This is a genomic window from Salinibacillus aidingensis (assembly GCF_055393355.1).
The window spans coordinates 1,774,331-1,831,039 of the sequence record NZ_AP043759.1; the positions used below are offsets into that span (position 1 = coordinate 1,774,331).

Annotated in this window: 60 protein-coding genes and 4 pseudogenes (2 of these 64 only partly in view); 14 read left to right on the plus strand and 50 right to left on the minus strand. The window is 39.6% G+C overall.

Going from position 1 to position 56,709, the window contains the following annotated elements; translation table 11 throughout:
* The 5 genes from ACZ5OK_RS09570 to ACZ5OK_RS09590 form a co-directional block, all read right to left on the minus strand.
* Positions 1-83, minus strand: partial view of an aspartate/glutamate racemase family protein gene (locus ACZ5OK_RS09570; RefSeq protein WP_343836324.1) — the beginning only. The gene continues 652 nt to the left of window position 1, outside the view; only the first 83 of its 735 coding nucleotides appear in the window; it begins with the start codon at positions 81-83; its stop codon lies off the left edge, out of view.
* Positions 84-135: 52 nt separating this feature from the next.
* Positions 136-819: an RluA family pseudouridine synthase gene (locus ACZ5OK_RS09575; RefSeq protein WP_343837711.1), complete on the minus strand. Its 684-nt coding sequence runs from the start codon at positions 817-819 to the stop codon at positions 136-138.
* Between the two features lie 115 nt (positions 820-934).
* Positions 935-1,804 (minus strand): patatin-like phospholipase family protein, encoded by an 870-nt coding sequence (locus ACZ5OK_RS09580; protein ID WP_343836326.1) that lies wholly within the window; start codon positions 1,802-1,804, stop codon positions 935-937.
* A gap of 155 nt (positions 1,805-1,959) precedes the next feature.
* Positions 1,960-3,327 carry a dipeptidase gene (locus tag ACZ5OK_RS09585; protein WP_343836329.1) on the minus strand — a complete coding sequence of 456 codons (1,368 nt, stop codon included), beginning with the start codon at positions 3,325-3,327 and terminating at the stop codon, positions 1,960-1,962.
* Positions 3,328-3,417: 90 nt separating this feature from the next.
* Positions 3,418-5,007, minus strand: a complete 1,590-nt coding sequence (locus ACZ5OK_RS09590; RefSeq protein ID WP_425542160.1) for a glycine betaine uptake BCCT transporter — start codon at positions 5,005-5,007, stop codon at positions 3,418-3,420.
* Between the two features lie 161 nt (positions 5,008-5,168).
* Between ACZ5OK_RS09590 and ACZ5OK_RS09595 the strand changes: the two genes are divergently transcribed.
* Positions 5,169-5,567, plus strand: coding sequence for a DUF4870 domain-containing protein (locus ACZ5OK_RS09595; RefSeq protein ID WP_464758058.1), 399 nt, complete (start codon positions 5,169-5,171; stop codon positions 5,565-5,567).
* A gap of 38 nt (positions 5,568-5,605) precedes the next feature.
* Here the strand turns inward: ACZ5OK_RS09595 and ACZ5OK_RS09600 are convergent, their stop codons facing one another.
* The gene (locus tag ACZ5OK_RS09600) at positions 5,606-6,100 is read right to left on the minus strand and encodes a DUF456 domain-containing protein (protein ID WP_343836334.1); all 495 of its coding nucleotides are present in this window, start codon (positions 6,098-6,100) and stop codon (positions 5,606-5,608) included.
* A gap of 279 nt (positions 6,101-6,379) precedes the next feature.
* Between ACZ5OK_RS09600 and ACZ5OK_RS09605 the strand changes: the two genes are divergently transcribed.
* Positions 6,380-6,793 carry a FixH family protein gene (locus ACZ5OK_RS09605; protein WP_343836336.1) on the plus strand — a complete coding sequence of 138 codons (414 nt, stop codon included), beginning with the start codon at positions 6,380-6,382 and terminating at the stop codon, positions 6,791-6,793.
* A 134-nt stretch (positions 6,794-6,927) separates the two neighbouring features.
* Here the strand turns inward: ACZ5OK_RS09605 and sspL are convergent, their stop codons facing one another.
* Positions 6,928-7,068, minus strand: a complete 141-nt coding sequence (gene sspL / locus ACZ5OK_RS09610; RefSeq protein ID WP_343836338.1) for a small, acid-soluble spore protein L — start codon at positions 7,066-7,068, stop codon at positions 6,928-6,930.
* A 115-nt stretch (positions 7,069-7,183) separates the two neighbouring features.
* Between sspL and ACZ5OK_RS09615 the strand changes: the two genes are divergently transcribed.
* Positions 7,184-7,372 carry a hypothetical protein gene (locus tag ACZ5OK_RS09615; protein WP_343836340.1) on the plus strand — a complete coding sequence of 63 codons (189 nt, stop codon included), beginning with the start codon at positions 7,184-7,186 and terminating at the stop codon, positions 7,370-7,372.
* 3 nt (positions 7,373-7,375) lie between these two features.
* On the opposite strand, the gene ACZ5OK_RS09620 is transcribed toward ACZ5OK_RS09615, so the two are convergent.
* Entirely contained in the window at positions 7,376-8,251 is an 876-nt protein-coding gene (locus tag ACZ5OK_RS09620; RefSeq protein ID WP_343837713.1) for a 5'-3' exonuclease, read from the minus strand.
* 170 nt (positions 8,252-8,421) lie between these two features.
* On the opposite strand from ACZ5OK_RS09620, the gene ACZ5OK_RS09625 reads away from it, so the two are divergent.
* On the plus strand, positions 8,422-8,682 hold the full coding sequence (locus tag ACZ5OK_RS09625; RefSeq protein ID WP_343836342.1) for a DUF4190 domain-containing protein: 261 nt from the start codon (positions 8,422-8,424) through the stop codon (positions 8,680-8,682).
* Positions 8,683-8,744: 62 nt separating this feature from the next.
* Here the strand turns inward: ACZ5OK_RS09625 and ACZ5OK_RS09630 are convergent, their stop codons facing one another.
* The 5 genes and pseudogenes from ACZ5OK_RS09630 to ACZ5OK_RS09650 all read right to left on the minus strand — a co-directional run bounded on the left by ACZ5OK_RS09630 (position 8,745) and on the right by ACZ5OK_RS09650 (position 12,727).
* Positions 8,745-9,740 (minus strand): LLM class flavin-dependent oxidoreductase, encoded by a 996-nt coding sequence (locus ACZ5OK_RS09630; protein ID WP_343836344.1) that lies wholly within the window; start codon positions 9,738-9,740, stop codon positions 8,745-8,747.
* Positions 9,741-9,793: 53 nt separating this feature from the next.
* The gene (locus ACZ5OK_RS09635; protein WP_343837715.1) at positions 9,794-10,300 is read right to left on the minus strand and encodes a DUF421 domain-containing protein; all 507 of its coding nucleotides are present in this window, start codon (positions 10,298-10,300) and stop codon (positions 9,794-9,796) included.
* A gap of 234 nt (positions 10,301-10,534) precedes the next feature.
* Positions 10,535-10,681, minus strand: coding sequence for a respiratory nitrate reductase subunit gamma (locus ACZ5OK_RS09640; protein ID WP_425542161.1), 147 nt, complete (start codon positions 10,679-10,681; stop codon positions 10,535-10,537).
* Positions 10,648-11,241: pseudogene (locus tag ACZ5OK_RS09645) on the minus strand (molybdopterin-dependent oxidoreductase); the annotation flags it as partial. The gene ACZ5OK_RS09640 and the pseudogene ACZ5OK_RS09645, both read right to left, overlap by 34 nt.
* Positions 11,242-11,284: 43 nt before the next feature.
* Complete coding sequence (locus ACZ5OK_RS09650) at positions 11,285-12,727, minus strand: PAS domain-containing sensor histidine kinase (RefSeq protein ID WP_343836346.1); 1,443 nt, start codon at positions 12,725-12,727, stop codon at positions 11,285-11,287.
* 210 nt (positions 12,728-12,937) lie between these two features.
* On the opposite strand from ACZ5OK_RS09650, the gene ACZ5OK_RS09655 reads away from it, so the two are divergent.
* Complete coding sequence (locus tag ACZ5OK_RS09655; RefSeq protein WP_343836348.1) at positions 12,938-13,900, plus strand: cation diffusion facilitator family transporter; 963 nt, start codon at positions 12,938-12,940, stop codon at positions 13,898-13,900.
* Between the two features lie 33 nt (positions 13,901-13,933).
* On the opposite strand, the gene ACZ5OK_RS09660 is transcribed toward ACZ5OK_RS09655, so the two are convergent.
* The 3 genes and pseudogenes from ACZ5OK_RS09660 to ACZ5OK_RS09670 form a co-directional block, all read right to left on the minus strand.
* Positions 13,934-14,422 carry a peptidoglycan-binding domain-containing protein gene (locus tag ACZ5OK_RS09660; RefSeq protein WP_343837717.1) on the minus strand — a complete coding sequence of 163 codons (489 nt, stop codon included), beginning with the start codon at positions 14,420-14,422 and terminating at the stop codon, positions 13,934-13,936.
* 42 nt (positions 14,423-14,464) lie between these two features.
* Positions 14,465-14,977: pseudogene (locus tag ACZ5OK_RS09665) on the minus strand (peptidoglycan recognition protein family protein); the annotation flags it as partial.
* 98 nt (positions 14,978-15,075) lie between these two features.
* A complete protein-coding gene (locus ACZ5OK_RS09670) occupies positions 15,076-15,321 on the minus strand; it encodes a DUF2164 domain-containing protein (protein WP_343836350.1) in 246 nt (81 codons plus the stop codon).
* A gap of 146 nt (positions 15,322-15,467) precedes the next feature.
* Here ACZ5OK_RS09670 and ACZ5OK_RS09675 point away from each other — a divergent pair, with 146 nt between their 5' ends.
* Entirely contained in the window at positions 15,468-16,361 is an 894-nt protein-coding gene (locus tag ACZ5OK_RS09675) for a DUF4349 domain-containing protein (protein ID WP_343836352.1), read from the plus strand.
* A gap of 75 nt (positions 16,362-16,436) precedes the next feature.
* Here ACZ5OK_RS09675 and ACZ5OK_RS09680 read toward each other — a convergent pair whose 3' ends face one another.
* The 6 genes from ACZ5OK_RS09680 to ACZ5OK_RS09705 form a co-directional block, all read right to left on the minus strand.
* Positions 16,437-17,570, minus strand: a complete 1,134-nt coding sequence (locus ACZ5OK_RS09680; RefSeq protein WP_343836354.1) for a bifunctional cystathionine gamma-lyase/homocysteine desulfhydrase — start codon at positions 17,568-17,570, stop codon at positions 16,437-16,439.
* A gap of 14 nt (positions 17,571-17,584) precedes the next feature.
* Positions 17,585-18,508: a PLP-dependent cysteine synthase family protein gene (locus ACZ5OK_RS09685; protein WP_343836356.1), complete on the minus strand. Its 924-nt coding sequence runs from the start codon at positions 18,506-18,508 to the stop codon at positions 17,585-17,587.
* Positions 18,509-18,520: 12 nt separating this feature from the next.
* Positions 18,521-18,982 (minus strand): S-ribosylhomocysteine lyase, encoded by a 462-nt coding sequence (locus tag ACZ5OK_RS09690; protein WP_425542162.1) that lies wholly within the window; start codon positions 18,980-18,982, stop codon positions 18,521-18,523.
* A gap of 17 nt (positions 18,983-18,999) precedes the next feature.
* Entirely contained in the window at positions 19,000-19,632 is a 633-nt protein-coding gene (locus ACZ5OK_RS09695; protein ID WP_343836360.1) for a class I SAM-dependent DNA methyltransferase, read from the minus strand.
* A gap of 130 nt (positions 19,633-19,762) precedes the next feature.
* Entirely contained in the window at positions 19,763-20,743 is a 981-nt protein-coding gene (locus ACZ5OK_RS09700) for a metal ABC transporter solute-binding protein, Zn/Mn family (RefSeq protein WP_343836362.1), read from the minus strand.
* Positions 20,744-20,880: 137 nt separating this feature from the next.
* On the minus strand, positions 20,881-21,297 hold the full coding sequence (locus tag ACZ5OK_RS09705; protein ID WP_464758066.1) for a Fur family transcriptional regulator: 417 nt from the start codon (positions 21,295-21,297) through the stop codon (positions 20,881-20,883).
* Positions 21,298-21,494: 197 nt separating this feature from the next.
* Between ACZ5OK_RS09705 and ACZ5OK_RS09710 the strand changes: the two genes are divergently transcribed.
* The 3 genes from ACZ5OK_RS09710 to ACZ5OK_RS09720 all read left to right on the plus strand — a co-directional run bounded on the left by ACZ5OK_RS09710 (position 21,495) and on the right by ACZ5OK_RS09720 (position 26,102).
* Positions 21,495-23,099 (plus strand): catalase, encoded by a 1,605-nt coding sequence (locus ACZ5OK_RS09710; protein WP_343837719.1) that lies wholly within the window; start codon positions 21,495-21,497, stop codon positions 23,097-23,099.
* 302 nt (positions 23,100-23,401) lie between these two features.
* The gene (locus ACZ5OK_RS09715) at positions 23,402-24,274 is read left to right on the plus strand and encodes a MoxR family ATPase (protein WP_343836366.1); all 873 of its coding nucleotides are present in this window, start codon (positions 23,402-23,404) and stop codon (positions 24,272-24,274) included.
* Positions 24,275-24,278: 4 nt separating this feature from the next.
* The gene (locus ACZ5OK_RS09720; protein ID WP_343836369.1) at positions 24,279-26,102 is read left to right on the plus strand and encodes a vWA domain-containing protein; all 1,824 of its coding nucleotides are present in this window, start codon (positions 24,279-24,281) and stop codon (positions 26,100-26,102) included.
* Here the strand turns inward: ACZ5OK_RS09720 and ACZ5OK_RS09725 are convergent.
* The 9 genes from ACZ5OK_RS09725 to mobA all read right to left on the minus strand — a co-directional run bounded on the left by ACZ5OK_RS09725 (position 26,099) and on the right by mobA (position 32,238).
* Positions 26,099-26,371 carry a hypothetical protein gene (locus tag ACZ5OK_RS09725; RefSeq protein ID WP_343836371.1) on the minus strand — a complete coding sequence of 91 codons (273 nt, stop codon included), beginning with the start codon at positions 26,369-26,371 and terminating at the stop codon, positions 26,099-26,101. The two genes, ACZ5OK_RS09720 and ACZ5OK_RS09725, sit on opposite strands and share 4 nt — an antisense overlap.
* 56 nt (positions 26,372-26,427) lie before the next feature.
* Positions 26,428-26,613 carry a YfhD family protein gene (locus tag ACZ5OK_RS09730; RefSeq protein ID WP_343836373.1) on the minus strand — a complete coding sequence of 62 codons (186 nt, stop codon included), beginning with the start codon at positions 26,611-26,613 and terminating at the stop codon, positions 26,428-26,430.
* 85 nt (positions 26,614-26,698) lie between these two features.
* Complete coding sequence (gene uvsE, locus ACZ5OK_RS09735) at positions 26,699-27,673, minus strand: UV DNA damage repair endonuclease UvsE (protein WP_343836375.1); 975 nt, start codon at positions 27,671-27,673, stop codon at positions 26,699-26,701.
* 470 nt (positions 27,674-28,143) lie between these two features.
* Complete coding sequence (locus tag ACZ5OK_RS09740) at positions 28,144-28,329, minus strand: hypothetical protein (RefSeq protein WP_343837720.1); 186 nt, start codon at positions 28,327-28,329, stop codon at positions 28,144-28,146.
* A gap of 5 nt (positions 28,330-28,334) precedes the next feature.
* The gene (locus ACZ5OK_RS09745; RefSeq protein ID WP_343836377.1) at positions 28,335-29,195 is read right to left on the minus strand and encodes a MurR/RpiR family transcriptional regulator; all 861 of its coding nucleotides are present in this window, start codon (positions 29,193-29,195) and stop codon (positions 28,335-28,337) included.
* A gap of 10 nt (positions 29,196-29,205) precedes the next feature.
* Positions 29,206-30,030, minus strand: a complete 825-nt coding sequence (locus ACZ5OK_RS09750; RefSeq protein ID WP_343837721.1) for an aspartate aminotransferase family protein — start codon at positions 30,028-30,030, stop codon at positions 29,206-29,208.
* Entirely contained in the window at positions 29,970-30,575 is a 606-nt protein-coding gene (locus ACZ5OK_RS09755; protein ID WP_343836379.1) for an aminotransferase class III-fold pyridoxal phosphate-dependent enzyme, read from the minus strand. Before ACZ5OK_RS09755 ends, ACZ5OK_RS09750 begins: the two co-directional genes overlap by 61 nt.
* 268 nt (positions 30,576-30,843) lie before the next feature.
* Positions 30,844-31,614: a molybdate ABC transporter substrate-binding protein gene (gene modA, locus ACZ5OK_RS09760; protein WP_343836380.1), complete on the minus strand. Its 771-nt coding sequence runs from the start codon at positions 31,612-31,614 to the stop codon at positions 30,844-30,846.
* Positions 31,615-31,641: 27 nt separating this feature from the next.
* A complete protein-coding gene (gene mobA, locus ACZ5OK_RS09765) occupies positions 31,642-32,238 on the minus strand; it encodes a molybdenum cofactor guanylyltransferase (RefSeq protein ID WP_343836381.1) in 597 nt (198 codons plus the stop codon).
* Positions 32,239-32,398: 160 nt separating this feature from the next.
* Here mobA and ACZ5OK_RS09770 point away from each other — a divergent pair.
* A pseudogene (locus ACZ5OK_RS09770) lies at positions 32,399-32,893 on the plus strand (Crp/Fnr family transcriptional regulator); the annotation flags it as partial.
* Between the two features lie 296 nt (positions 32,894-33,189).
* Here the strand turns inward: ACZ5OK_RS09770 and ACZ5OK_RS09775 are convergent.
* The 9 genes from ACZ5OK_RS09775 to ACZ5OK_RS09815 all read right to left on the minus strand — a co-directional run bounded on the left by ACZ5OK_RS09775 (position 33,190) and on the right by ACZ5OK_RS09815 (position 40,499).
* Complete coding sequence (locus ACZ5OK_RS09775; RefSeq protein ID WP_343836383.1) at positions 33,190-34,113, minus strand: type II secretion system F family protein; 924 nt, start codon at positions 34,111-34,113, stop codon at positions 33,190-33,192.
* 2 nt (positions 34,114-34,115) lie between these two features.
* The gene (locus ACZ5OK_RS09780; protein ID WP_343836384.1) at positions 34,116-35,093 is read right to left on the minus strand and encodes a type II secretion system F family protein; all 978 of its coding nucleotides are present in this window, start codon (positions 35,091-35,093) and stop codon (positions 34,116-34,118) included.
* Entirely contained in the window at positions 35,093-36,448 is a 1,356-nt protein-coding gene (locus ACZ5OK_RS09785; protein WP_343836386.1) for a CpaF family protein, read from the minus strand. Before ACZ5OK_RS09785 ends, ACZ5OK_RS09780 begins: the two co-directional genes overlap by 1 nt.
* A 128-nt stretch (positions 36,449-36,576) precedes the next feature.
* A complete protein-coding gene (locus ACZ5OK_RS09790; protein ID WP_343836388.1) occupies positions 36,577-37,764 on the minus strand; it encodes an AAA family ATPase in 1,188 nt (395 codons plus the stop codon).
* On the minus strand, positions 37,761-38,363 hold the full coding sequence (gene cpaB / locus ACZ5OK_RS09795; RefSeq protein ID WP_343836391.1) for a Flp pilus assembly protein CpaB: 603 nt from the start codon (positions 38,361-38,363) through the stop codon (positions 37,761-37,763). The genes ACZ5OK_RS09790 and cpaB overlap by 4 nt, the downstream gene beginning before the upstream one ends.
* A gap of 35 nt (positions 38,364-38,398) precedes the next feature.
* Positions 38,399-39,298, minus strand: a complete 900-nt coding sequence (locus tag ACZ5OK_RS09800; RefSeq protein ID WP_343836394.1) for a TadE/TadG family type IV pilus assembly protein — start codon at positions 39,296-39,298, stop codon at positions 38,399-38,401.
* A 1-nt stretch (position 39,299) separates the two neighbouring features.
* A complete protein-coding gene (locus ACZ5OK_RS09805; protein ID WP_343836396.1) occupies positions 39,300-39,686 on the minus strand; it encodes a TadE/TadG family type IV pilus assembly protein in 387 nt (128 codons plus the stop codon).
* Positions 39,677-40,174 carry an A24 family peptidase gene (locus ACZ5OK_RS09810; RefSeq protein WP_343836398.1) on the minus strand — a complete coding sequence of 166 codons (498 nt, stop codon included), beginning with the start codon at positions 40,172-40,174 and terminating at the stop codon, positions 39,677-39,679. The genes ACZ5OK_RS09805 and ACZ5OK_RS09810 overlap by 10 nt, the downstream gene beginning before the upstream one ends.
* A 109-nt stretch (positions 40,175-40,283) precedes the next feature.
* Positions 40,284-40,499, minus strand: a complete 216-nt coding sequence (locus ACZ5OK_RS09815; RefSeq protein WP_343836401.1) for a Flp family type IVb pilin — start codon at positions 40,497-40,499, stop codon at positions 40,284-40,286.
* Between the two features lie 226 nt (positions 40,500-40,725).
* Here ACZ5OK_RS09815 and ACZ5OK_RS09820 point away from each other — a divergent pair, with 226 nt between their 5' ends.
* Positions 40,726-41,064 (plus strand): DUF192 domain-containing protein, encoded by a 339-nt coding sequence (locus tag ACZ5OK_RS09820; RefSeq protein ID WP_343836403.1) that lies wholly within the window; start codon positions 40,726-40,728, stop codon positions 41,062-41,064.
* Positions 41,065-41,123: 59 nt separating this feature from the next.
* Entirely contained in the window at positions 41,124-41,318 is a 195-nt protein-coding gene (locus ACZ5OK_RS09825) for a hypothetical protein (protein ID WP_343836405.1), read from the plus strand.
* A gap of 155 nt (positions 41,319-41,473) precedes the next feature.
* Here the strand turns inward: ACZ5OK_RS09825 and ACZ5OK_RS09830 are convergent, their stop codons facing one another.
* The 7 genes from ACZ5OK_RS09830 to ACZ5OK_RS09860 form a co-directional block, all read right to left on the minus strand.
* The gene (locus ACZ5OK_RS09830) at positions 41,474-43,249 is read right to left on the minus strand and encodes an ATP-binding protein (protein ID WP_343836407.1); all 1,776 of its coding nucleotides are present in this window, start codon (positions 43,247-43,249) and stop codon (positions 41,474-41,476) included.
* A gap of 95 nt (positions 43,250-43,344) precedes the next feature.
* Positions 43,345-44,592 carry an ATP-binding protein gene (locus ACZ5OK_RS09835; RefSeq protein WP_343836409.1) on the minus strand — a complete coding sequence of 416 codons (1,248 nt, stop codon included), beginning with the start codon at positions 44,590-44,592 and terminating at the stop codon, positions 43,345-43,347.
* Between the two features lie 275 nt (positions 44,593-44,867).
* Positions 44,868-46,469, minus strand: a complete 1,602-nt coding sequence (locus ACZ5OK_RS09840; RefSeq protein ID WP_343836412.1) for an ABC-F family ATP-binding cassette domain-containing protein — start codon at positions 46,467-46,469, stop codon at positions 44,868-44,870.
* 246 nt (positions 46,470-46,715) lie between these two features.
* Positions 46,716-48,203: a DEAD/DEAH box helicase gene (locus tag ACZ5OK_RS09845; RefSeq protein ID WP_464758074.1), complete on the minus strand. Its 1,488-nt coding sequence runs from the start codon at positions 48,201-48,203 to the stop codon at positions 46,716-46,718.
* A gap of 488 nt (positions 48,204-48,691) precedes the next feature.
* A complete protein-coding gene (locus ACZ5OK_RS09850; protein ID WP_464758075.1) occupies positions 48,692-52,336 on the minus strand; it encodes a dynamin family protein in 3,645 nt (1,214 codons plus the stop codon).
* 90 nt (positions 52,337-52,426) lie between these two features.
* Entirely contained in the window at positions 52,427-53,407 is a 981-nt protein-coding gene (locus ACZ5OK_RS09855) for a P1 family peptidase (protein ID WP_343836416.1), read from the minus strand.
* A gap of 84 nt (positions 53,408-53,491) precedes the next feature.
* Entirely contained in the window at positions 53,492-53,728 is a 237-nt protein-coding gene (locus tag ACZ5OK_RS09860) for an indolepyruvate ferredoxin oxidoreductase subunit alpha (protein WP_343836417.1), read from the minus strand.
* 174 nt (positions 53,729-53,902) lie between these two features.
* On the opposite strand from ACZ5OK_RS09860, the gene ACZ5OK_RS09865 reads away from it, so the two are divergent.
* Positions 53,903-55,093 carry a M14 family metallopeptidase gene (locus tag ACZ5OK_RS09865; RefSeq protein WP_343836419.1) on the plus strand — a complete coding sequence of 397 codons (1,191 nt, stop codon included), beginning with the start codon at positions 53,903-53,905 and terminating at the stop codon, positions 55,091-55,093.
* An 87-nt stretch (positions 55,094-55,180) separates the two neighbouring features.
* Positions 55,181-55,567 carry a cbb3-type cytochrome c oxidase subunit I gene (locus ACZ5OK_RS09870; protein WP_425542163.1) on the plus strand — a complete coding sequence of 129 codons (387 nt, stop codon included), beginning with the start codon at positions 55,181-55,183 and terminating at the stop codon, positions 55,565-55,567.
* Between the two features lie 73 nt (positions 55,568-55,640).
* Here the strand turns inward: ACZ5OK_RS09870 and ACZ5OK_RS09875 are convergent, their stop codons facing one another.
* From ACZ5OK_RS09875 to ACZ5OK_RS09885, 3 genes and pseudogenes are all read right to left on the minus strand, one after another.
* A complete protein-coding gene (locus ACZ5OK_RS09875; RefSeq protein ID WP_343836424.1) occupies positions 55,641-56,012 on the minus strand; it encodes a VOC family protein in 372 nt (123 codons plus the stop codon).
* A gap of 18 nt (positions 56,013-56,030) precedes the next feature.
* Positions 56,031-56,399 (minus strand): annotated as a pseudogene (locus tag ACZ5OK_RS09880) (DNA/RNA nuclease SfsA); the annotation flags it as partial.
* Between the two features lie 18 nt (positions 56,400-56,417).
* Positions 56,418-56,709, minus strand: partial view of a hypothetical protein gene (locus ACZ5OK_RS09885; protein ID WP_343836426.1) — the 3' portion only. It continues 32 nt past the right edge of the window; 292 of the gene's 324 nt are visible here — the last part of the coding sequence; the start codon falls outside the window, past its right edge — the gene reads right to left on this strand; the stop codon is at positions 56,418-56,420.

Below are 56,709 nucleotides of genomic sequence, written 5' to 3' on the forward strand. Positions count from 1 at the left end.
ATAAAGGGAGCATAGGAATCAAGCATAAGAATTCCCAATGTTTCTCCATAGCTGACTTGTCCAGGATTGGCGTAATAAATCACTTGGTTATCACCCCTTGTCCTATTAAGAAGTCCGTTTCTATCTCATCTTTTATCATGAATTCTGGAATAAACTCCAAGGAAATTCTTTTGGGGGGCTGCATTCAACATGAACATCATCCTCACGTGTTGGATGGGGTAAATGAAGCATGTTTGACCAGAGTGCAATTTGCTGCCCCGGCTTATTGACAAACTGTCCATATTTCTGATCACCATACAGAGGGTAACCTGTTTCCGACAGCTGTACCCTGATTTGATGAGAGCGCCCTGTCTGCAGCTGAATCGATAACAGACTCAGATTCTCCTGTTCTGATTGTTGAAGTACACTGTAGTTAAGAACAGCTTTTTTCGCCTGGTTATGATTGGACGAAACAGAAAAAACTTTATTTTGACGTCTGTCTTTATACAAATAGTGCTCTAACACTCCATTTTGCTGATAAGGCAGACCACGAACCACAGCAAGATAGGTTCTTTTCAGCACTTTTCTGCGAATCATATCCGAGAGTCTTGACGCAGCTTTTGAGGTTTTTGCAAAAACCATAACACCACCTACCGGTCGATCCAGACGGTGAACGAGGCCCAGATAGACATTGCCGGGCTTTTGGTATCGAATTTTAATGTCTTCTTTTAAGATATTCAGCAGGTCCTTATCCTTTGATTGATCAGACTGAACAGGGATATTAACGGGCTTTTCCACAATTAAAAGGTGATTATCTTCATATAAAACAGGTATATTCATCGCTCTTATTAACTCCTTCATTCAAACTTAACTGTCATATCTTTCTCATAGTGTAAACCAAAAGAGTACCGATTAAAAAGGAACAGACCATAAACCTGTTTTTTTCCTAAAAATATTATACTTCTATAGCATGTGCTGAAGAAATAAAGGTTTGTATACGTTCAAAATCCAATTTTGCCTGTTCATACCCCTGATCATATAATCTCTGCAGTTTGACAGGATTTTTTTCAACTCGCCCAACATCCAGCTTTTCTTTTGGCCGAATGATCAATACATTCCCCTTCTCTTCCTGCTCCTCTAAATAGTCAATAGTCTGATTATATTTTTCATGGCGGTTCATCACGGCTTCAATTAACCCTTCATAATGACCGTATTTTTTCTTCAGCAGCCATTTGTATTTTGCTTTACTCTTTCGATATCCTTTATTTCTGGTAAGAACGACAACGTTTTTACTGTATCCGTCCTGCTCCGCTTTTTTAATCGGTATCGGGTCAGCAATTCCGCCATCTAATAAGTACCGGCCTTCAAATTCAATTTCCGGAGCCATAAATGGTAAGGAACTTGAAGCACGCAGCAAAGTCAGCATATCATGTTTATAATTAGATTTATCAAAATAAACAGGCTCGCCAGTCTGACAGTCCGTGGTGCCGACAACAAATTCTTCGGATGCCTGATTAAAGGCTTCATAGTCGAATGGGACCAATTGATTGGGCAGCTGATCAAAAATAAAGTCCATTCCAAATAGCTCTCCCTGTTTTAAAAATCGCTTATACGATATATATTCGGGATGGGTAATATAATCAATGTTAACGGTCCGATTACGATCAATTTGTCTGGCTAAGTATGAACTTCCATTACACGCACCGGCTGAAACGCCAATGACATATGGAAGGTAAACCTCTTTTTCCATCAGATAATGTAAAACACCACCGGTAAAAACGCCTCTCATACCTCCGCCTTCTAATACTAAACCAGTATTTTGCATGATTAGTCATTCTCCTCATCAGTAAAATGGTTTAATTCCTATTTTAACATAATGATTAAATCATTTAAGTGTATGGCATGAAAAAAGCTGACACAAAGTCAGCTTTTATACGTCCAGCTCCAGCACAAAGCGACAGCGAGACTTCCTTGAGCTCCCTAGGATTTGCTTACTGATTCCCAGTAGTAAACGATGGTTTCCATTCCTTTGTCAAAGCTTTCAAGAGGGAAGCTCTCATTTGGTGAATGAAGTCCATCATCTGGTGTTCCAAAGCCCAGTAATACAACAGGGTGTTTATAGAGCTGATCAATCAATTCAACTACAGGGATTGAACCACCCATCCGGACAAAGACTGTTTCTTTCCCAAAGGCTTTTGTAAAACTCTCGGCTGCTTTTTGTATAAGAGGATGATCAGGATCAACCTTATAGGCCTTTGCAGATAAAGGCTCCCTTGTTATATCAATCGTTACACCTACAGGTACGTGAGTTTCCAGATGGTTCACAATTAAATCCTGGATACGATCCGGATCTTGTCCAGGTACTAAGCGGCAGGTAATTTTTGCAGTAGCCGCAGAAGGAATGATGGTTTTCGTTCCTTCTCCCTGATATCCACTGTAAAGGCCGTTGATTTCCATCGTAGGACGTGCCATCGTGTGTTCTTTTGCCGTAAAGCCTTTTTCAGGTGTGGTTTCCGGTACACCCGTACTTGTTTCAAAATCTTCTCCCGGTACTTCTTTAATAAGCTTTCTCTCCTCTGCTGAGAGCTCTTCAACTCCATCATAAAACCCGTCTACGGTTACAACCTCTTCTTCATTTTTCAGAGATGTAAGCAGGTGGGCCATGGCCATCGCCGGATTACGCACGGCCCCGCCATACATACCTGAGTGTAAATCACTGGAAGGTCCATTTAATGTAAATTCAAGACCTGTAAACCCTTTTAATCCATATGTAATCGTAGGCTGACCCTGTTCAACCATTCCTGAATCAGAAATAACGGAAAAATCAGCGGCAAACTTGTCTTTCTGCTCTTTTAAAATTTGAGTTAAGTTTTCACTTCCAATTTCCTCTTCCCCCTCAATGCATACTTTTACATTAAGAGGAAGCTCACCTGTTGTATTCATAAAGGCTTCGAACACAGCTAAGTGCATAAAAACCTGCCCTTTATCGTCACTTGAACCCCGGGCATAGATACGGTCATTTCTTACTTCCGGTTTAAATGGCTCACTTTTCCATTCCTCATATGGATCGGCAGGCTGGACATCATAATGGCCATAAAATAAAGCAGTTGGGGCTCCCTCTGCCTTCATCCATTCACCAAATACCAATGGATGTTTTTCCGTATCAATCACTTCTACCTTGTCAAATCCAATTTCGGTTAAGTAATCCGCAACGAATTGAGCGCCCTTTTTAACATCTTCCTTATGTTCAGAATCGGTACTGACACTTGGTATGGACAAGAATTCATACAAACGATTAAGCAAAGCTTCCCGGTTATCCTGTAAGTATTGTACAACTTTATCAGTCATGATATTTATACTCCCTTTCTTACTATGCCTGTTTTACTCCTCTCCCTTATTGTAGCATAATTGGTTTGCATATAAATGGAAAGTCAGAATTTATGATTCAGACGGCAATTCCGTTTCTTTTTTCTTTCGTTTCCTGTTAGGTCTGGGCTCTCTTTTTCTTTTTTGCCTTGGCTCCCTGCTTAAAGCTTTAAATAACGAATAGCACATCATAATTAAAATGACTGCAAAAGGAAGTGCCGAGATAAGTGAAGCCGTTTGCAGTCCTTGTAATCCACTGCTGATAATCAATACTGCTGCAATAGCTGCCTGAAGTATACCCCAAATGATTTTAACAAGCATAGAAGGATTTAAGTCTCCATTTGTGGTCATAATGCCTAATACGAATGTAGCGGAATCAGCTGACGTGATTAAAAAAGTAAAGATTAATAGAATAGCCAGCACGGATAACAGCATTGTAAATGGGAAATGGTCAAATGTCGCAAACAACGCACTTGTTACATCCTGATTCACAGCCTGGGCAATGTTTGTACCATGAAATAAATCAAGGTTTAACGCGGAACCGCCAAAAACAGACATCCACACCATAGCCAGCACAGGTGGAACAATTAGAACTCCTAAAATAAACTCTCTTATTGTTCGCCCTTTAGAAACCCTGGCAATAAAGGATCCAACAAAAGGTGACCAGGCAATCACCCATGCCCAGTAAAAGATGGTCCAGTCCTGAACCCATGTTCCACCTTCATAAGGAGTAAGACGCAGGCTCATACCTAAAAAATGCTGGAGATAATCCCCGATCCCAAGGGTTAGTGAATTTAAAATGAACACAGTCGGTCCCAAAAATAAAAAGAATAGCATTAATAGCAGGGCAAGACTTAAATTTAAATTACTAAGAAATTTAATCCCTTTATCCAGCCCTGTTGTGGAGGAAAACAGGTACAGCACAAGCAAGACAGCAGTGATGATCAGCTGTGTTGTTGTTCCACTTGGCCACTGAAAAACATAATTTAGTCCTCCGTTTATTTGCATAATTCCCATACCAAGAGAAGTTGCAACCCCCATAACAGTTGCAATTACAGCAAGTGTATCTACAGGAATCCTGATTCCACTTTTCCTCTCTTCACCGATAATTGGATTTAATGTTGAGCTGATTAAACCGGTTGTCTTTTTTCTATATTGAAAATAGGCTAAAGCCAACCCTACGATGGTAAACACAGACCACTGGTGAATCCCCCAGTTAAAAAAAGCATATCGCATGGCCTCCCGTGCTGCGTCTGCTGTAAGAGGCTCCGTATCAACTGGAGTAATTAGAAAATGCTGCATCGGTTCTGCTACACCCCAGAATACAAGTCCAACACCAAAACCAGCACTAAATAGCATCCCGATCCATGTGAAGAAGGGATAGTCAGGCTTACTATCATCACCGCCCAATCTGATTTTTCCAAATCGGCTGATAGCCAGAAAAACACAGAAAAATACAATGCCCAATACCGTTACTAGATAAAACCAGCCAAATGCACGTGTAGTAAAACCATAAATTGCAGTGGCTACCTCTGCAAAGCTCTCAGGCAATACCGCTCCCCATATAACTAAAATTGTGATAAAAAAGGAAGAAGCCCAAAAAACAATATTATTGGGTGAATGATTTCGTTTCACAAAAAAACCCCCATTTTGTTCATTCATACAGTTATTATTCGAAAAACAACCGTAATTATACAAAGGGGGAAATTTATACTTTTGTATAATACCAAAACAATCATAATATTGTTACGATTATTTTGATAAATGAGCGTTTCTGATGAATGGTTTCTGAAGAGGGATTGTTAGTTTCATCAAACGTTCATATGTACAAACCACAAGGAGGTATTATGATGTCTGAGTCCGTCAATGAACCAAATGAACAACAGACAGAAAAGTCATCAACGGGAATGGATTTAAATGTAGCTGGATTGCTGTGCTATTTAGCCGGAATCGTAACAGGAATTATATTTCTGGTCATAGAAAAAGAAAGTCCCTTCGTTAAGTTTCATGCCCTGCAATCGATTTTCACTTTCTTAGGCGTTTTTGTGATCAGTACGATTTTAGCTTTTATCCCAATAATTGGATGGATGCTTAGTCTGCTTCTCTATCCATTGGTATTAATCTTATGGATCATCTTAATGGTGAAAGCCTATCAGGGAAAGCAAATGAAACTTCCCATTGTAGGGGATATGGCTGAAAAACAGGCAAAATCACAATCTTAAGCAATAAACATCGACCTTTTTCCAGCCGTGGAGTAAGTTCATGATAAATTAATAAAAATATCAAGGAAAAACCAGATAATCATCATGAATTGGACAATGATTTTAGCAACAGTACTGCCAAAAAAACCTAGAAATGACCCAAATGCAGCTTTTAATGATTTTTCCATAGACTTCTCCTGAATCATTTCCACGAGAAAAACAGTGATAAATGGTAAGATAATAATCCCAAATGGCGGAATGATAAAGGATCCGACAATAACTGCTATGGCTGCGGACCTTTCCCCCCATTTACTCCCTCCGTATTTCTTGACAAAGTGACTGTTAACGATTATATCAGCCACTAACAGGACAATCGTAAGAAATATCATTGGGATCCAGAAATAAAAAGAAAGAGTTTCATTGTTAATTCCAAAATAATAAACGAGAAAACCGCCCCAAATCACAAGAACTGAAGGAATAATTGGAAAAATCAGCCCTATAAAGCTTAATACAAATAAACCAATGACGAGAAACCATAGTAGAATATCCAGCATGAAAAGCCCTCCTGTTTAACGATTTGACAATTTTATTACGCATTAACTGGCCGAAATACCCCCACTTCAAGTCTTGAGGGTAACTAAACAAGACTAAGTGGGGGATTAGAGAAAACCACCACTGATGGAAGTTTCACTTTATGCTGTTCTTACCCTGAAATATACCAGAATTGTAAAGATTTTGTCACTCCTCATTGATTACTCATTCCAAAATGAAAGCATTTCTGTTATACAATGAAGGTAGACAAAAAAGTAAAGTTGGAACCAGGAGTGATTCATATGAAAAAAATCATACTCTTTTCTTCATTCTTCCTGCTTATATTATTCTTCACCGGCTGTGGTACACAGGAAGAGAAAGGGACAAAATCAAAGACGGATGATGAACAGCTTCAAATGATTGATGTCTCCCTCCAGTTGCCATCATCCATTCAGGTTAATGAAGAAGTGCCACTGAAGGCTGCCGTTACATTAGGTGAAGAAAAGGTTGAGGATGCAACCTACGTAAAATTTGAAATCTGGAAAAAAGGATCAGCTGAAGAAAATCATGAAAAAATCAAGGCAGAACATAAGGGGGACGGTGTCTATTCCATTACAAAAACGTTTAGCGAGTCAGGTACCTATAATATTATTGCCCATACCCAGGCCAGAGGAATGCACAACATGCCAAAGGAAGAGTTTACCGTAAGTGAATAATGAATGATAAAAAGGGCTGGAGCCAAATTTTTTAACCTGGCAGCACAGCCCTTTTTTTAATATTTAAAATCCATTCTTACATAGCACTCTTTATCCTAGCGCATTTATTTTCTGCGTTAGGGTCCTGAGCAGGATTAAATTTTGGTATTTTTCTTTTTAGTACGCTGCTCCAGCTGTGATCTTGGCTGCTGATCGGCCACATCTTCAGAAAGACCTTGAGGATTTACGCTCGGAGCCTTTTGCCCTTTGTTACGTGTTTTTTCATGTTTAGCCAAAAGAAACACCTCCAGTCCTATTTTGGGAAGTGTTTCTTTTTTTATTCTGTCTATAATGTTTGTATAAAAATTCGTTCTTAAGAAAAAAGTAAGAAACAGAAAGGTGGTGCTTCTCTTGGTCTTTCAACCGGAATTTCAACAGTTGTTTAAAGAGGTTGTACAAAAGCTTGAACGTGAAAATGTTGTATTTACACAGGACCAGCAGCAGGTGCTTAAGCAGGCCTTCAAAGACTGTTATGATACGGGCTATGAAGATGGTATAACAGATGGAACAGAAATCAGTGAACGACCGATTTCCGGATAAAAGTTATACCACTTGATCTACTTGTTTAATCAAATTTTTAAACTCAAGCTCTTCAAATTTCTGGTTTACTCTGGTGATATCCACCGTCCACTTTGCTTCATCAAGGGTACTCTCCAGTGGAACCTCACAGAAAATTTCAGCAAGCTCTCTTGACAAATGGAGGTCTTCTAAATTTTCTTCAATCTTTTTTCGTACACCCTTCGAAAGGTGGTTTATATTTTCTAAAATACCATCGATACTTTCGTATTGTTGAATAAGCTTTAATGCAGTTTTTTCCCCAATACCTTTTACACCGGGATAATTATCGGACGTATCCCCCATCAGTCCTTTGATATCTACAATCTGCATGGGGTGAATTCCTTTTTGCTCGAGAAAGTTGTCTGCATGGTAAACAGCGTAATTCCCCTGCCCTTTTTTCATAATGGCCACTTTAATGTTTTCATCCACAAGCTGAAGAATATCCTGATCACCTGTCAAAATCAGGACGTTATCCTCCTTCCCGTACTGTTTTGCCAAGGTACCAATACAGTCATCTGCCTCGTAACCTTCCATTCCTATATTCGGTACTCCAAAGGATTCCACAGCCTCCTTTACCAGATCAAACTGTGGTATGAGTTCCTCCGGTGGTGCACTACGGTTGGCCTTATAAGATTCATATTTATCATTTCGAAATGTTTTGCTTCCCATATCCCAGCAGCAAATCACATGGGTAGGCTTAAATGTCTGAACAGCATTCAGGAAATATCTCATAAACCCGAAGATTCCATTGGTTGGTACGCCTTTTGAATTCATCATAAAGTTGCCTGTAAAGGATGTAGCAAAAAAACCTCTAAACAGAAGTGCCATTCCATCCACAATCATTAAGTCATTTTTATTCATCGTTACGATTCCCTTCTTCATATTCTCAAATTCTATTTTATCAAATATTGTTCCCAAATCGTGCAGAGAATTACAGGAAAATAGTCCAGTTAAAATAGTTATTTTTAAGAATATTTTAACATCCGGAGCGTATAATATCATGAAATCTTATACGAGTGGAGGTTTTCTGTATGGAACAGCAGGGAACACCAATCAAGCCAAAAGATCCAGATAGTAAAGGGATGGCCATAGCTGCTTTGGTGTGTGGGGTCGTAGCTCTGGTCTTATACTGGTTCCCCTTTCTCCCTTATCCTCTGGCTATTTTAGGAGTTGTTTTTGGGTTAATTGGATTAAAACAGAGTAAGGCAATGGGATTGACAGGAGTTATCACCGGAATCATAACACTTATCTTAAAGGCCTGGTTCTGGATCGATTTCCTGTCCTATTTTTAAGATTTCCTTAAGGACTGCTATCCATAGAAAATAGCAGCCCTTTTTTGAGAATGCATATGTGCTTATAATTCCACGGCTTCAGCTAGAAGAGAATAGCTTCTTAGTTTAGCCTGAAAATCATAGATGTTCGTAATAATCATAAATTCATCCGTTTGATAAACCTCGCTCAGCTCTTCTAATTTCTGTTTTACTTCAAAAGGAGTCCCGATAACACACCGCTTTCGATTATTTTGGACTTTTTCCAGTTCACGCTGTGTAAATGTCTTCGCTTTTACTTCATCAATAGATGGAACTCTCGTATCCTTTCCCATTTCCACATTAAGTAACCACAGGTCCTGACTTAGTGCCAGTCGTTCAGCTTCATTTCTCGATTCAGCACAAACCACGAAAATACAGACATTTACATAAGGTTTCTTTTGACTTGAAGAAGCCTGAAAATGTCTGTAATAGGTATCAATGGCCTTTTCACCATTTGCAGGGTTAATAAAATGCCCAAAGGTGAAGCTGGTACTATTCTTAGCTGCGGTTTTTGCTCCCCTTTCGGATAAACCTAATACCCAGAGATCTGGATTTGTTATAGTTTCAGGCGTCGCTTTCACCTTATGAAAATCATGCCCGGAAGGTAGATTCCCATTAATGAAGCCGGATAAATCCTCAAGCTGTCTGGGGAATTCATTTAAGCTTTTATTCATGCCATCCGTTAACGCTAGTCGGGTTGCGTGATTTCCACCTGGAGAACGCCCTACGCCAAGGTCTATGCGGTTTGGGTAAAGGGTTTCCAGAACCTTAAAATTTTCTGCTACTTTAAAAGGGCTGTATTGTGGTAATAATACACCGCCTGAACCTACTTTTATATGGTTCGTTTTCGCTGCGATATGTGAGATAAGAACTTCTGGTGATGTCCCCGCCAGTCCTTTCGTATTATGGTGCTCAGCCAACCAATAGCGTGTATAGCCGAGATTTTCTGTATGTCTGGCTAACTCAACCGATTTCCTGAATGATGTAGCAGCTGTATCGCCTTTAGATATTGGGGACTGGTCAAGTACGCTTAGTTTCAAACTTGATTCTCCTCTCAATGTTCATTCTCCGTTTGGTATTTTTCATCAAATGTTTATTTCAGGTTGTCCGGGTTATCCTGTTTGGTTCCGATTTCAGAAAATAGGTTTTGAGTATTTTCTGACGGCTGTTGATCATACATATTCATCAGTTTTTTAAACTCCCTGACAGTTAACGGCTTTGCTTCATCAGCCAGTTCATACCCAATTTGACCATTCGGTTCAAGAGTAGCTGTCTTTACATCAGATATGCTGGATATCCCCTGCTGTCTTAGCCGCATTTCCAGCTGATCCACAGTGAAACGTAAGGAGCGTAATGTTTTTACATCAACCTGTCCATTCTTAATAATGACCTTTGATTTACCTGTGATCAATTTCTCTAAAATATTAAATTTCAACTGTATGAACTCCATTATAATCAGTGCCAAGATAAATATTCCCGAAGCTAAAATGGTACGGATCACACTTTTTTCGATGATCGGCTGAATAATAATGGATCCAATGGAAATCATGACAACCGTCTGTGCTAATGTCATTTGAGATATTGATTTTCTTCCGGCCATCCTCAATAATAATACACCTGACAACACCAGAATAGCAGATTTTACAATAGCTGAAACCAATTTGGATCCTCCTTACACTCTTTTCTATTTCTTAGCATGTCTTTTTTAAGATCATTCATTCCTGTTACAAGGATGGAGACTTGAAAAATAGGCGGAACGAAAAAAGCCTGGATTCTTGTAATCCAGGCCGTAATGCTGTGGTTAACGTATGATGGATACTTAAAAATCACAAACTTATTCAAGACCTTTTCTTCTGAATCCTACTCTTGAGCGATATTGCTGTGGCGCACGATGAAGATACCCCAACGGTAAACTGTAAAAGTGAACTAATTTTGTAAACGGAATGGCTGTAATGAAGCTGGTGGCAGGTCTGCATACCAATCGTAAAAACTTAAAATGGTTCCCCCGATCAGAGATAAAAATCGGGTTCCTCCTGCATAACTGACCATAGACATGGCAGGAATTGGGCTAAAGCCTGTCACGCGGTCGGGGCCGTATTTTTTTATCGTATGAATCGTTGCACTCCCAATCATTTCACACACTTCATGCCCGCTTGCTCTTACAAATCCACCTTTCCCCCTGGCATTTACATATTTAGCACGTTTTTCCGGATCCGAGGTAATATTACTCCAGGCTTCTACCGGATTCTGTCCCTCGTCCATTTCTGCTTTCCACATTTTATATAAATCGCCGCGAACATAAGGATATTTAACACGAACCGGGCTGTATGTATACCAGGAATAGCTAGCACCTCTTGGACATCCTCTGGGTTCATATTCAGGAAAATCTGCATCTGTAGTTGGATAATCCGTTTGCTGGGTTTCAGATGTGATAATTCCATCCTTTACGTAAATTTTCCAGCTGCATGATCCCGTACAGTTTACTCCATGAGTGGAACGGACAATTTTGTCGTGCTGCCATCTCTTTCGATACACCAACTCTTAAGAAAGCTTCTTTTTATCATATAAGATTCCTCAGTGTCAGTTATGTACCAGATTTGCAATCACTTAATACTTGATAACTTTCCTTTTCTCTAACCTTAGGTAAACAAATCGTAAAAGTTGTTCCATTTTCTGATTTACTGTTGACCTTAATCTGACCCTGATGATGTTCAATAATTCGATAGGATACCATTAAGCCAAGACCTGTTCCTTCCTTCTTGGTTGTATAAAACGATTTTCCAATATTTTTCAGTTGATGATTGGGGATTCCTGCACCATAATCCGTTACTTTTATATATCCATTTATGCAATCCTGACAAAGCTGAATCTCAACGTTATGGTTAGGTTCAGATGCCTCTATCGCATTTTTTACTAAATTAATTAATACCTGTTTTAGTTGAGCTTCATCACCATGTACAAACACGTCCGGCGAATGCTCATTCTTTTTTAGATATATATGATTCTTATTCGCCTGTATTTCCATAAGGGAGAATACATCCTGTATAATATCCTTCAAATTATGCTGACCAAAATGATTATTAGGCTTTGCGAACGAAAGCATGTTTACTGCCATTGCTTCCATTCGTTCCACTTCTGCCTTTAAGATATTGATATAGTCTTTCGTGTCAATAGTGCCTGCCTCCATGAGCTGTAAAAATCCTTTAACAGAAGTCAGTGGATTTTTTATTTCATGAACAATACCGGCACTCAATTCTCCTGTCAGAGCCAGTTTTTCAGTCTGCATAGCTAATTTTTCAGCCTCAATTTGTTTATCAATGGCCTTCAAATTTCCCAATATGTAAGAGTCCTGATCATTCTCAATTCGGTAGAACACGGAATCAACCCAGACATAGGTACCTATATTTTTCTTTACTCGAAAGCGTACTTGTTTCTGCTCAGCATTATAGGATAAAGTTTTAAAGATGTATTTAACCCGGCTACGGTCCTGGGGATGAACATAGTCAAATGCTGAACGTCCTATTAGCAGGTCTGATTTATACCCAAAGGCACTATTTACGGAGGGCGTCACATAAGTTATCGCTCCATTATCGTTATAATAAGCAATCACATCGGAAATATATTTTGAGATATTATGGTATTTCTCCTTCAGTTCAACAAAATCACTTCTGAGTTTTATGGAATCTGTATTCTCCATGCAAATCTGGACATAGCTTTGCCGACTATCGTATGGGTATATATAAAGCTTCGTTGTAACAAGATTATCCCCTTTTGTTCGTAAAGTTATGTTTTTGATTTCTACTGATTTTTCACCTGTTAATACCTTTTCTATATTTAATTGCAACCGATTATAGTCCTTTTCCGGAAATATATCCCACAGGAAAACAGGCGAATTTTTCTCATACCCTAACAGTCGATAGCTGTTCTGATTTGCATATATGATCGTATTGTTATCCGTAATCATAATTGGGCCAGGTGCATTGTCTAAAACCTTATTGAAGTTCAAAAGTGTTTCCTGCATGTTCATTATGAATACCCCTTTAACTATATTTCTCTGATGATGATATGTTCGTGTACATAATATTTTATAAGCTTCATACCCTCAATTCCCTTAAAGTAAACACTTCACACTAAAAAATGTATAATTTAGTGAATTTCAGATACATTTTAAGAATATGTATCATTTTATTTTTATCGTTCAACTTAATACCGAGTACACCAATAAGGAGAATCCACAATGCTTGAACTTTTAAAAAAAGGAAACAAGTCTTCAGGTATTGCCGCACTTGGAAATGCAGGACTGGCAGTAGCTAAAGGAATTGCTGCTGCGATCAGTGGCAGTGGTGCGATGTTTGCAACAACGATTCACTCCATAGCAGATACTACAAACCAGGGATTCGTTTTTTTCGGAAGTGCATTAGCCGAAAAAGAACCAACAGAAAAATTCCCTGCCGGTTTTGGGCGAGTCGTTAACCTGTTTGTTTTAGTAGCTGTAGTTGTGATTTCAATAATGGCTTACGAGACCATTATTAAAGGATGGCATTTAATTCAGAATCCAAGTGAAGCTACACATCTATGGCTAAATATGGGGATTCTATCATTATCCATTATTGTTGATGGCTATATATTATTGAAAGCGATGAAGGAAATTGCCGAGGAATCCCGTACAGAAGCCAGTGGTTTTTCAGTTATTCCGGAAGCGTTTCGCAATTTACAATATGCTTCTCCTCCCACAAGGCTCGTTTTTTATGAGGATATTGTAGCGACATCAGGTGCATTTTTAGCCTTAATAAGTATCCTTCTTGCCCATTTTACAGGCTTTCTGCTTCTGGATGGTATTGGTACAATGCTTATAGGTATTCTTTTGATCGGAATTGCATTGAAAATCGGATATGATAATACGATTGGTTTAATTGGTGTTGCCGCACCTGCAAAAATTGAAAATCGGATTGCTGAAGTTATTTTAGATGAACCCCAGGTAGTCGATATATCTGAAATGAAGGTTATACAGGTAGGAAGGCAATATCATGTAGATAGTTATATCGAACTGACAGAAGGCTTGTCCCTCGAAAAAGCTGATGACATTAAAATAAAGGTTCAAAATAAAATATTAGAGGATCCGGATATTGATGATGTTACTTTGGGGATCTTAGAGTCTGATGACAAAATATCGTGGGAAAAGAGGAAACCCTCAAATTAATTCATAAAAAAAGTCGCTTTTCAGCGACTTTTTTTACATATCTTCCAGCTCCATTTCCATAAAACGTCGTGTATTTGGACCATAGATGCCATCATTATCCAACGCGCTGAACATGGACTGGAATCTTGCCACAGCATCCTCAGTTAATGAACCATAGATGCCATCTATATATCTTGGGTCAAAGTTTAAGCGTTTCAGAGCTCTTTGTACTTGTTTTACTTCAGGTCCTTCATCGCCTTTCTGAAGAATTCCACCAGGTAAAGGAAAGTCCGTACTGGGCTTACTCGCGCTTGTAACCTCTTTTAACTTTCCTAATGTCTGCTGACCTACCAATCCATCGACAGCAAGATTATAATCTCTTTGGAATCTCATAACAGCTCTTTCTGTTTCAGAGCCAAATACACTGTCAGCACCATATGCAGGTAAGGAATAGCCTGCTTGGATTAAATCCTTTTGAATATCCCTAACAAATTCTCCACTATCACCTTTTCCGATGGGCAACTGCACGGAAGCACCACCCACAACTGGCTCTGGAAGACTTTCTTCTCCCTCAAAATATTTCCGATAGGCCTGCTCTACATCATTGAGAAAGTCGTTCCAGGATACCCCATACCGATTCATTGCATTCTGGGGATCGGTTCTGCGGGAGGGATCAAGCATACTATGCCCAATAATATCTTCATCAGGATCCAAATTAAATTTGTCAATTAAATAGGCATGGTACCAGACATAGCGTTTATAAGCTTCCTGGAAAGAAATATTCCCGCCATAGCACAGTTCAACTCCAATTGCGGCATCATTTGCATTTGCTCCATAGCGACGGTTATCTGTAGATACATTATACCGAACATGCCATGCTTTTTCGTCTAATGGAATGATTTCAAGAATATATCGATCATCAATGAAGGTATGTGCTGATGCAGTTGGGTTCGTATTTTCAAAATAATTTCGATTGCCGTACGCACTTGAACCAGGATTCCCGGTGTCATGACTTACAATGAATTGGACATTCTGAATACTTTGACCGGATCGGGAATTTCCAATGCTTATATAGTCTCTGGTAATTTCGTATTTCATATTCCTCACCCCATATATCTCGTAAAATCCCCTATGCTTACTTTATTAAAGGGATACAGAAGATGTGATAACAAAATGTGAAGACAGGAATAAAGAAATCAGCCACCCCTGTGAGTCGGCTTTTCAAGTGATCTGATATCCTCGTCTAAAGCCTCCATTTTTTGTTCCGCCATCATTCTGGCATCATGAACACCTTGATTATAGAAGAAAGGCGCAACTTCATTTTTCATAAACTCAAATGCTTGGTCTGCTGCCAGCTCTCCTATATCCTCTCCCCGTTCTTCAAGAAAAAACATCTGAATTTTTCTGATTAGTACTCGCTTTTTTTCTAATGAAATCTTCATCTGAAACAGTCCTTTCTATGATTACTCTCTACAATATACCATTTCCAGAGAAACATTTTAGTTGATGGATAAAATTTCTATGCAGTTGTCACCTTTTTATGGAATGAACGTCTAATTAATAAAGTGTTTCAATAGGGGGTTTGTGAATGAAGTGGTTCATGAAATTAGGTATGATTTGCACCATATTGGTATTAGCTGCATGCAGTTCAGATGATACAGGTAAATCAGAAGAATCCAGCCGTTTAGATCAGGCCGATTCTTCTGCGGACATGGTGCAAACTAATGAAAAGGGGCAGGACCAAACGGCAACCGAGGAACAAGCTGAAAATCAAAAAGATACGAATACAGACAATCGCATGATTATGTATCATGCCCGGTTAACCCTTAACATAAAAGATATTGACGGGGCTGTCGAGGACATTACGAGTCGGACCAATCAGATAAACGGCTATGTGGTAGAAACAACGTCAACTAATCGAGATCAACATGTTCAATCTCACATGACGGTCAGAATTCCAAATCCAGAACTCCAATCGTTCACAAAAGAATTAGAAAAACTGAGTGAAAAAGTGGTGGAAAAACATGTAAGAGGAGAAGATGTAACAGAGGAATACACTGATCTGGAGTCCCGCTTAAAGGCAAAAAAAGCAGTGGAAAACCGATTGCTTGAATTTATGAAGGGAGCCGAAAAAACAGAGGATCTTCTGAATATTTCAAAGGACCTGGCAAAAGTACAGGAGGAAATAGAACAAATGGAAGGCAGAATGAAATACCTGGAAAACCGGACAGAATTTGCCGAAGTGACCATTACGCTGAAAGATATATCTGTAAATGTCCCGGGTATTGCAGAAAAAGACTTACAGACAGGAGAACGAATTCAAAAAGCATTTACGAACTCATTAAACCAGCTCTCGAGTTTCTTTTCCGGATTAATCGTTTTTCTGATCGGCTATTCCCCTTTCCTTATTATATTGGCGATTTTCGGAGGGTCAATCTGGTTCTTTAAAAATCGAAAGAATAAAAAAGACACGGAGTCATAACAACAAGTGCTGAGTGTTAAAAGAAAAAGCGGAGGCGACCAATGGATATACGGGCGCTTCCGCTTTTATTCTGTGCTATTGTAAAGCCCTATTCAAATCCTCAATCAAGTCTTCAGCATCCTCCAGTCCAACAGAAATACGAATTAAGCCGTCTGTTATACCTAACTCTTCTCTTCGGTCCTTTGGAATGGAAGCATGAGTCATTCGTGCAGGCACTGAAATTAAACTTTCAACCGCTCCCAGACTTTCTGCCAATGTAAAGTATTGAATTCGTTTTAAAACCTGATCAGCCATTTCACCACTGCCTGCATCAAAGGAGAGCATTCCACCAAAGCCAGCAGCCTGGGATGTATGAGTATCATGGCCAGGGTGATTCTCTAAACCAGGATAATAAACGCTTTTCACCTTTGGATGGTTCTGCAGAAATTGAGCCACCTTGTTTGTGTTTTGCTCAATTTCCTCCATTCTGACTCCAAGGGTTTTCATACCACGAATAAGAAGATAAGAATCCTGTGGACCTAAGATGCCACCAGCAGAATTAAGAATAAAATGCAGGTCTTCTCCCAACTCATCTGAATTAACCACAACTAACCCCGCGACCACATCACTATGGCCTCCTAAATACTTTGTGGCACTGTGAAGAACAATGTCAGCGCCATATTGAATCGGGTTCTGCCAATATGGAGTACTGAATGTATTATCTACTATAAATAGCAGATTTTGTTCTTTGGCCAGGTCGCTCATTTTCCTTAAATCCGTTACCTTTAACAATGGATTCGTCGGAGTTTCCACATAAATGGCCTTTGTATTAGATTGAATAGCTTTTTTTACCTGATCAGGTGAGCTTGTATCTACAAATGTAACCTCTATTTGAAAACGGTTAAGAACTTTCGATACAACCCTGTAGGTACCGCCATAAACATCATCTGTCATAATCACATGGTCCCCTGCAGAAAACAGCATAAACACAGACGTAATCGCTGCCATCCCTGAACCAAAGGCAAACCCCTGCTTTCCACCTTCTAAATCTTTGATAAACTCTTCTAGTGCAAAGCGTGTTGGATTACCTGTCCGTGAATATTCATAGCCTTTATGATTTCCAGCTGACTCCTGCTGATAGGTGCTTACCTGATAAATCGGGACATTGACTGCACCTGTCTGTTCATCTCCTGTTATTCCGCCATGAATTAGTTTTGTTTTTTTACGCAATAAAAGCCCCTCCCCTAACTGTTATATTGATAGATTCCCTTACTTAAGTAGCGTTCACTACTATCAGGAAAAACTGTCACAATGTTTGTACCAGGAACGGCCTGTTCAGCCTCATTCAAAGCGGCCTGAAATGCAGCCCCTGAAGAACTGCCGACAAGCAATCCCGTTTTTGACGAAAGCTCCTTAACTCTGTTAAATGCCTGAGTATCAGGGATGGTATGAATAGCATCAAAATAATGGGTTTCCATATAATCAGGAATAAATTCCATCCCTATTCCTTCTGTATCATGGGAACCTGCCTCACCACCATTAAGAATGGAGCCCTCTGGTTCAACAATGACCGTTTTTATCTTTTCATTTTTCTCTTTCAGATATTGCGCAGTTCCCATAAATGTGCCACCAGTGCCTCCACCGGCTACAAAAACATCTGCTTTTCCGTCTAATTGCCGAACAATTTCCGGACCCAGTGTGTCATAATAGGCTTTGGGATTATTGTAATTTGAAAACTGTCTGGGGGAGTATGAGCCGGGAATCTTTCTAAGAAGCTCCTCTGTTTTATGAATAGCACCTTTCATTCCTTGTTCAGTGGGTGTATGAATGATTTCAGCACCAAGGGCCTTCATTAATTCCTGTTTTTCCATACTGAATTGTTCCGGTACAACGAACAGGACACGTATCCCCCTGCCAATAGCAGCTAAAGCAAGACCTATTCCTGTATTTCCGGCGGTAGGTTCAATAATCGTCCCGTCTTTTTGGAGCTCTCCACTTTGCAAGGCTTCTTCAAGTAATTTCTTACCTAAACGATCCTTAATACTTCCGCCGGGATTAAAGTATTCCAGTTTGGCAAAAATTCGAACGCCTTCAGGTATATCATACTGATGGATTTCAATTAAAGGTGTTTCCCCAATAAGTTCCTGGACATTACGTACATACTCCATTTTGACTCCCACCTATGCAAATACTTCTGACCATTCATTTTTCTTATCAAGCATGGTACGGGCAAGCTCCTTAGCACCTTCAAGACTATGACTGGCAGCCCAGCCGCATTGGACTTCATTACAAGCAGGTACTTCTGTTGCTTCTAATACATCATTCAGTGTTTTTTCAAGCAGATCTAATACATGATCGTAATCCTCATCATTTAAAAGAGCCAGATAAAAACCGGTTTGACAGCCCATAGGACCTACATCAACTACCTGGTCATGATGATTACGACTGAATTCAGCCATCATATGTTCCAGTGAATGGAGAGCAGGCATATCCATATGCTCCTGATTTGGCTGTTTAAAGCGAATGTCATATTTATAAATTGTATCGCCATTTGTTCCTTCTGTCTTACCTGCCAAACGTACATAAGGTGCCTTTACTTTCGTATGGTCCAGATTAAAGCTTTCAACGTTCATTTTACTCATCATTTATCGCTCCTTTTTTATTTTTTTGCTTCTAAAACCCAGACAAAATCATTAAGCTGAGTGAACCTGATGCTAAAATCATTCTGTTCAAACATCTTTTTTATTTGTGGAAGGGTTGTATAATACTCTGTTTTTAAATCGTCAGCCAGATTATAAAAATGATCCTGTTCCGCCTTTTCTATCATATCAGATTTTTCGTTCTCGGTTAAAAAAATTGTATCTGCAAACACAACCTTGCCGCCGTCTGGCAGTATATGTTTGTATTTCTTAATGGCCTGCTCTTTTTCCAGCTCTGTTAAATGATGGAAGGCATACGTGCTAACAAAAGCATCGATGGGTTCTTCTATGGGAAAATTGAGAAAATCTCCATCAATAATGGTAGCTCCTGTTACTTTTTCCTCAGCTTTTTTTCTCATTAAAGGGGACGGCTCAATACCAATGACTCTGCATTGACGATTGATTAACTTTTCCGTTAAGTTACCTGTTCCTGTTCCAAACTCCATTACCGTACCCGTTACACTGTCAGCAACCATTTCTAATATATGGTTGTAATTTTCAAACACCTGCCTGTACTCAATGTCCAACCCTTTGACTGTGTCATCGTAAGAGTCTGACCATTCATTAAACAGTTCAACAAATTCTCTCCCCATGTTGTCACCCCACTATAATTTATAATTCCTATGGGTATAGTATGAATTAAGCTTATCAATGTTTATTATAACATAGAAATTTCATGAATTGGGCTATAGAAATAAAAAGCCTGACACGAAGTCAGGCTTTTTAATCATTTAGAGCTGTAGATAAAGACTCCAGGTTTTTTCTCATCAGGCTGAAGTAATCGTCCTGATTCTGAATCTCTTCCCGGGTACGTACGGACAGATTATGAATGGGAAGAACCGTTGCCCCTACCTCATCTTTAATTAATTGAGCAATATTGGATACAGACGTATTTTCAAAAAGTAAATAGTCGATTTGTTTTTCTTTCACTTCATTGATAATATTGGTTAATTCCTTTTGGGATAGCTCACTGTTCTGGTTCATACCAGAAATACCAATTTGCTTAATTCCATAGGCTTCTTCCCAGTACCCGTAAGCAGCATGGGAAACAACAAACTGCTTCCGGTCTGCATGATGAATAACATCATGGAATTTGGAATCCAAAGCCTCAAGGTTTGCCTTCAGTTCCTGAAAATTTTGCTGAAAAAACTTTTTATGTTCTGGTTTTAGCGAGATAAGTGATTCTTTAATAGTCTCCGCTATATCGATTGAACGCAGAGGGTCCAGCCATACATGAGGGTCCTTATCTCCATGCTGATGATTATGATGACTGTCTTCTTCCTCATTCTCATGAACAGGCTTCGAAACAGTCACTTCTTTTCCATGACCATGATGAACTGTATCAACGCCTTTTGCTGCCTCTACAATCAATACTTCTTCAGACTCAACGGCCTTCGATATTTTCTCTGCATAGGCTTCTAAACCAGCTCCACTGTACATAAACAAATCGCTTTCTGCAATATCTACAATTGTTTTCGATGTCGGTTCATAGGTATGAGGATCCATACCATCTGACAATAGATTGGTCACCTCAACGTATTCCCCGCCAATTTTTCTGGTAAAGTCCTCAATTGGATATAAGGTTGTATAAATCGAAATTTTATCCGTATGTTTTTTAATTGCTTGGTTTTCATCCTGAGTACAGGCGGTAATAACAGGGATAAATAGGACAAGAATGATGAAATAACGTACAAAATGCCTCATGAATGTTTCTCCTCTCCGTTGATAACCTTACAAAATTATATCGTAATCGTTACTATTTGTAAATGTAAAGATTACGATTTAGGAGAAGATATGATAAACTTTTTTCCTAATAGAGAAACAGGGGTATAATCCCCTGTTCACTTACATTCTGGACATGTTCCATACACTTCAAACTTATGGTTTTCGATTACATAACCTGGCAGCAACGAATTGACCTGTTCAATAGCACAAATTTCAACTGGCTTTGTCCGCCCGCACTTTGTACAAATAAAGTGATGATGATGTCCATCTGTATCACAATGTAAACGGAAAAGCTGTTCCCCATTTAAACTTGTTGATTCCAGAATATCCAGATCTTCAAGCGTATATAAGTTCCGATAAACAGTATTATAACTTGCTCCTGGAAATTCATCCTGAAATTCCTCTAAAATATCTTTAACTGGAAAATATTGATCCTTTTGTCTTGCTTCAAATATTTGTATCAGCTTCTCACGTTGTTTCGTTTGTTTATAGCCATTTTCCTTTAATATTCCAATCGCCTGGTTGGCATTCAATAGTCTCATCCCTTTTTCGATGAAATACTTTTTTATTATTATAATGGATTATTCATTCTATGTACATTCCATTGGTTCGCGAAGTTTCATGGTAAGAAATCTGTACAATATCCTTACATGAATTAAAACAGGATATGGAAGGATATCAAATGATGAATGAATTTTTTAAGGAAAGAGGCGATAAACAAATGGATAACATGGATAAAAACCAAAACAATCAAACCAACATTGAAAAGGATGATTCTCTAACCACCAGACAGGGCCATCCGGTTACCAATAATCAGGATATTCGGACCGTCGGTAACCGTGGTCCTGCAACTTTGGAAAACTACGATTTTATAGAAAAAATCAGTCATTTTGATCGGGAGAAAGTCCCGGAACGGATTGTGCATGCTCGTGGGGCAGGTGCTCATGGCTATTTTGAATCCTACGGTACCGTTGGAGATGAGCCCGTCAGCAAATATACCCGGGCAAAAGTATTTCAGGAGAAAGGAAAGCAAACCCCTGTTTTTGTCCGTTTTTCCACGGTTGTTCACGGCAGACATTCTCCTGAAACGGTCCGTGATCCAAGAGGATTTGCGGTTAAATTTTATACAGAGGATGGGAATTGGGACTTAGTAGGAAATAACTTAAAAATCTTTTTTATTCGTGATGCGATGAAATTTCCTGATATGATTCATGCCTTTAGACCTGATCCCGTTACAAATATACAGGATAGTCAGCGTTTCTTTGACTTCTGCTCCAATTCTCCTGAAAGCTTCCATATGGTGACCTTTGTTTACTCCCCATGGGGAATCCCTGCCAACTACCGTCAAATGCAGGGCTCTGGAGTAAACACGTATAAATGGGTCAATAAAGATGGTGAAGCAGTGTTAGTGAAATATCATTGGGAGCCCAAACAGGGAATTAAAAATCTGACTGTAGAAGAAGCAGAGAAAATACAGGGGAAAAATTTTAACCACGCAACACAGGATTTATATGATGCCATTGAACAGGGCAACTACCCTGAATGGGAACTGTATGTGCAAATCATGAGCGATGATGAACATCCTGAACTGGATTTTGATCCACTGGATGATACAAAAATCTGGCCTGAAGATCAATTTCCTTGGCTGCCTGTCGGAAAAATGGTTCTTAATAAAAATCCGGAAAATTTCTTTGAAGAAGTGGAACAGGCTGCCTTTGGAACAGGGGTCCTCGTTGACGGCCTTGATTTCTCCGATGATAAAATGCTGCAGGGCCGCACTTTTTCCTATTCGGATACCCAGCGTTACCGGGTAGGGGCGAACTATTTACAGTTACCAATTAACAGAGCCAAAAAGCGGGTAGCAACCAACCAGGAAGGTGGTCAGCTGCGGTATGAAAGTGATAAGGGACCGAATCATAATCCACACATTAATTATGAGCCTTCCACATTTAGTGGCTTAAAAGAAACGGAACAGGTCGGAAAGGAATACAAACCGGAAGTACAAGGAAAATTGGTACGAGAACCGATTGATCGAAAGGAAGTAACCAAACAGGCAGGAGAAACCTATCGCTGGTTTGAGGATTGGGAAAAGGACGAGTTAATCAAAAATATGGTTGGTGACCTGTCTGAGTGTGACCAGCGAATTCAGGACAAGATGATTGCCTTAGCTGAAGAAGCTGATGACGAATATGGACGCCGATTACGTGATGGCCTGGAAGAAGCTAAGAAAATGAAGAAAGACGGTAGCTCAAGTCAAAATCCACTGGGAGCAGAAGATGCAGAGCAAGCCCCTAAACAAGCAGAGAAAAACAGCCACAACTCCAGACCTTATTAACAAGAAAAGCGAAGGAGACCGTTTAGGCCCGACGGCATAAGCAGAATCTCCGGAGTGGCCGGATTTTGGCCATGGAGCGGATTCTGCTTATGTCCGCTTGGGCCTGGGAGCCGTAGCTGGCAGAGACAAGCAGCGAAGCCAGAAAACACACTTACCCATGCAGAACCATGCATGGGTTTTACATAACAGCTGCCGGATTTGTTCCATCATTCCCCACCCATGTATCAATTGATTTACTCTTTCCTGCAAAAGACATACAATGGTACCGTACTTGATTTATAGAATAATAAAGGAGCATAAACATGAATTTAGATTTACCAAAAGAGATTAACAATTATATTCAACAAAATCAGCAGAAGCAGAATCATGATTATGAACACCTAAATACCACAGGTGGATATATGGAAACGGAGGATCTTGTTCGTAAGACAGCTATCGCTTTTTATTTAGGTAAAAATATACTTCTGAAAGGACCTACCGGAACCGGAAAAACGAAATTGGCAGAATCCCTGTCATCGCTATACCATAAGCCTATGCACAGCATTAATTGCTCTGTAGATTTAGATGCAGAAAGTTTATTAGGCTTTAAAACCATAAACGAGAAAAACGGAGAATCCATCATCGAATTTGTCGAAGGACCCGTTATTCAGGCGATGAAAAACGGCCATACGTTGTATATAGATGAAATTAATATGGCCAGGCCGGAAACCCTCCCCATCTTAAATGGTGTGCTGGATTACCGGAAAACGATAACAAATCCCTTTACCAATGAGGTGATTACTGCCCATAAAGATTTCAGAGTTATCGCTGCTATTAATGAAGGGTATGTCGGCACCACTCCTCTAAATGAAGCTTTAAAGAACCGATTCGTCATCTTCCAGGTTTCTTACTTAACGGGCGAACCTTTAAAAGAGGTTATTAAGGAACAAACGGCCTTGGAAGATGAACAGACCATCGACTATATGGTGAAGCTCTCAGAGGAATTAATTAATGAAACAAAAAAAGGAAAAATTTCCGAGGATGCCGCCTCAACCAGGGCACTGTTGGATGCATGCGATTTATCTGTTTATTTAACTCCATTGACCGCTATTGAACATGCGATTGCCGAAAAATTAGAAGATGAACGGGAAAAGCATTTTGTTCTAAATTTAGCTGAAACCTATTTTAAGGAATGATTTCATGAGCTTTATTGAAAAAGAAACGAATTATTTCATGTTTATGCAGTTGAAGGATTTAGCTATTTCCTTTATGAAAAAGGATGTCGATATTCAATATAATCAGGTTTCCTTTCTGGATATCCATGCTCCTAAAGTGACGATTAGCAGCTTTTGGGAGAATCGTACAACCAAGAGACATTTGGGCGAAAAAAGTGATATTTACCTGCGCGCTCTCGGAAATTATCATTTTAGTGATCGTCAGGCTTTTATTCAATTTTTAAATCAAAATCAAAGAAGCCGACTCCCTGCTTATGTTAAACAACTGACAGCTTTTTTAGAAGATATACGACTTGAGGAAAAAATACGCTCATTGCGGCCTGGTACAGGAAGATCATTCTCCTTCCGCAGAGAACAATATGCCGGGTTCTTTCAGGATCAATTAAAAGTAAATCGTAATCGAGGGTTTGATTCGGATACTTTGTTCTGTTATTTAACGTTAGCCATCTTCAAAGGCATGGATGTATTTGAGGAATCCATCTTAACTATTCCGGATGCGACAATGGCAAAGATAAAAGAAAGATTGTTTCGTATTTTTGATTGCAGGAATACAGAAGAAGTTATTGGTTTAGCGTGGAATATTTACGAAATGACAGAGGAATATGTAAGCACGGACATGATTAACGCCTATTTTACCTTACCAAAAATCCTCAGTAGGGATATAAAAGAGGATGAAGAAGATGAGTCTATCGATGAACTATTCCCTACGTGGAGCAGAAAACGTAAAAAAGAAACCAAGGAAACCTTCCTTCAATTTGATGATGTAGATGGAGAGCATCAGGATACAAAATTCACAAAAACACCGAGAGAAAGTGAGTCTACAGATCAGGTAATGGCAAGTGTTCAAGGCCAATCTCAGCAGGCTGATTTAAATGATCACTCAGAGGCCTCCAATCAGCAATTGGAGGATGAAGAGGATAAAGAGGAATTTAACAAAGGAAAAGCAAATCGTTATGCTGTGGCCATTGAAAAAGATATAGAACCTTTCACAGAGCAGGACCTGAACGATTATGAGATGCTAAGACAAAAAGTAGCCTTAGAAAAGAAAAAGCTGGTAAAGCTGCTTACAGATATTCTTGACCGGAAGAAGGAACATAACTACAGGCGTTTACATTATGGAAAGCTGGATAAAAAATTGGTTCGCTTTTTAACTGAAGAAAATCCTAAAATGTTTGTTAAAAAGGATGAAGACATGACATTTGATTGCACGTTCTCCCTCTTAGTAGACTGCTCCTCATCCATGATGAATAAAATGAACAAAACGAAGGAAACGATTGTCCTCTTCCATGAAACGTTAAAACAGATGAACATCTCCCATTCTGTTATGGGATTCTGGGAGGATGGTCTGGACAGCGATGATGAATATCAGCCTAATTACTTTCATGAAGTGGTTCCCTTCCAAAACAGCTTGCAAAAAACTTCCGGTCCTCATATTATGCAGCTTCAGCCTGAAGAGGATAACCGGGATGGATTTGCGATTAGATATGCCGGGCACAAGCTGTCAAAACAAAACGAGCAAAATAAATTTCTTTTTGTATTAACAGATGGAAAGCCGGCAGCATTTAATTACTTTCAAAACGGAATAATGGATACAAAAGAAGCGATCCAGCAGCTGAATAAGAAAAATGTCCGAACCATTGGCGTTCAAATGGACCAACAGGATGAACAGCAGGAAAAAATCATGGAATCCATGTATAATCAGCATTATCTTATGATTGACAATTTAAATGAAATGCCTGCCCAGTTTGCAGGAATTCTGAAAAAATTAATTATGAAATCAGGAAATTAATGAATATGCATTCGATGGATTAGTTTATCCAGATCCTGCAGGAGGACCTCTGCTTCCTCCCTGCTCAATCTTACAGGCATTTGATCATTCACGGTAATTACACAGGATTCATCACCCTTTATTTGTTTAATTAAATATTCATGCAATGCCTCAATCTGTGACGACTGCAATATGGATTGAGTTTCGAGATGTTTAATTTCCTTTATAATAAACTCATTTTCCCGAATGGAAAATTCACCCTTAATTAATTGTCCTTGATAGGTTTCCATATCCAACCCTTCCTTCTCATAAAGGGGAATCATAAAGATTCCCCTTATAGTGTGTTTTATTTTCTCTCTTTCGCTCTTCTATCCGCTGCATTGGAGCGCTGCTGTGCTTCAAGATCATCATGGTCAGCCAGTTCCTGAGAAAATTCAATGTCCAGGCCGTCAGAAGCAATATCCCTGCGGGGGGTTTGAGGCAGTTTTTGTTTGTTCTTATCTCTTGGTTTTTGGCTTTGTCCTCGTCCCATTGTCATGCTCCTTTCCCGATTTAATGAACACGTGGTTCACTTTTAGCTTCCCATTTGTTGTGATCAAGTATGATTCCACTTTCTGCTAAGCTTTCAAATAAAATGAAGCTTCATCGACCATTTCTACTTCAGGATTTGATTTTAAATCTTTAACTAATTGAAATAAAGCCTCGTCCTTTTTTTTGGCCTCAATCATACAGTCAATTTGACCTGTGCTTCCATTGACTTCTTTGGCAAATTGTAAAAACATATCAGAATCAACTGTATCTGCATGGGCGCGAAACTGCTTTTTACTTTTTGGACTGGAAATATGCATTTTCACTGCATGCGGAGAGGCGTTCCACGTATTTAAAATTCGATCCCACTCCTTAATCCAGTTTTCCTGTTCATGGTTAGCAAGATGGTGATGAAGATCAAACACAGCTGGTATATTTAATTTTTCACAAGCATATAAAACATCGTGTATATGATAGGTTTTATCATCATTTTCCAGCATAATCATTTCCTGTATACGTTCAGGTACATAGGACCAATTTGTTATAAAACGCTCCAGAGAGTCCTCTTTACTTTCATATTTTCCACCCAGATGTAATACACACCGATGTCTGGGACTCACGTTCATATTGGTTAACAGTTTATAATGATAGTCGAGTGTGAGAAAAGAGGTCTTTAAAACCTCTTTTCTGGGGGTATTGAGCACTACGAAATGGTCAGGGTGAAAATCAATCCGCATTTGGTTTCGATCGGCAAAATCTCCCAAATCTTCTAAGTCTTTTTTCACGGGCTTGATGTAATCCCATCCCTTTAAAGCTTCATGAGTTGCCAGAGGTACCAGTCTGGAACTGAGACGAAAGAAATGAATATCATTTGCTTTGTTATGCTTAAGCAGACGAAGACAGTTTTGTACATTGGATTGGGCGACGCTTTCCAATTTATGGACCGCAGCCTCCTCATCATCAAATTGTGAATAGCGTTTGTAGGTCATCGTTTGGGACGGAGAACTATTTTTCAGGTGAACACTCATAGCTACATATCCAAGACGAAATAATGTATTTGTCATTATATCCCTCAGTTTTTACACTTAGCCTATGTAATCGCATCATTTTTATCAGAGAACAAAGAGTCTTATACGTTGCACTAAACACTTGCCCCCGCTTTCGCTTTTCTCTGTCCAACTCCGGCTCCCAGGCCCAAGCGGACATAAGCAGAATTCCTTCCATGGCCAAAATACGGCCACTCCTGAAATTCTGCTTATGCCGTCGCGCCTAAACGGTCGCCTCCGATTTTCGTATAAAAAAGACATGCATGGGCGCATGTCTTTTACATTGATTCATAATATACAACTGATTCTCGTGGAAGCATCTTTTTTGGTTTTAAGTTCTGATCAGGATATCCCAGACCCAATATGGAGGCAACACCATAATTAGAGGATGAAATTGTAATGCCAGAATCACCAGAACCAGAATAAACATCTGATTCGTCTTGACAAGCGGTTTTGGAATTGTCAAAATCCTCGCCAGTAAAGACGCTCTAATTTTTATTTTCTAAAATCTGCCGAATTCGTGGCTTTGGTTCCCAGCAGTTAAATTGATAATTTGATTTAGTATAATATCCCAGCCGTTTGCATTTCGTTACTACCTGTCCATCTTCTTTGCCAGCCAGAAAGTGAATACACGTTGCACAGCAATGGTATTTGTTTAACCTATCCTCCTTCATCAAGTTCACTCCTCCCCCTTTTTATGAAAGATATCCAGGTAATCCCATGTCTTCTCAAGGTCCTCAAGCTTTTGTTTTATATCCACATTTCTGGAGTTCCCCATTTGTGTAATCAAAGCGTTCATTAAACTTAAAGGGGCAACAAAGGAATCAATAAAAGACGGCAATCTGCTTGATGCGGTTAAGGGTACATCCGCAATGGGGACCAGCGGAGATAACAGATTATCTGTAATCGCGATGGTAGTCGCCCCTCTTTCCCCTGCAAAGGAAAACATCTTTAAGGTTGATTGGGTATAACGGGGAAAACTGATGCCAACCACTACATCATTTTCATTACAATTATAAAATTTTTCGGAAATGAGCTCAGCTGAAGAAATAAATTCTACATTGCTTCTCATAATGCGGAGATAATATTCAAGAAAGACTCCAAGTGAAACCGCACTGCGACTGGCCACAATATAAATATTATTTGCGCTCAGCAGGAGGTTTACAGCTTTCTGGAACTGTGTCTTATCCAGGTTTTCCATAGTGGAACGTATATTGGAGATATCATCCTGAAAAATGTTATACAGCCACTTATCCTCACCTTCATATACCTGAGAACTCATTTGTAAGCGTTCGGTTGTTGTAAGCTGTTTTTGCAGGGAATCCTGCATGGCCTGCTGCAGTTCCGGAAAACCTGAATACCCTATAAAGGTTGCAAATCTGACTACCGTTGCCTCACTGACCGAAGTAATCTGAGCAAGTTTACCTACAGTTAAAAAGGGCACATTATTGGGATTTCTTAGAATGTATTCACCAATCTTTTTTTGAGATTTACTCATATTAGGGATTTTTTCTGCTATGGTTTGATAAACATTGCCCATTGTTTGTTTTCTACCTCCTCAGTTTCTTTAATACTTCCTCATGTAATTCTGCAGTTCTTGCAATGTCCTCTTCTGTATGCACGGTCGACATCGAATAACGATTCATTGGTTTTGTGTAAACTCCTTTCTTTAGCAATTCCTGATCAATAATTTTTCGAAAGGATGTATTTCCTTTTTGTAAATCCCGATAATTTTTTACAGGCTCATTGATTAGAACAATATTAAAAATACTCCCCATTCCAATGGTTTGCATCTCTACGCCGTGTCGTTTATAAACCGTTTCTAACTGGTGGCGCAGATATTGTGTTCGTTCCACCAATTTTTCAAAGGTCTGATCCGATTCTAAAGCTTCAATGGTTGCAAGCCCTGCGGCTAATACGGTTGGATGACCATTGTAGGTTCCACTGTGAAATAGAACATCTTTTCCCTTCTCTTTACTTCCGGCACTCAGGATGTCACGGCCGCCATGTGGAGCACTGATCATCATGATATCTTCTCGTCCGCCGACAGCTCCAACCGGAAAACCTCCTCCAAGGACCTTTCCCAAAGCCGTCAAATCGGGCTTCACACCATAGACTGTCTGACATCCGCCCAGGGACGTTCGAAAACCGGTTTTTACTTCATCAAAAATTAACAGGATTCCAAGCTCTTCTGTCACCTTTCTTAATCCCTGTATAAATTCTTCATCTGCAGGAATAAATCCTCCCTGAACAGGTTCGAGAATAACAGCAGAAAGTTCACTTGCACGCTTACGTAAAAGCTGTTCGGAAGCCTTTAAATCGTTAAACGGTAAAATGATCGTATTTTCAACAAAATATCCGGCATCCCTGTTGATTCAGGGATTGATTTTGGTTCATTCTGTGATCCAGACTTCTCTATATCCGGATTAACACTTACTAAAAACTGATTGGATCCTCCATGATAATGCCCCTCAAATTTCGCAATTTTTTCCTTGCCTGTGTATGCCATTGCTGCCCGCACAGCCAGAAGAGTGGCTTCTAAGCCTGAGTTTGTATATCTGACCATTTCAATACCAGGATACAGATCCACCAATTTTTCCGCCATTTTTATTTCCAGTTGGTGCGGTGTACCGAAAATCGTTGTTCCCTGGCTCTCTAATTGATCATAAACGGCCTGCATTACTGGTTCATATCCATGTCCGTGAATCAGTGCCCCATAACATAGAAGGTAGTCAATATATTCGTTACCATCCGCATCATATAATCGGCTCCCTTTTCCCTTCTCCATCATAATCGGGTGTGGTTCGAAATATTTAATGTTCGCAGTCACACCACCTGGCATTACCTCACATGCCCGGGCATATAATTCTCTTGACTTGCGATTGGAATCTGAGTCAAAGGAAGCTTCTTGTTTTAACACTTCTTCATTCTCCTTTTTAATGAAATTTATGTTTCTGTTTTTGTATTATATGAAATATATATTTCATTTTAAACCACAAAAAGAAAAATTTATTAAAAATTAGATGATTATTTAAAAAGTGAAACCTCCATCAGTGGGGATTTTCTCTATCCTCCACTTAGACTTGTTGGGGTAACCTCAGGACTTGATGTGGGAGTATTACGGCCAGTTAATGCGTGAAAAAAATACCCTGGAATTTATCTCCCAGGGTAGCGTCCTATCTATCTTATTAATCTTTAATTATGAAACCATACTTTTTATAGATCTTTTCAGCCGTCTCTGATTGGGCAAACTGGTAAAATGTATCTGTTGCTTTGTTAATCGTACCTTCCTTTTGATTGTCATCCTTTAACATAGCTAAATAGTATTTAATCGGCGAATGTAATGCTGCGTCAAACTCCCGTACTGCCGCAACATTTTCAACCTGATCAGCATCACTGTTATAGACAATTCCTAAATCTGCGGTTCCTTTGTTAACCAGCGTTAATACTTGTGTGACATCCTTTGTAAATACCAGTTGGTCCCGAAGACGGTCCCATTTATTCAGCTGCATTAAAACTTCCTTTGCATAGGTTCCTGCGGGTACGGATTCCGGGGTACCAATAGCTAATTTCCCATCTGAACGGAGCAGTTCATTAATGGTGCGAACAGATGCTTGTTCGGACTTAATTAAAACTAAAGAATTCGTCAAAAGCTGGTTTCCCTCTTTTATTAAATTCTTTTGTCTAACCTTTTGATAGTCCCTTTCAGATGCTGAGAAAAACAAATCAATAGGAGCTCCCTGCTCAATCTGCCTCCGAAGGGTCCCAGTACCGCCGGAATTTAAATGAATATGGATAGATGGATTTTCCTGTTCAAAAGCACTTATCACTTCCTGCAGGCTTTCTGACATACTGGAGGCTGCAGAGATTGTAATCTCCGTTTTATCCCCCTCATCATTAGCTGAGCAGCCTGGCATGATGATTAAACATCCCATTAGAACTGCAAGAATTCTTTTCATTTTCACCATCCTGACTAGCGAAATACTTCATTTAATATCTTTATCGTTATATATATAAACCTGATAATCGGTAGAGTTGTTTATATTGTAAAAAGGCTGCGGTTCATCTATATTTATATACTTCACCTGGCACATCTCAAGTAATCTGGCAACAGAATAATCATCTGAATCCAGCACACGTTTAATATGGGACTTGATCTGTTTTGAGTAGGCAGCAACTAACGGCTGTTTCCGACCAGTAACGACAGGTATGACCACGTCGGTATCTTCGTCTATATTGTGGACTAACTGTTGTAATACACGAGTTTCCATAAAGGGTACATCTACAGGAAGCACGATATACCAGTCAAAGGATTTGGCATTCATAGCCGTCCATAAACCTGAGAGCGGTCCCCTCTTTTTCAGTTCCGGGTCGTCATTAAGTACCGTAAGGTTTTTCGTATAATGCAGATCAAAATGATTATAAAGCTCAGGATTGGTAATCATAAAGAGTTCACCAACAACGGGACGTAAAGCATCCAGTGAATATTGATAAAAATCTTTCCCTTCTCTTTTGGCAAATGCTTTGGGTGAACCAAAACGTCTGGACTTCCCTCCTGCCAAAACGACGCCTGCTAATTTCATAACAACCCTCATTTCACAATAATTTTGCATATTAGTCACAAATTCGTTATTTATCAAGAAAAAAGAAATACGTCTACGATGCTAGAATAACAGTATACAGAGAATTTTCAACTAATGAAAGAATAACGGTGTATTTACATAGATTAAGGAGTGTTTGAAGATGCATTCAGACCTGTTGCTTAAAGCACGAACCAATGAGCAGCCTATTTCCCATGAATTACAGGAGCTTCTCCATTCCAATAGTACCGTTCGGAAAATAGATAAAGACAGCTTCCTGTTTCATGAAGGTGACCCAGCAAACGAAATCTTTGTCATCAAACGTGGACTCGTGCAAATATCCAAGCTGACAGCAAACGGGAAGGAAATGATCCTGCGTATATGTAAAGAGGATGATATCGTCGGTGAGTTGATTTTGTTTATCGATGATGCCACCTACTTGCTTAGTGCAAAAGTCATTGAACCAGGAGAAGTATTTGTCATCCGTAAAGATCAACTGGAACAGGCATTAACCACTAATAATGCCCTGACCGTTGAATTTATGAAGTGGACAAGTCAGCACATGAGAAAGTTTCAGACGAAGATTAGAGATTTGCTGCTAAATGGAAAAAAAGGTGCTCTTTATTCTACACTCATTCGTCTTTCCAACAGTTATGGTCCTTCACAGCCACTTTTCCATTGGTTGTTGAAGATAGCAGGAGGGTTGCCTCGCTTGCCGATCTTGCTATTGTAATATCCGGACAGCCATCTGCTATACTTCCATTGTTTACAGTTCCGATTTTTTTCTTTAACTCTTCATATTCCTCATCCATACTCCAGCTGATCCCTATACCCCCGTATGGCTTGTCGGTAAATTAGACAAAAAAATGGACATAAAAAATCCCATTGGCTGCAGGTTCAAACTGAACGCTTACTGCCCAATGGGATTGTGTATCCGTACTATTTTATTCATTGCTAATTCCATCCTGCGATAAGTTGAATAACAGCCGGTCCTAATAAAACGATAAACAAGGTTGGGAAGATAAATAACACCATAGGAATCAGCATTTTTACGGGTGCCTTCATCGCTTGTTCCTTTACCTTTTGGCGCTGCTGTTCACGAATTCTCTGTGTCTGCGCCTGCAAAACTTTGGACATTCCTATCCCCATTTGATCAGCTTGAATAATTGCGCTGATCACACTCTTTAAAAATTCAGATGCTACCCGGTTTCGTAAATCGGTTAGTGCGTTTTTCCTTGACTTGCCGAGTTTCATATCCTCTAATGCGTAGAGGAATTCCTTTGATAATGGGCCATCCATCTGTTTACAGACTCTTCTCAGCGCACTATCCAGTCCCATACCGGCTTCTATGGAAACCGTGACCATATCAAAAAAATCTGGCATGGATTTTTCAATTTCTATTACTCTTTGTTTTTTCTTTGCAGTTATATAGTAGTTAGCATAAAAGTTAATAAATAACGCTGCGAAAATACTTAAGAAAATCAGTTTGGCCATTTGATCTGCAGATGGTAAAAACATCACCCATAAAAGCAGGATAAAACCAATCGTTATGACTAATCTCAGCAAAATAAAATTTGGGCCTGTCAGACCAAAAGGATTTCCCGCATCTCTTAATTTATTTTCCATTTCCTGAAGCTTATGTTTAGGTGTCCTTTTTAAAATAAAACCTCTTAATTTTTCGGCCATCGGTGACAGAATCCGCATTTTAAATGATAATAATTCTTTATCCTCTTCCGGTTCAGCGGAAATACTCGTATCAACAAGCGGCATCAGACGGCGGTCAATTTGAAGTTTATTATGATTCACGCTTATTTGTACCGTAACAAACAATATGGAGAAAAATGCAAAAGAAATCATCCATAACAAAAACGCTGCCATCTCTACACCTCAATTCTTACAATCTTTTGAATCACCAGCCAGCCGATGAAACCTGAAACGGCTCCCATAGCAAGGAAAACCAAACCCAAAGGATGCTCCAGCATTGGGGAAAAGTAACTGGGACTTGCTACATTTAATATTAAGCCCAGCACAACAGGTAATAACGAAATAATAATCGCCGACATACGCCCTTGAGAGGTTAATGTCTTCAATTCATCCTTCATACGAATCCTTTCATGGATGGTTTCTTCAATCGTTTCAAATAGCTTAGAAAGGTTTCCACCCGTGGACCTTTGAATGAGCACAGCAGTCACAACTAATTTTAAGTCTTTGTTTGGTAAACGACTTAACAGATTTTGAAAAGACTGTTCCATTGAAATCCCTAAGTTCATCTCCCGAATGGCTTTTGCAAATTCAGTTCCGAGCGGATCGGAAACTTCTTTCGCTACTAACTGCATCGCCTGCATAAAACTAAATCCTGATTTCATCGCTGTACTAATAGTTCCCAATGCCTGAGGGAGCTGATCTGAGCACGCCTGAATTCTCTTTTTTCGTTTATGTTTTAAATAACTGCCGGGTCCAAACCAGCCAATAAGTGGAAGCAGTATAACCATCATCCAGTTTAATTCCATTGCGAATGCTGTCATAAAGGTCAGCAAAACGCTTAACAGGCGAATAGCCATAAATTCTTCCGATCTTATGGGGACACCCGATGTTTCAATAAGCTCTGCCCACTTTTCTGTTTGCTTTTTCCCGCGAAATATTCTTGAGAATCTTTGAAAAGCAGATTTTAAAAATGCATCTCTATTTCCGGCTTGCTCGATTGTCCTGCCCCTGGTTGTCATTTTATTTTCATCATTTGCTTCTTCCGAAAAGTATTTGTTTAAGCGATATTCGACTTGAAGTTTATGACGCTTCAAGGTCATGGCAATCATTCCTGTAAACAATGTAATAAGCAGAAACAATAATACAAACACCATTATGACCACTCCTCCTGGAACCAATGGGCAGGTACCTCAAATCCATAATCGGTTAATTTATCCGCACAATCAGGCCGAATACCAGTTGATACAAATCTTCCCTTAATCCTGCCATCGCTTGCTGTTTCCGTCTGTTTAAAAACGAAGATATCCTGCAGAGTAATCGTATCTCCTTCCATTCCGGTGATTTCAGAGATATGGGTGATTTTTCTGCTTCCGTCCTTAAGTCTTGTCTGCTGGATAACAAGATCCACAGCTCCTGCAATCTGCTCACGAATGGCTCTGATCGGTAAGTCCATACCGGCCATAAGAACCATTGTTTCTAAACGGGAAAGCATATCTCTGGGAGAGTTTGCATGACCCGTTGCCAGCGAACCATCGTGACCCGTGTTCATGGCCTGAAGCATGTCCAAGGCTTCAGCGCTTCTCACCTCACCAATTACAATTCGATCAGGCCTCATACGCAGGGAGTTTCGGACTAAATCACGGATGGAAATTGCACCCGTGCCCTCAATATTAGGAGGACGTGTTTCCAACGATATGACATGATCCTGGGATAACTGCAGTTCGGCTGCATCCTCTATCGTGATAATTCGCTCATCGTGAGGAATGTAAGAGGATAAGACATTCAGCAATGTGGTTTTCCCTGAGCCTGTTCCACCACTGATAAACACATTTAATCTCGCTTTTACACAGGCATCCAGAAATTGAGCCATTTCTTCACTCAGGGTGCCGAAGTTAATTAAATTTTCCATTTGCAGCCGGTCCTGAGGGAATTTTCGAATCGTAATCGTCGGACCGTTCAAAGCCAATGGAGGGATAATTGCATTTACCCTGGAACCATCCGGCAATCGGGCATCTACCATCGGACTGCTTTCATCAATTCTTCTTCCCAAAGGAGAAACAATTTTCTCGATGACCTGCAATACATGATCATGATCCCTGAAATAACCGTCTGTCCTTATAAGCCGTCCACTCCGCTCCACATAAATATCGTCTGGACCATTGACCATCACTTCTGAAACTTCCGGGTCATTCAGGAAGGGAGTAATCGGACCATATCCAATTAATTCATTTGAAATGTCTTCAATAAAGGACTTTTTCATTTCAAATGAGATTCGCTCGCCCTCCTCATTCAGGTACTTCATCGCTTCTTTATTTAAAAATTCCAATTGTTTATCATCATCAATTTCATTTTGTTTTCTTAATTCGGAAATCAAATGAGTTCGCAGCATCGTTTTTAATTCGTGTTCCTGAGAACGAACGCTGTCACTTCGGGATGGTACAGCAGCTGATGCAGATGAACCTTTTGGCTGATTTTCACTTTTTTCATTTAACCGTTTTAATAATGACATCTACATCTCCTCTTTCACAAAAGACTGTTTTCTAAGAATGGTTGTTTAGGCATCGCATTAAAATACTAAGGCTTAAAGACCACCTATGATTAAATTAAGTTGTTTGGAGTAAAGATTACCCCCGTACTTTAATGACGCTTGCGAAAAAAGGAAAACTGTTTTTTCTCCCTTTTTGATCGTGTTTTATTCGCGTCTTTATTTGAATCGATTCTTCTTACTAATTTCTCAATGGATTTGGCTACATTTGTTTTAGGTGAGCGAATGACAAAAGGAATACCTAAATTAATGGAGCTAATAACCGTTTTATAATCACTCGGAATAGATAGTTCCAGATTTTGACCGACTATCTTCTCCACCGATGATTGATCCATCCCTTCCATCTTGGTATCTCTGTTTAACAGGATTTTCACTTTATCCTTCAAACCTAATAGTTCAAACGTATCCATGGCCAATTTTCCATTCTTTAAAGCTGGTAAATCCAATGAGGTAATAAGCAGGATTTCCTCTGAATTTTCGATGGCGACCAGGCTTGTTTCAACAAAGGATGGAGGGGTATCAACGATTATGACATCAAATTCTTTCTTAAGCTGAGATAGAATTGTGGAAATATGTTCCCCAGTAATCAATTCCGCAAATTCAGGAGAAGTAGGAGCTGCCAGAACAGACACCTTTGTTTTCGGATCGTAGGTAATATAAGGGTTAACCTTGCCATCGCCATTTTCATAGGACTCCTTCAGCCATTCATAAATCGTCTGCTTAGGCTGCAGATCCAATAGCAAAGGTACATCTCCAAATTGCAGGTCCAGATCGATGACGGCTACTTTTACACCTTGTTTAGCAAAAGCCACAGCTAAATTGACACTGATTGTGGTTTTTCCAATCCCACCCTTAGTACTCGCTACCGTTATTGTTCTTGCTGGTTTCCGATCAAATTTTTTCTCTGCTTCTTCCAGTTTGATTTCAATAATACTTTCCGCTTTTACCAGTGCCTGCTTCCATTCCTGTTCTTCAAAATTCAGAGGAATTACGTCTGTTGCTCCTACGTACATCGCCTTTTTATAATCAATTTCATCCTCATGGGCAATTAAAATGATTTTTAAATTAGGCATCTGTATAGAAATGTCTCCGCATAGATCGTATAAATCGTACGCGGAGCTGGAAGTAATAAACAAAACGCCGAAGTCATCATCACTTATGAAGGATTGAAACTCCTCCTGGTTCCGAAAGGACTTTGCAAATTTACGATTATAGTAAAGAAGCTTTTTGATGGCTTCCGTGGAAGTTCCATTACTGGAAATAATAAAGTAATTTATCATTTAGGAATCACCCCTTTATTTAACTTTTCCATGGTTACGTGAATGTGGGGAGAATCTCCTTTGTCCTCAGGATCGCGAAGCATTAATGTATAAAAGCCCTGATCCACAGTATAAGCAAGTGCAGCCCCTTCTTCCGGTAAAACTTCGAGAGTAATTAAGGATGATGATGCTTCATTATTCTCTGTGCCCGTGCTTGATCCAACGGCCAAAACTTTAAGCTTCTGCAGCAGGATCTGCGCATTTGGATCAGTACCTTTGACTGCAGGAACAACAGCAACAACATCCACAAAATCCCCGGGCTGGATAAAACGGCTTACACTTTGTACTCCTGTTACTGGAATGGCAATGGCTCGTTTTCCTTTTTCAATAGTCAACGCCGGTTTTGTGTTTGTTTCCTCTTCATTTATTTCCTCTGTTGTTTCAATACCATTGTTTGCTGTTTCTGTTTGTACCTGCTCTCTACCCTGATTATTGACCTCAGAAGTTTCCTCATCCGTTGCTGGTACCTGTTTTGGAACAGATGGATCAGATGACTGATTAAGAGCCAGATATAATAAAGACGAAAAAATAAATCCTAACACAATTGATATAATCCACATTTTCTTCAAGCTTTTCACACATCATCACCATTTTCTTATTGAATTAATTTCAAACCATAAGCACCATAGTCATATTGGTCTGGTGCACTGCCACCATTAAAGGTTGTCTCGATAAACCGACCCAGAACAACTGATTGATCATAGGGTGCTATGCCTTCTAAAAAGAAAGAAGCAAACCCGACAATTTCAATTTCTTTTATTTGTTTCACATCAACATTCACCGGCTTATACACCATAACGAGAACGACCCGCTCACAGCCCGGACTATAATCTAAGTGCGTAGCGTCGGGGCATTTCGATACGCGATAATCGACAGCATCCTCTGTAGCACCACTCATTTTTCCCGGTTCCGTAGACAGGATTTCGCCTACATGCAAGGTTTTGTCAAAGCCCTTTTTAAAGTCCTCAAGATAGTTACGAGCACCGGAGCCTGTTAATTCAATGGCCCCAAAGTTTCCTACTACAGGATCTCCTACTTTCAGCTCAATTAAATCGTCTTTAGACATATCGTTGTTGTATTGAACACCAAGAGGAATCGCTCCTTTGACTGAATCCAGAGGTGCCAGCTGAACAACAGCATTTGCTTCCAATACAGGATCATCAAATCCCAATACTTTTCCAAACGTTAAGCTTACCGTCTTCTGTCCACGAACCTTTATTCCTTTATTTTCGGATAAAAACTCAACAAAAATTTGATCAGCTTCCCCATTTTGTAAGGCTGTCCATTTGGCTGAATCAGTCGCCTTTTCCGGTGATGAAGGAAGTTCCTGCGCTCCCGCTAAAGCAGCAGCGTCCACCATTTTCTGCAGCCGGTTTTTTTCCAGATAAAGATTGCCACCATCTAAAACAAGGGCAACCAGTGCTAAAAAAGCGCTCATCGCTAACGCAACCAGAACCATCACAGCCCCATCTTCACGTTTCCTGAAGTTCCTCATACTACTCCATCCTCATAACAGTTTCGCTCGTTACTAAAAATGGATTTGGTAAGAGTTGTTTGATAAAGGGAGTAAAAATCTCAACTGGATATGATGTGGCTACACTGACATAGCTTCCTCTGGTCCGGTTGCTTTCTGGAGAGATGGTGACGGATAAATGCTCGTGTTTTAAAGCTGGAGCTGCCTGAAAAGCTGTTTCTTCAATTTTTAAATTGTCATCCCCAACGCTTGCTGCTCTGGCTGATTCACGACTGACATGCTCAACTGTCATGTAGGTGTGTATGATTCTTCCAAAGTCAATCATTCCAAAAATCAATAACAGCAGGATAGGTAACGCTAAAGCTATCTCAACAACTGCCTGTCCACGTTGTGATTTTCTTAAACCCATAAGGATCCTGCTCCCAAGGTAATAAATGTTCCAATCACAATGGCCACTCCATACGGAAAGGCGTGGTGCAATTCATCTTTATTTAAAGAGTCCAGCGTTTTCAACTGCGTTACGTATAGAATACGTTTAAAGGAGTGAAGTAAATCCTTTCTTTTCAGCAGCAGTACGACAGCTATCATCCCGCCAATGAGAGCTGTATAAATAAACGCATAAAAAACAAACTGCATGCCTTGCAGTGCACCAATAGCAGCCAATAATTTCACGTCGCCGGCACCCACTCCACCTAACAAAAATGGAAGGAATAAGAGACCAAGTCCAAGTAAAAATCCACCTGTACTGAACAGGAGTCCATGTAGTCCACCGGTTATAACATAATATATAAACGCAAAACCTATAGCAGGGATGGTTACGATATTTAAAATTTTACGTGCTTTTATGTCCGTGATTAATGAGATGATTAAAATGACAGAAAGAATGACTTCAATCAATTCACTCACTCCTTTAATTGCAAAAAAATAACCCTACTTCTTTAGAACAAACTGTTACAAGAAATAGGGTCTGCAAATATTTATAGTTTAACTTTGTTGGATTTCGTTGTTAGTTAGTCGAGGAAGTTGTGTCTGGAGTTGTTTCCGTAATGGTATCCGGATTTGTAATTGACGTTACGATGGAATCAAATTTTGCTTTAAGTTCATCACCAAGCGTAACCAGTGCTACTACAACCACCAGTGCAATCAGACCAAGAATCAGACCATATTCAGTCATACCTTGTCCTTTTTCTTCTTTAACTAATCTCTGCATTAGTTTGTTCATTTGTGTATACCCCCATTAATTTTATGAAATTTTTTAAAACCAGGCTGGCTGTTTTCCCGATTGGAGGATTGAAATTTATAAATAATAAGAATCAATAATTGCCATTCCTTTCGTTCCATCAGCCATCTTTTCGCAAGGCTTTCCGTCCCTGCAAAACTTATATTAGCATGGTGGAAGAGAAAAAGCACTAGAGTATTAATGGTAAGTATGGAAGGTGCGTTAGTTTATGGAGATTATTAGCAGTGACAAAAGGCTTGAGGTTCCAATCAGCATACTAAGATATCAGACGTTCTGGAAGAGGTTCAGAGGGCTTATGTTTAGATTAACCCCTATAAAAAACGAAGGAATTTTCATCAGCCCCTGCAATTCCATTCATATGTTTTTTATGTTTTTCCCCATCGATGTTGTCTTTTTAGATGAGCATCATCAAGTGGTTAAGACCATAGTCCACCTAAAGCCGTGGCACGTAGTCTGGCCGGTAAAACACGCGGTTACCGCAATTGAGCTTCCCAGCGGAACCATTCACAAGTACCAAATTAAAATTCATGACAAAATTAAGCTGTAACGAAATAAACCTTTGGAGATTGGTCCAGTCTAAGGGTAGTAAATAAAGGAGTGATTCAAATGACGAAGAGTAAACGAAGAAACATAGAAACGAAAGCCCCCAAGCGTGAAGAACTAAGTGTCCAAACCTATGATCCGTTTCACGACGATCAGGAAACCTATCCAGGAGATTCGGCAGACGAGCACAAGAGATTAGAATCTGCCAACAAAACCATTGGTGCTGATGAAATAAAACAGCAGAATGAAAATTTGTAGCAAAAGCAGAAACAACCGTTTGCCTTACGGACTAAAACAAGCATAAGCAGAATTTTTTCCGTTGCAAAAATACAGCCACTTCGGAAATTCTGCTTATGCCCCAGGTCCTAAACGGTTGCCTCACCATTCTCTTTCCAGATGACTGGACAGATCAGTCATTTTCGTTCAGCAGCCGGGAGGTAGACATGGAAAGTCGTACCCTCTCCCACTGCACTATCAATATGAATTTTGCCCTTGTGGTTTTCCACAATCTTATAACTGATCATAAGACCTAAGCCGTTTCCGTTTTCTTTTGTCGTATAAAATGGATCGGAAATCCTTTTGAGATTCTTTTCCGAAATTCCCATCCCGCTATCAGCTATTTTAATATGAACCCATCGTTGTTCTTCCTCAAGAACATAGTCCATATTTATGTTCAGATCGCCTCCCTCAGGCATGGCCTCTATCGCATTTTTAACAAGGTTAAGAAATACCTGCTTCATCCGATTTTCATCCATCACAACCTGCATGGAGTCCTGTTCATTTTCAAAGGATACGGATACATTTTGCTGTCGAGCATCATAATCAAGCAAAGTGAGAACGTTCTGGACAGTTAAAACCATATTGCCCACTTCCATCGTTAAATCTTTCGGACGGGCCAGAACCATAAAATCTTCAAGAATGTTATCCACCCGATTAATTTCGTCAAGAATAATCTCCAGAAACTCTTTTCTTTGTTCATCCTTCTCATCCAAAGTCAGAAATTCTGCATAGCCCTGCATCGATGTTAAAGGATTACGGATTTCATGTGCCACCCCTGCTGCCAATTGACCCACCGCAGCTAATTTATCCTGACGGTGTAAATATTCTTCTGTTCTCTTACGCTCTGTTATATCCGTTCGAATGGCAATATACTGGTAAGGTTTATGGTCATCATCCAGAAAAGGAACAATGGTTGTATTCACCCAATAAAAGGAACCATCCTTGGCGCGATTGCAAATTTCACCTTTCCAGACATGACCAGTACCGATTGTTTTCCATAAATCTTTAAAAAATGATTTTGGATGATACCCTGAATTTAATATCCGGTGATCCTGCCCAATCAATTCATCACGACTGTATTTGGAAATCTCACAAAATTTGTCGTTTGCATAAATAATTCGACCTCGCCTGTCCGTCATAGCCACTATAGAGGATTGATCAAGGGCGAATTTAAAATCCTGCAGGTTTGTATAACTGGAGGCCAGCCTTTTACTGACTAGCGAACTCGTTACAATTAGTCCGGTTAAAATTAAAACAGACATAAAAATAACAATGTAAAAAACAAATGATCCTTCTAATTGACCCCCGTCGTTGCTATTATGCTCCGGGTTATAAAAGCTCGATGCTCTTGAAAGCAAAAAATAGCCTTCAACAATCGCAAGAGTAATAATTAAGGTGCTTACTGGACGCAACCATCCTCGTCTGGTATAGGAATATTTTTTTGAAAAGAGAATCCATAAAGAAAATAAAAACGAAATAAAAATCATTGCAAGGGAAACAAACAATATCTCAGGATCAAAAGACATCGTGTAATTCATCGAATAAACACCTAAAACGTGAAAGCAGAAAACAGCAAGAGTCAGAAAGAAACTGCTGGTATAAAGACGTGATGTTCGATAGGGCCTTGCTACCAGATTATAAAAAGCGATGCCTATAAAAATAATTCCCAATAGTACAGATAGAATCTCAAGCGGGATGTTATAATCAGACAAATCCACCGTATTGATGGTAAAGGTAACCAGAACATTCATTACCCAGATACCTATCCCCATTGAAGTAACTCCTCCAAGAAATAAAAACTCCTTGTTCCGGTCAGAGGAGCTTATCAACGTAAATAAATCAATGGCAGTATAAGAGGCCATAAAAGTTAAAACAATGGCAAGAAAAAGTAACATTGGATCCGTTGACATGAAGATATATTCCATTTTATACTTCCTTTCCTATAAAAAAACGCTTCCCTTATTGTAAAAGAAAGTCGAACAATAGAAAAGAAAATCTATGAAAATTACAAATTGGTTAAGGGCAGTTCGATTGTAAATATCGTACCGTAACCTAACTCACTATGTACAGTAATTCGTCCGCCCATCCGTTTAACAATCTCAAAACTGACACTCATCCCAAGACCTGTGCCATTCTTTTTAGTTGTAAAATAAGGTTCACCTATTCTTTTTAAATCGTTTTTTGCGATTCCTTTCCCCTGGTCTTTAATGGTTATCACCACATCGGAATCCCTTCTCATCGCTTTTATGTATAATTGTCCGGGATGATCTCTCATGGCTTCCATCCCATTTTTAATGATGTTTAATAATACCTGCTGAACCTCATGTTTTATTCCCTTCACCGTTAAATCAGGTTCAACCGCTGTTACTAACTGGATATTCTGCTGATATGTGGCTAAAAGTTTAATAAGATTCTGAAGCACTGAAGAAATGTCTACGATTCCATATGGATCTTTCTGTGGTTTGGATAAGGATAAATAATTCTGGATAATAGATTCCGCACGTTCCAATTCATCTATGGACAATCTTAAATATGATTTATCTTTGTCACTTAAATAGTCCTTTTCATGCAGAATTTGAAGAAATCCTTTGACCGTCGTCAGCGGATTTTTTACTTCATGGGTAACAGAGGCGGCCAGCTGGCTTACGGCATCCACTTTTTCATTATGCTGAAGCTCGCGTTTTAACCGGGTTTGCTTATCCATATTTTCAATGAGTAACTGGACCGCAAGAATGGTAAACCAGGTTATTAATGAAAGGATAACTAAGAGGGGTAATTGCTGTACCTGACCGGTGTGAATCAGAAATACACCTCTGGTTATGGCAATCGCCAAATAAAAGAGAGTAACTATAATAAATCTTTTAAAACGATCTGCTTTTATATATCGGGGTTTTATCCACAATAGAAGGATAAAAGCAACTGTATAATTACCTAAATAAACATAGAACTCGGAATGCTGAAACAGTAAGGTGTAGAATAACATGACAAGAATGAGACTTAGTCCTGATAAACGTGAACCATAAAGAATAGCCATTAAGATGGGGACAATTCTTAAATCATAAATAAAAGCATCGGAATATTCTGCGGGGAAAAACATGGTTAAACATAAGGCTATAAGAAGAAAAATAGCAAATTTTGAAAAAGTACGTGTCTGGCGTGCAGTATCTTCTTCGTTGAGGAATATGAAATAGAATAAAACTGGAAAGACAATAAATAATACATTATTTAATAGATGTGGAAGTGTCTCCTCCATACCATTAACTCCCCATTATTTACAATTTGTAATTCTATCTTACCTTTTTTTAACATTCCTGTAAATAAAATTTAAAAAACACTGAGTATAAAGTATCAGATCTTTCATTTTTGTACGGTCAGTTTCGTCTCATATGAAGTAAGTCATGTCCTCCATCCACCATATAGTTTGGAATAGAAAAAAGCCTGGGTAGACGTAGATACGTGCCCAGGCATCACAGTTTCCATATATTTTGCTTTAAGTCGAGGTTCTATAGAGTACCCTTACGATTTCTTTTATCCCAGTGTTACTCCCTGATATTCAAGATACTCATCATAAGTCATTTCTTTGTCCACAACCCCATCAGGGCGGATATCAATAATACGGTTGGCCAGGGACTGAATGAATTGATGGTCATGGGACGTAAACATTAGAACGCCATTAAACTTCATGAGTCCATTATTCAAAGCTGTAATCGCCTCAAGATCCAGATGGTTTGTCGGCTCATCAAATAACAATACGTTGGCTCCACTTAGCATCATTTTTGAGAGCATACAACGGACTTTTTCTCCACCAGATAATACGTTTGCCTTTTTCCTGGCTTCCTCACCTGAGAAGAGCATACGACCAAGAAAGCTTCTGATAAAGGTTTCTGTCTGGTCTTCCGGTGAATATTGACGGAGCCAATTCACTAAATCCATGTTGTTGTTTTCAAAGTATGGGGAATTGTCCTTAGGAAAGTAACTTTGCGACGTAGTTATTCCCCATTTATAGGAACCTTCATCCGGCTCCATCTCCCCCATTATAATTTGCATAAGGGCTGTGTTGGCTCTCTCATTGTCACCAATCAGAGCTACTTTATCATCCCTCTTCAAAGTAAAGGACACATTATCGAGAACCTTTTCTCCATCGATTGTTTTACTTAACCCTTCAACAAAAAGAACATCATTGCCAATTTCTCTGTTGGGCTTAAAGGCGATATATGGATATCTTCTCGATGAAGGCTTAATATCGTCAAGCGTAATTTTGTCCAATAATTTTTTTCTGGACGTGGCCTGTTTGGATTTTGATGCGTTCGCACTAAAGCGTGCAATAAAGGTTTCAAGCTCTTTTATCTTTTCTTCTTTTTTCTTATTTTCTTCCTCAGCCATCTTTTTGGCTAATTGACTGGATTCATACCAGAAATCGTAGTTACCCACATACAGCTCAATCTTTCCGTAATCAATATCTGCTATATGTGTACAAACCTTATTCAGGAAGTGACGGTCGTGGGAAACCACAATTACAGTATTTTCGAAATCGATTAAAAATTCTTCTAGCCATTGGACGGCCTTAATATCGAGATGGTTCGTCGGCTCATCCAGAAGTAAAATATCCGGGGAACCAAATAAAGCCTGAGCTAAAAGAACTTTAACTTTTTGAGATCCGGTCAATTCTGCCATTTTCAGCTGGTGAAGCGATTCATCAATTCCCAGTCCTGTTAACAGTTTAGAGGCGTCCGATTCTGCCTCCCACCCGTTTAGTTCAGCAAACTCACTTTCCAGCTCGGCTGCCCTCATTCCATCCTCATCTGAAAAATCAGGCTTCATATAAATCTCATTTTTTTCATGCATAATTTTATATAAACGTTCATGCCCCATGATAACAACCTGCAGCACTTCATTTTCTTCATACTCAAAATGATCCTGTTTCAGCACAGCAAGCCTTTGTCCCGGTGTAATGGAAACATCACCGGTCTGAGTTTCGATTTCACCTGAAAGTATTTTTAAGAAAGTGGACTTACCTGCCCCATTTGCACCTATTAGCCCGTAGCAATTGCCCGGGGTGAATTTTATATTTACATCTTCAAACAGCTTCCGATCACCGTATCGTAAGCTGACATTCTGAACGTTAAGCATCGTTTGTATGGCCTCCATTTTCCTGATAATTAAACGTAATTGCCATTATATCATGAACGACTGGGGAAAAGATAGTTTATATGATAGAAAATCCATGGATGATACATGTACGAAATTAATTTTCTGCACCAATACAAAAGCTAATGGTCAATTGCAGCCATTAGCTTTTGTATGGTATAGGAAATTAGAAATAAGCTGATTTGTGCCTAAGAGATCAGCAAAAGCCGTGTCCGGCTCCGCTTCTCCTTATTTTCCTTTTCCGCCCCAGTTTTTCTTGTTCTTATTTCGCTGGTCTTTGTTATATCTTCTTTCCCTTGGTTTACGATCTTTGTTGTATCGATCCTTATTGTTCCGATCCTTATACCCTCTGTTATTTGAGCGTTTCCGATTGCCCTGATTTTTTGATTTTTTGGCGCGCAGTGGGGCAATGGATGTTAAATGAACAGGTGTACGATCAGGTTCCTTGGTTAACAGTTTGATGGCAGCTGATACTAACGACACTGAATCAATATCATTCAGGAGATTTTCAGCCATCGTTTTATATTCTTTATTGTCTTCCTGCTGTGCCGATTCTCTTAATTGATCAAGAGCGGATTGTTTATTTCCCTCAATCACGTCTGTATACGTAGGAACTGATTTTCGTTCAATCTTTGTTTTTGTAACCTGTTCAATGGCCCGCAAATGTCCTATTTCACGAGGGGTTACAAGAGTAAGAGACAGACCTTTGCGACCAGCTCTGCCTGTACGTCCAATTCGATGAACGTAGCTCTCAGGATCCTGTGGGATATCGAAATTATACACATGTGTCACACCTGAGATGTCTAAACCTCGGGCAGCAACATCTGTGGCAACCATAATATCAATCGTCTGTTCTTTGAAAAGACGAATGACATGGTCACGCTTGGATTGGGATAAATCGCCGTGTATCCCTTCTGCGGAATAGCCCCGCTTTTTTAACCCCTCTGTCAGTTCGTCCACTCGCTTTTTCGTACGGCCAAACACAATGGCCAGTTCAGGAGACTGAATATCCAGTAAACGGCTGAGCACATCAAACTTCTGTTTTTCAGGTACATCGATATAATGCTGATCAATATTTTTAACCGTCATCTCCTTGGACTTGGTACGGATCAGCTCTGGATTATTCATAAACTTCTGTGCCAGGGCTTCAATCTTTTTAGGCATGGTAGCTGAGAACAACATCGTCTGGTGCTCAGAGGTAATAGCTCCAAGAATTTCCTCAATTTCATCAATAAAGCCCATATTCAGCATTTCATCTGCTTCATCCAGTACAACGGTGTGAATGTTGTTTAAACGGATTGTTCGTCTCTTCATATGGTCTAATAAACGCCCAGGTGTAGCGGAAATAATCTGCGGGCGCTTCTTCAACGCTTTAATTTGACGATTAATATCCTGTCCACCATAGATAGGCAGGGTGAAAATCCCTTTTTTCGTACCTATACGATTTAATTCCTCAGCCACCTGTACCGCTAATTCCCGTGTTGGGGCTAAAATAATTCCCTGGATATTTCCGCTTGTTGTATCCACTTTTTCCACAAGAGGTATACCGAATGCGGTCGTCTTACCTGTTCCTGTTTGAGCTTGTCCAATCAGATCCTTTCCTTCCATCCCTGAAGGAATGGCCTTAGCCTGAATGGGTGTAGCTTCCTCAAAACCCATGGCCATTACGGCCTGAAGGGTGTCCTCGCTAATATTAAAATCCTTAAAATTTGTCAATCTTATTCAATCCTTTCCTATGATGCCTCTTACATATATTTCATCTATTATTAGTATGTATCGTAAGTTTCAAAATAACCCTAATTGTATCGTTACCAAACCTTTATCAAGTATCCGCTTGTTCTCCTTTTTCACATACAAGTTTCACATACACAATATTAGATTTCCATACTTTAGCAAGTTTAAAGGAATTTATGAAAAAAATCCAGTTTTAGTGCTCATTATTGAAATGAATCACACCAAAGTCACTATTTTATCTTAATAGTTCCAGAAACTTATTGCTTTAACCAGGAATAAAATAATGCTGGAAACCTCTCTAATATCCTTTCCCCATTATTACTTTAAGTAAAACTAAAGACTGTTTTCGTAAAATATACTATAGCGTCGCCTCCGTTTTTCATTCATAAGCAGAATCCCATTTATAGCCAATGTCAGGACATTCAGGAGATTCTGCTTATGCTGCGAGTCTTAGCTTCCGTCTTTATCCCTTATACATCGACAAGGTTTTCTAATTGCTTATACTTGTCTCGAAGGTCAGTAATATCCACTTCATCGGTCAGGCTGTATAAAAGGCCTTCAAAATACTGATTAACGGTCTCTTTCCATCTCTGCTTTACTTCATCTATTTCCTTTTCCCATTGTTCCAGGTAATTCTGAACCAATATGTGACTTTCGTCTGTTAAAGATTCTTTTATCAACGGTTTTAACGTTTCCTCTAACCTCTGCTTTGTATCCTCTTTTTCATTCTGTTCAAAAAATACCTTTGTGTTCTTAAAGGAACTGAAAATTTTCCTGAATGGCTCTAATTCAATAACGTCCAGATGTAAATCAACTTTAGGCGAGATAAAATCCGGTGCTATTTCGTTTTGAAAGGTGACCTGATAATCCTTTAACAGGTCATCATTTTGTACATCCTCCTTTAATTGTTCTATCTGCTTTTTCATAAATGCTTCCACTCTTAATTCGGTGGCCTGAACCTCTCGAATGAGTTTACCCTCTAACAGTCCGATAAGCTGGTGAAAAGCCATCTCTAACTCGGCTTTGCCCCTACGTCCATTGGATTTAATCGTTGCGGGGTTGAAGGTTTCTTTAAAAAGATCAGAAAAGTTCAGGAATATACGCTGATGAATATAATAAATCAGTTCCTCCAGTTCCTGCCTGATGGACTGCTGATAACGAAGATCAGACTGCTGGTTAATCAGGTCAAGCATAGCTGACCAAGCATTGTTATATAGATCTTTTCGCTGCTGTTTTTCCTCCGCGTTCATGGAAGCACGTTTCCTGTATTCATCCAGTGTAGAAACCGCCCGCTTCATATCATGGAATCCTGAGTTGACCATAATCCCTGTCAGTTCATCCTGAATAAACGAGGTAAAAGCTTTTTCAAATTCCATGAGTCCGGACCCTTTAACCTCGTTTTCTTTTTTCTCCTGCAGCGCCCATTTACTTGACACCGGGAACATTCTGGGCTGACGAATGCCAAATGCAGTTAGATTATCCTTAACATAGGATTGGACAAGCTCAAGTTCCTCTTCATTCTTAGCCAGGTCCTTTGCATTTATGACAAAAAACATTTTATCCAAGGTAAACACATCTTTTACCTGACCAAGCTGGGTAAGGAATTCCTGATCAGCTCTGGAAAAGGCGTGATTGTAGTACGTTACAAACAAAATTGCATCAGAATCTTTAATATATTCAAATGCCACCTCCGTATGTCTTGCATTAATGGAATCAGCCCCGGGTGTATCTACGAGCGTTACTCCATTCATTGTTAATGGGCAATCATAATAAAATTCAACCGATTCCACGAAACAGGCATATTGCTCCTCTGCAACATACACATGCGCATCTTCCAGTTTTATGCTCAATGATTGATTCAATTGATTTTTCAGCTTGTGATACCCCTTTTGCAGAGCATGCAGAAAGGACAGACTCTTATTTTCTCCTTCAGATATATACTCTGACAGATCTTCATGGGCAAGCCAGCTGATGGCCTCCTCTAATGTTCCAAAGGAGTCCGGTATTCTTTTCCCTGCATGTATAATATCCTCTAAGACCTGCTTTTCACTTTTAAGTTGAATACGAACCGTTCCATGTTCGTGTTCACGGTCAGATGGACGAATTTTATTAATGGTTGCAGTCGTTGGATTAGGCGATACAGGCAGAACATTATCTCCCAAAAGTGCATTAGCAAAGGAGGACTTCCCTGCACTGAACGCTCCAAATAATGCTACGGTAAATTGACGGTTGATTAGCCGGTCTCTCTTTTGAGAAAGATCACCTGCAATCGTTTTAAAACCTTTCATATCCTTTATTATATGGATGGACTGCTCCATCCGATCAATCATATCATCCACTGGAACCGAAGATGATGGAGAGAAATGAGTATTCTGCTTTTCTGATGATGAGAATGTTTCTTCATGTTTGATGGTTTTCCCAGCTGATTCCAATGCTGAAGCGGCAGCCATCTGGACGTTATTCTCAAACGTAGCCAAGAGCTTCTCCATTTGCTGAAGAGATGATTCAATATCCAAGTCATCGGTTATTTCTTCGTGGTCCAGCTCCCTTTCCCGCAACTCTATTGACCTGTGAATATGATTGATTTGTTCTCTTATCTGCTCGTGTTGTTTAAGCTTTTCTAAGTCTTCTTCCTTCTCTTTTATTATGTTCTTTTCATATTCCTCAATATGAAGATTGACTTTTTCCCATAAATGTTCGATCTGTTCCTTAGCACTGTTCTTTAAATCGTTTGACACATCATTCGTATATACAAGAACATAATTCCCTGTAACCTCTGCCCCTGTTTTCATTACCTTCTTTAAACGTTCTGGTTCATAGGTCAGATTAAAGTTTTGAATATCCTGCAGAATTTGTTCATCCGTGACCTGATATTTTTTAGCCAGGTTGACCGCCATGTCACGAATGTGCGTTTCCAATTGTACAGCTGTAACTTCCATTAGTGCTTCATAAAAAGAGTACTGACGCTTATCCCGTTCTTCAGCAGTCTTTTTTTTCGTCATGAACAAACCTATCTTAAAACCAGGCTGCATAGACTCAAGGAACAGTCTTGCCTTTTCCCGGTTTTCATAAGGCATTAAATAAGCATTTTTAAAAATATCATCCATGGTCTTTTTCAGTTGTATCTCCGCTTCTTCTACCAAAGACTTTCCTTCATTTATTTCTGCTTGCATTTGCTCCAGTTCTGATAATTTTTCATCAGCTTCCAGTTGTTCCTCAAGTACATTGAGTTCATCCTGGTATGCCTGCTTATATTCTTCAACATGACTGTTAAGAAGAGAAGTCAGCGCATGCTGAACCGTTTCCTCCATCAAGGAATCTTTTTTGTGTGTAAGATCCTCCAGTAAATGCTTAACCACGGACAATTGATTGTATGAATGATTCTCTTCATGTAAGGATGTAAAATAAAGTTGCTCAGGTCTTATTCCCCACTGTTCAAGCACCTGATAGACACTATCTTTAAAAGATGTAAAGGAGAGCTCTTCTTCCTCATGTTTATCAATTTGATTGACGATTATATAAAAAGGCTTTTCCTGTTTTTGAAGGTCTTTTAGAAAAGACAGGTTTACCTCAGATTGAACATGATTGTAATCCATTACATAAAAAAGGACATCAACCGTATGGATACTGGACTCCGTAATGATCCGGTCCGCTTCATCAGACGAGTCTATTCCCGGTGTATCCAAAATCCAGACGTCTTCAGGCAGGTGTGAAATCGGTTTTCCGATTTCAATCCCTTTAATCGCATCGCCGTCTCTGCACAAAGAATGAATAATATCCATATCAAGCACACTCTCATAATGAGCAGGTGCTTCTTCCCGGAAAAACACTCTCGTATACGGCTTTTGTGTATTTTTTATTTTTACGAGGTTCGCACTGGTAGGAATAGGGCTTGCAGGCAGGATGCTGTCGCCAATAACCTCATTGATCATCGAGGACTTACCGGCGGAAAAGTGACCCGAAAAACCAATTGTCATTTCCTTGTTTATAAATTTTTTATACAGGTCTAAAACTTTATGTTTTCGTTGCTGATCTTCGTATTGGTCTAATTTTTCATAAGAACGTGCTAATTTGCTTAACAAATTTTGCAGTTTAGATATATTTGTCATTGTCATAGGATTCAAATGCTCCTTTTCCCGTTCCCCTTTTTACAGAATATTTTACTGAAAAAGCAACCTTGATAACAGACCTATCCCGAAACTTTTTCAAATATAATCGTTCAGATCCTGATAGGACGAAACTCCGTCTACACCTTCTGCAGCCTTTATCCCTCGTATAATAGCCTTTTCCATTACTTTGGAGGCTAACATTCCAAGACTGTTTAATTCTGCTTCAACCTTATTCGTGCTCATCGTAAAAATTGTATCTCCATCAACCAATGAATGGGAAGGACGCATCGTTCGTGCCAGGGAGTCATGGGTCATGGAGGACAGCTTATTTACCTGGGCTTTTGTTAACTTGGCATTGGTAACGACCGTACCTATCGTTGTATTCCCCTTAAAACGATTGGTTTTTTCTTTATCATTTAACTGGTTGAGCAAGGACTCCTCTGAGGATAAAAAGAATTGTTTTTGCTTATCGTAGGCCCCGGAAATCAACTTGCCTGATTCTGGATCAATCACATCGCCAAAGCAATTCACTGCAACAACAGCCCCCAACTGTAAATCTCCAGCCTGCACAGCATACGTACCTAAACCGCCCTTCATCGCAAATTCAGGACCCAGTGCTTTTCCAACCGTTGCTCCTGTTCCTGCGCCTATATTTCCATTTTTATTCACAGGATGATGAAAAGCATTTTGACTGGCTGAATACCCCATTTTATGATCAGGTCGTACAGAGGGGTCACCAGGCAGTAAATCAAAAAGAATAGCACCGGCTACAATTGGAACTTTTGCTACCTGAACATCAAAACCAATTTCCTGCTCCTCCAGGTATTCCATAATCCCACCAGCAGCATTTAAACCATATGCGCTTCCTCCTGCTAACATTACCGCATGAACTTTTTCCACCAGATTCTGAGGATCCAGTAAATCTGTCTCCCTGGTTCCAGGGGATCCTCCACGCACATCAACCCCTCCTGTTGCTCCTTCCTCACATATAATCACTGAACACCCAGTCAGTGCCTGCTCATTTTGTGCATGTCCTAACCTGAATCCTTCAAGCTCCGTAAATTTCACTTCCTTCATTTTTTCGCTCCTATCCTTTGTTAATGTGTATCATGAATATAAAAAAAGGACTGCTCCCATTTAAAGAAGAAGCAGCCCTGTTATTTAATCCTGGAAGAACTTCCTATTCAATTCAATGTATTCGTTTTCCTCTTCAGGAACATCGTCTTCATGATAAATGGCTTCAACCGGACAAACCGCTTCACAGGCGCCACAGTCAATACAAATATCCGGGTCAATGTAAAACATGTCTTTGCCTTCTTCTATACATTCAACCGGGCAAACTTCTACACACTCCGCCGACTTCTCTTCCTTACAAGGCGAGGTTATAACAAATGCCAAAATAAGCCCTCCTTTATCGTTAAATTCCACTTACTTTTATAATATTAAATGTCCATGACAAAAAATCCTTTTTTTTATCACGTTTTTTTGCGAAATTTCCTCTTTCTTTTACAAATATTAAAGAATGATTACTCATATATTTTACGTGAGACTTGAAATTATAGGGGGTACAGCATGAATATTACGGTTCAGGCGGGTGACAATTACTGGTTGTACAGTCAAACCTTTCAACTGCCTCTTCAGCTTATCATCGATTCTAACCCATCTATCCATCCTGACCAATTATCCATCGGTCAAACAGTCAGAATTCCGGGATTTGTCCAGGAAAACTATACCATTCAATCTGGCGATACATTATGGACGATTGCCCAACAGCAAAATATTTCCTTTCAACAGCTCTTATTTGTGAATCGGCAAATCAATCCTAATGCTTTATATGCGGGTCAGCAGATTATACTGCCAAGAAGAGTGACCTGGAGAGTGGTCAATGGCCGGCAGGAATATACGTACGACGACCTGATTCAAAACTTGCGTCAGCTATCCTACATTTATCCATTTATGTCTAATTTTGAAGTCGGCCAATCTGTGATGGGCAAACCCATCCCGGAACTTGTTATTGGGAAGGGTGCAAAAAAAGTCCACTGGAATGGTTCCTTCCATGCGAATGAGTGGATTACTACACCCATTATTATGACCTTTTTAAATGATTATTTACTTTCCTTAACCAACCAGCAGCCGATACGTGGCTTGCAGGTGAATCCTTTATATGAAGAAGTTCTTCTCTCCGTGGTACCCATGGTAAATCCAGATGGTGTAAATTTAGTGCTGAACGGCCCTCCTGAAGAACCCAATTATCGGGAGCTTGTGCTGGATATTAATAACGGAAGTACAGATTTCTCCAATTGGAAGGCCAATATCAGAGGCGTAGATCTCAATAACCAATACCCGGCCCAATGGGAAATTGAAAAAGAACGTAAGGAACAGGAACCAGCTCCGAGAGATTATCCTGGAGAAGCACCCTTAACAGAGCCGGAAGCTAGTGCAATAGCTGATCTTACAGTCAATCGTGATTTTGATCGAGTGTTAGCTTTTCATACACAGGGGGAGGTTATTTACTGGGGCTTTGAAAATTCAGAACCTCCAATTGCTGAGACAATCGTTAATGAATTTGCGAGAGTAAGCGGCTATCAGCCGATTCGAACTGTAGACAGTTATGCTGGTTATAAGGATTGGTTTATACAGGAGTGGCAGCGCCCAGGTTATACACTTGAGCTTGGAGAAGGGATAAACCCTCTGCCTTTAAGTCAATATGAAGAAATTTATCAGGAGGCATTGGGGATATTCCTGGCCAGTCTCTATATGTAAGGTTAAAAAATTATACTTTGGTATAGTTCCCAGAACCTTAGAACGAATATAAAATAAGTTTGACTATATAAAAGGGAGATGAAACATTTGGGAACTTTACTAATTAAAATTTCATCTGTTTATTTTGTAATTGGAGTGTGTATAGGCTATTACATGTCAACTTCCCACCAATATACACTCACTGGTGTACATGTTCATATCAATCTTCTTGGCTGGACCGCCCTTACTTTAATCGGTATCATTTATGTATTATTTCCTGAGCTCACAAGCAGAAGATCTGCGAAGATTCACTTCTGGTTACACAACCTTGGTTTGCCTTTAATGATGATTTCTTTAGCTGTCATGCTGCTGACAGGAAATATGAACAGCACCCCACTTATTGTCGGGACTGCTGTTGGGGGTACCCTCGTTTTGCTGGGCGTTCTATTTTTTGCGTTTAACATACTGGTTAACCTTAGACGTAAAAAGGCATAGGCAAATGGAAGATTGCAGGAAATAAGAAAAAGACCGTGCTTATACGGTCTTTTTCACATAAGAAGTTTGTTCATTAATCATCTTCTTCCAAAAATTCCAATCGATTTCCAAATGGATCTGCCACGTAAAAGCGTTGATATCCAGGTAGCCGGTCATCTACGGTAACTTCTATCCCATTTTCCTCGAGATGTTCTTTTAATTTAGGCAAATTTTGAATATAGAACGCTGGATGAGCCTTTCTTGCTGCACGAAAATCTTCTTCAACACCTATATGTATTTCCTGATGTCCACATTGAAACCAGACTCCCCCGTTTTTCCTTAGAGTTTCCGGCTTCTCAATTTCTTTCATTCCAATAATTTCACTAAAAAATTGCCTCGCTTTTTCTTCACATCCAGCTGGTGCCGCCAATTGAATGTGATCAATTCCCTTTATTGTAAAAGACATATCTCCAACTCCCCTATTTTAGATTTGCACGGAAATTTGTTCCCCTAAAGTAATTCCATTTAATGCTACCTTGCATGATCTTGCTTTTATATCAACACCAGCTTCCTTAGCATTAAGAAGCACATGGGCGAAATCCGGGTCGATCCAATCCGCAGGCTGAACAGATTTTATATCCTCTCTTTGACAAACAAAAAGAATCCCGGTCTGATACAGGCCTTGCTCACGAATAGAGGTGAGCTCCTCCACATGTTTTGCTCCCCTTTTTGTTGGAGCATCCGGAAAGTATCCAATTCTGTTTTTAGCCATCGTGACACTTTTTACTTCAAGTAAATACGGCTTATTTTCCCCTTGCAGTAAAAAATCCCACCTTGAACCACCATAGGTAAATTCCTGCTTTTTATAATCTTAATGTTTAAAATCAGATAGAGCCTTTTTCTGAAGTGCATGCTTCATTAACTGATTCGGTAAGGTGGAACGTAAGGATATAAGCATGTCACTATCCGGTTTTTTAATCATTTCAGCTGTCCACTTGGTTTTACGATGAGGTTCATCATGGTATGATACATAGATTGTGTTGTTCGGGATGAGCAGTTCCTTTAAACGACCAGGGTCCTGCAGGTGGACGGTAATTTCTTCTTTGGTTTCTGTTAATTGACACCTTAAGATAAAGCGATTTTTTCGCTCAATGAAAGAGGCC

What these genes read in the sequence shown, in the direction of transcription:
- ACZ5OK_RS09580 (WP_343836326.1), bottom strand. Translation starts at nt 1,804, where the DNA reads ATGCAAAATACTGGTTTAGTATTAGAAGGCGGAGGTATGAGAGGCGTT.
- ACZ5OK_RS09605 (WP_343836336.1), top strand. Translation starts at nt 6,380, where the DNA reads ATGAAAAAAATCATACTCTTTTCTTCATTCTTCCTGCTTATATTATTC.
- ACZ5OK_RS09715 (WP_343836366.1), top strand. Translation starts at nt 23,402, where the DNA reads ATGAATTTAGATTTACCAAAAGAGATTAACAATTATATTCAACAAAAT.
- mobA (WP_343836381.1), bottom strand. Translation starts at nt 32,238, where the DNA reads ATGAAATTAGCAGGCGTCGTTTTGGCAGGAGGGAAGTCCAGACGTTTT.
- ACZ5OK_RS09775 (WP_343836383.1), bottom strand. Translation starts at nt 34,113, where the DNA reads ATGGCAGCGTTTTTGTTATGGATGATTTCTTTTGCATTTTTCTCCATA.
- ACZ5OK_RS09800 (WP_343836394.1), bottom strand. Translation starts at nt 39,298, where the DNA reads ATGAGGAACTTCAGGAAACGTGAAGATGGGGCTGTGATGGTTCTGGTT.
- ACZ5OK_RS09670 (WP_343836350.1), bottom strand. Translation starts at nt 15,321, where the DNA reads ATGAAGATTTCATTAGAAAAAAAGCGAGTACTAATCAGAAAAATTCAG.
- ACZ5OK_RS09575 (WP_343837711.1), bottom strand. Translation starts at nt 819, where the DNA reads ATGAATATACCTGTTTTATATGAAGATAATCACCTTTTAATTGTGGAA.
- ACZ5OK_RS09830 (WP_343836407.1), bottom strand. Translation starts at nt 43,249, where the DNA reads ATGTCAACGGATCCAATGTTACTTTTTCTTGCCATTGTTTTAACTTTT.
- ACZ5OK_RS09595 (WP_464758058.1), top strand. Translation starts at nt 5,169, where the DNA reads ATGTACAAACCACAAGGAGGTATTATGATGTCTGAGTCCGTCAATGAA.
- ACZ5OK_RS09685 (WP_343836356.1), bottom strand. Translation starts at nt 18,508, where the DNA reads ATGGAGTATGTACGTAATGTCCAGGAACTTATTGGGGAAACACCTTTA.
- ACZ5OK_RS09690 (WP_425542162.1), bottom strand. Translation starts at nt 18,982, where the DNA reads ATGAGTAAAATGAACGTTGAAAGCTTTAATCTGGACCATACGAAAGTA.
- ACZ5OK_RS09850 (WP_464758075.1), bottom strand. Translation starts at nt 52,336, where the DNA reads ATGACAATGACAAATATATCTAAACTGCAAAATTTGTTAAGCAAATTA.
- ACZ5OK_RS09585 (WP_343836329.1), bottom strand. Translation starts at nt 3,327, where the DNA reads ATGACTGATAAAGTTGTACAATACTTACAGGATAACCGGGAAGCTTTG.
- ACZ5OK_RS09785 (WP_343836386.1), bottom strand. Translation starts at nt 36,448, where the DNA reads ATGTCATTATTAAAACGGTTAAATGAAAAAAGTGAAAATCAGCCAAAA.
- ACZ5OK_RS09865 (WP_343836419.1), top strand. Translation starts at nt 53,903, where the DNA reads ATGAATATTACGGTTCAGGCGGGTGACAATTACTGGTTGTACAGTCAA.
- ACZ5OK_RS09710 (WP_343837719.1), top strand. Translation starts at nt 21,495, where the DNA reads ATGGATAAAAACCAAAACAATCAAACCAACATTGAAAAGGATGATTCT.
- ACZ5OK_RS09655 (WP_343836348.1), top strand. Translation starts at nt 12,938, where the DNA reads ATGCTTGAACTTTTAAAAAAAGGAAACAAGTCTTCAGGTATTGCCGCA.
- modA (WP_343836380.1), bottom strand. Translation starts at nt 31,614, where the DNA reads ATGAAAAGAATTCTTGCAGTTCTAATGGGATGTTTAATCATCATGCCA.
- ACZ5OK_RS09625 (WP_343836342.1), top strand. Translation starts at nt 8,422, where the DNA reads ATGGAACAGCAGGGAACACCAATCAAGCCAAAAGATCCAGATAGTAAA.
- ACZ5OK_RS09790 (WP_343836388.1), bottom strand. Translation starts at nt 37,764, where the DNA reads ATGATAAATTACTTTATTATTTCCAGTAATGGAACTTCCACGGAAGCC.
- cpaB (WP_343836391.1), bottom strand. Translation starts at nt 38,363, where the DNA reads ATGTGGATTATATCAATTGTGTTAGGATTTATTTTTTCGTCTTTATTA.
- ACZ5OK_RS09840 (WP_343836412.1), bottom strand. Translation starts at nt 46,469, where the DNA reads ATGCTTAACGTTCAGAATGTCAGCTTACGATACGGTGATCGGAAGCTG.
- ACZ5OK_RS09650 (WP_343836346.1), bottom strand. Translation starts at nt 12,727, where the DNA reads ATGAACATGCAGGAAACACTTTTGAACTTCAATAAGGTTTTAGACAAT.
- ACZ5OK_RS09675 (WP_343836352.1), top strand. Translation starts at nt 15,468, where the DNA reads ATGAAGTGGTTCATGAAATTAGGTATGATTTGCACCATATTGGTATTA.
- ACZ5OK_RS09740 (WP_343837720.1), bottom strand. Translation starts at nt 28,329, where the DNA reads ATGAAGGAGGATAGGTTAAACAAATACCATTGCTGTGCAACGTGTATT.
- ACZ5OK_RS09815 (WP_343836401.1), bottom strand. Translation starts at nt 40,499, where the DNA reads ATGAACAAACTAATGCAGAGATTAGTTAAAGAAGAAAAAGGACAAGGT.
- ACZ5OK_RS09875 (WP_343836424.1), bottom strand. Translation starts at nt 56,012, where the DNA reads ATGTCTTTTACAATAAAGGGAATTGATCACATTCAATTGGCGGCACCA.
- ACZ5OK_RS09745 (WP_343836377.1), bottom strand. Translation starts at nt 29,195, where the DNA reads ATGGGCAATGTTTATCAAACCATAGCAGAAAAAATCCCTAATATGAGT.
- ACZ5OK_RS09620 (WP_343837713.1), bottom strand. Translation starts at nt 8,251, where the DNA reads ATGAATAAAAATGACTTAATGATTGTGGATGGAATGGCACTTCTGTTT.
- ACZ5OK_RS09805 (WP_343836396.1), bottom strand. Translation starts at nt 39,686, where the DNA reads ATGGGTTTAAGAAAATCACAACGTGGACAGGCAGTTGTTGAGATAGCT.
- ACZ5OK_RS09780 (WP_343836384.1), bottom strand. Translation starts at nt 35,093, where the DNA reads ATGGTGTTTGTATTATTGTTTCTGCTTATTACATTGTTTACAGGAATG.
- ACZ5OK_RS09635 (WP_343837715.1), bottom strand. Translation starts at nt 10,300, where the DNA reads ATGGCCGGAAGAAAATCAATATCTCAAATGACATTAGCACAGACGGTT.
- ACZ5OK_RS09725 (WP_343836371.1), bottom strand. Translation starts at nt 26,371, where the DNA reads ATGGAAACCTATCAAGGACAATTAATTAAGGGTGAATTTTCCATTCGG.
- ACZ5OK_RS09835 (WP_343836409.1), bottom strand. Translation starts at nt 44,592, where the DNA reads ATGGAGGAGACACTTCCACATCTATTAAATAATGTATTATTTATTGTC.
- ACZ5OK_RS09720 (WP_343836369.1), top strand. Translation starts at nt 24,279, where the DNA reads ATGAGCTTTATTGAAAAAGAAACGAATTATTTCATGTTTATGCAGTTG.
- ACZ5OK_RS09600 (WP_343836334.1), bottom strand. Translation starts at nt 6,100, where the DNA reads ATGCTGGATATTCTACTATGGTTTCTCGTCATTGGTTTATTTGTATTA.
- ACZ5OK_RS09590 (WP_425542160.1), bottom strand. Translation starts at nt 5,007, where the DNA reads ATGAATGAACAAAATGGGGGTTTTTTTGTGAAACGAAATCATTCACCC.
- ACZ5OK_RS09730 (WP_343836373.1), bottom strand. Translation starts at nt 26,613, where the DNA reads ATGGGACGAGGACAAAGCCAAAAACCAAGAGATAAGAACAAACAAAAA.
- ACZ5OK_RS09695 (WP_343836360.1), bottom strand. Translation starts at nt 19,632, where the DNA reads ATGGGGAGAGAATTTGTTGAACTGTTTAATGAATGGTCAGACTCTTAC.
- ACZ5OK_RS09820 (WP_343836403.1), top strand. Translation starts at nt 40,726, where the DNA reads ATGGAGATTATTAGCAGTGACAAAAGGCTTGAGGTTCCAATCAGCATA.
- uvsE (WP_343836375.1), bottom strand. Translation starts at nt 27,673, where the DNA reads ATGACAAATACATTATTTCGTCTTGGATATGTAGCTATGAGTGTTCAC.
- ACZ5OK_RS09855 (WP_343836416.1), bottom strand. Translation starts at nt 53,407, where the DNA reads ATGAAGGAAGTGAAATTTACGGAGCTTGAAGGATTCAGGTTAGGACAT.
- ACZ5OK_RS09700 (WP_343836362.1), bottom strand. Translation starts at nt 20,743, where the DNA reads ATGAGGCATTTTGTACGTTATTTCATCATTCTTGTCCTATTTATCCCT.
- ACZ5OK_RS09825 (WP_343836405.1), top strand. Translation starts at nt 41,124, where the DNA reads ATGACGAAGAGTAAACGAAGAAACATAGAAACGAAAGCCCCCAAGCGT.